This window comes from Variovorax paradoxus, from assembly GCF_029919115.1.
GTDB classification, from domain to species: domain Bacteria; phylum Pseudomonadota; class Gammaproteobacteria; order Burkholderiales; family Burkholderiaceae_C; genus Variovorax; species Variovorax paradoxus_O.
In genome coordinates this window covers 57,672-113,038 of record NZ_CP123990.1, presented here as the reverse complement: position 1 = coordinate 113,038, position 55,367 = coordinate 57,672, and the positions used below count along the sequence as shown (strand labels likewise).

The 55,367-nt window shown below is 63.9% G+C and carries 54 protein-coding genes (2 of these 54 cut by a window edge); 33 read left to right on the top strand and 21 right to left on the bottom strand.

Going from position 1 to position 55,367, the window contains the following annotated elements; all coding sequences use genetic code 11:
* The 9 genes from QHG62_RS00490 to QHG62_RS00450 form a co-directional block, all read left to right on the top strand.
* Positions 1-965: the 3' portion of a type II toxin-antitoxin system HipA family toxin gene (locus QHG62_RS00490; protein ID WP_281148863.1), read on the top strand. Its footprint begins 379 nt before the window's first position; 965 of the gene's 1,344 nt are visible here — the last part of the coding sequence; the start codon falls outside the window, past its left edge; its stop codon occupies positions 963-965.
* A 130-nt stretch (positions 966-1,095) separates the two neighbouring features.
* Positions 1,096-2,010: a dihydrodipicolinate synthase family protein gene (locus tag QHG62_RS00485; protein WP_281148862.1), complete on the top strand. Its 915-nt coding sequence runs from the start codon at positions 1,096-1,098 to the stop codon at positions 2,008-2,010.
* A 38-nt stretch (positions 2,011-2,048) separates the two neighbouring features.
* The gene (locus QHG62_RS00480) at positions 2,049-3,191 is read left to right on the top strand and encodes a branched-chain amino acid ABC transporter substrate-binding protein (protein ID WP_281148861.1); all 1,143 of its coding nucleotides are present in this window, start codon (positions 2,049-2,051) and stop codon (positions 3,189-3,191) included.
* 13 nt (positions 3,192-3,204) lie between these two features.
* Positions 3,205-4,140, top strand: coding sequence for a 4-hydroxyproline epimerase (locus QHG62_RS00475; RefSeq protein ID WP_281148860.1), 936 nt, complete (start codon positions 3,205-3,207; stop codon positions 4,138-4,140).
* Positions 4,141-4,151: 11 nt separating this feature from the next.
* Positions 4,152-5,261, top strand: a complete 1,110-nt coding sequence (locus QHG62_RS00470; RefSeq protein ID WP_281148859.1) for an NAD(P)/FAD-dependent oxidoreductase — start codon at positions 4,152-4,154, stop codon at positions 5,259-5,261.
* Positions 5,258-5,506, top strand: a complete 249-nt coding sequence (locus QHG62_RS00465) for a (2Fe-2S)-binding protein (RefSeq protein ID WP_281148858.1) — start codon at positions 5,258-5,260, stop codon at positions 5,504-5,506. The genes QHG62_RS00470 and QHG62_RS00465 overlap by 4 nt, the downstream gene beginning before the upstream one ends.
* Positions 5,503-6,798 (top strand): NAD(P)/FAD-dependent oxidoreductase, encoded by a 1,296-nt coding sequence (locus QHG62_RS00460; RefSeq protein ID WP_281148857.1) that lies wholly within the window; start codon positions 5,503-5,505, stop codon positions 6,796-6,798. Before QHG62_RS00465 ends, QHG62_RS00460 begins: the two co-directional genes overlap by 4 nt.
* Before the next feature lie 29 nt (positions 6,799-6,827).
* Entirely contained in the window at positions 6,828-7,496 is a 669-nt protein-coding gene (locus QHG62_RS00455; RefSeq protein WP_281148856.1) for a GntR family transcriptional regulator, read from the top strand.
* A 72-nt stretch (positions 7,497-7,568) separates the two neighbouring features.
* Positions 7,569-8,501 (top strand): fatty acid desaturase family protein, encoded by a 933-nt coding sequence (locus tag QHG62_RS00450; protein WP_281148855.1) that lies wholly within the window; start codon positions 7,569-7,571, stop codon positions 8,499-8,501.
* Here the strand turns inward: QHG62_RS00450 and QHG62_RS00445 are convergent.
* The 6 genes from QHG62_RS00445 to QHG62_RS00420 all read right to left on the bottom strand — a co-directional run bounded on the left by QHG62_RS00445 (position 8,498) and on the right by QHG62_RS00420 (position 12,943).
* Positions 8,498-8,818, bottom strand: a complete 321-nt coding sequence (locus tag QHG62_RS00445; protein WP_281148854.1) for a hypothetical protein — start codon at positions 8,816-8,818, stop codon at positions 8,498-8,500. The two genes, QHG62_RS00450 and QHG62_RS00445, sit on opposite strands and share 4 nt — an antisense overlap.
* Positions 8,819-8,912: 94 nt before the next feature.
* Positions 8,913-9,083: a hypothetical protein gene (locus tag QHG62_RS00440; RefSeq protein WP_164547821.1), complete on the bottom strand. Its 171-nt coding sequence runs from the start codon at positions 9,081-9,083 to the stop codon at positions 8,913-8,915.
* A gap of 99 nt (positions 9,084-9,182) precedes the next feature.
* Positions 9,183-10,625: an ATP-dependent RNA helicase DbpA gene (dbpA, locus tag QHG62_RS00435; RefSeq protein WP_281148853.1), complete on the bottom strand. Its 1,443-nt coding sequence runs from the start codon at positions 10,623-10,625 to the stop codon at positions 9,183-9,185.
* 82 nt (positions 10,626-10,707) lie between these two features.
* A complete protein-coding gene (infA, locus tag QHG62_RS00430; protein ID WP_015867950.1) occupies positions 10,708-10,980 on the bottom strand; it encodes a translation initiation factor IF-1 in 273 nt (90 codons plus the stop codon).
* Positions 10,981-11,038: 58 nt separating this feature from the next.
* Positions 11,039-11,305: a hypothetical protein gene (locus tag QHG62_RS00425; RefSeq protein WP_281151841.1), complete on the bottom strand. Its 267-nt coding sequence runs from the start codon at positions 11,303-11,305 to the stop codon at positions 11,039-11,041.
* A 390-nt stretch (positions 11,306-11,695) separates the two neighbouring features.
* Positions 11,696-12,943 carry an MFS transporter gene (locus tag QHG62_RS00420; RefSeq protein WP_281148850.1) on the bottom strand — a complete coding sequence of 416 codons (1,248 nt, stop codon included), beginning with the start codon at positions 12,941-12,943 and terminating at the stop codon, positions 11,696-11,698.
* A gap of 83 nt (positions 12,944-13,026) precedes the next feature.
* Between QHG62_RS00420 and QHG62_RS00415 the strand changes: the two genes are divergently transcribed.
* Positions 13,027-14,490 (top strand): PLP-dependent aminotransferase family protein, encoded by a 1,464-nt coding sequence (locus tag QHG62_RS00415; protein ID WP_281148849.1) that lies wholly within the window; start codon positions 13,027-13,029, stop codon positions 14,488-14,490.
* 15 nt (positions 14,491-14,505) lie between these two features.
* Here the strand turns inward: QHG62_RS00415 and QHG62_RS00410 are convergent, their stop codons facing one another.
* Positions 14,506-15,561 carry a sugar phosphate isomerase/epimerase family protein gene (locus tag QHG62_RS00410; RefSeq protein ID WP_281148848.1) on the bottom strand — a complete coding sequence of 352 codons (1,056 nt, stop codon included), beginning with the start codon at positions 15,559-15,561 and terminating at the stop codon, positions 14,506-14,508.
* A 127-nt stretch (positions 15,562-15,688) separates the two neighbouring features.
* On the opposite strand from QHG62_RS00410, the gene QHG62_RS00405 reads away from it, so the two are divergent.
* A complete protein-coding gene (locus QHG62_RS00405; protein ID WP_281148847.1) occupies positions 15,689-16,576 on the top strand; it encodes a gamma-glutamyl-gamma-aminobutyrate hydrolase family protein in 888 nt (295 codons plus the stop codon).
* Between the two features lie 9 nt (positions 16,577-16,585).
* Here QHG62_RS00405 and QHG62_RS00400 read toward each other — a convergent pair whose 3' ends face one another.
* The 3 genes from QHG62_RS00400 to QHG62_RS00390 form a co-directional block, all read right to left on the bottom strand.
* Entirely contained in the window at positions 16,586-16,765 is a 180-nt protein-coding gene (locus QHG62_RS00400; RefSeq protein ID WP_281148846.1) for a hypothetical protein, read from the bottom strand.
* Between the two features lie 112 nt (positions 16,766-16,877).
* Positions 16,878-17,756 (bottom strand): N-formylglutamate amidohydrolase, encoded by an 879-nt coding sequence (locus tag QHG62_RS00395; protein WP_281148845.1) that lies wholly within the window; start codon positions 17,754-17,756, stop codon positions 16,878-16,880.
* Between the two features lie 12 nt (positions 17,757-17,768).
* On the bottom strand, positions 17,769-18,734 hold the full coding sequence (locus tag QHG62_RS00390) for a tripartite tricarboxylate transporter substrate binding protein BugE (RefSeq protein ID WP_281148844.1): 966 nt from the start codon (positions 18,732-18,734) through the stop codon (positions 17,769-17,771).
* A gap of 113 nt (positions 18,735-18,847) precedes the next feature.
* Here QHG62_RS00390 and QHG62_RS00385 point away from each other — a divergent pair, with 113 nt between their 5' ends.
* Positions 18,848-19,771 (top strand): LysR substrate-binding domain-containing protein, encoded by a 924-nt coding sequence (locus QHG62_RS00385; protein WP_281148843.1) that lies wholly within the window; start codon positions 18,848-18,850, stop codon positions 19,769-19,771.
* A gap of 12 nt (positions 19,772-19,783) precedes the next feature.
* Here the strand turns inward: QHG62_RS00385 and QHG62_RS00380 are convergent, their stop codons facing one another.
* Together QHG62_RS00380 and QHG62_RS00375 are read right to left on the bottom strand one after the other, a co-directional pair.
* Complete coding sequence (locus QHG62_RS00380) at positions 19,784-20,779, bottom strand: tripartite tricarboxylate transporter substrate binding protein (RefSeq protein WP_281148842.1); 996 nt, start codon at positions 20,777-20,779, stop codon at positions 19,784-19,786.
* Positions 20,776-23,718, bottom strand: a complete 2,943-nt coding sequence (locus QHG62_RS00375; protein ID WP_281148841.1) for a DNA topoisomerase III — start codon at positions 23,716-23,718, stop codon at positions 20,776-20,778. Before QHG62_RS00375 ends, QHG62_RS00380 begins: the two co-directional genes overlap by 4 nt.
* A 183-nt stretch (positions 23,719-23,901) precedes the next feature.
* Between QHG62_RS00375 and QHG62_RS00370 the strand changes: the two genes are divergently transcribed.
* From QHG62_RS00370 to QHG62_RS00360, 3 genes are read left to right on the top strand one after another with little or no spacing between them, the layout of a single operon-like run.
* Positions 23,902-24,531: an SET domain-containing protein gene (locus QHG62_RS00370; RefSeq protein ID WP_281148840.1), complete on the top strand. Its 630-nt coding sequence runs from the start codon at positions 23,902-23,904 to the stop codon at positions 24,529-24,531.
* A 2-nt stretch (positions 24,532-24,533) separates the two neighbouring features.
* Positions 24,534-25,358, top strand: a complete 825-nt coding sequence (locus QHG62_RS00365) for a biotin--[acetyl-CoA-carboxylase] ligase (RefSeq protein WP_281148839.1) — start codon at positions 24,534-24,536, stop codon at positions 25,356-25,358.
* An 8-nt stretch (positions 25,359-25,366) separates the two neighbouring features.
* Complete coding sequence (locus tag QHG62_RS00360; protein WP_126749614.1) at positions 25,367-25,576, top strand: sporulation protein; 210 nt, start codon at positions 25,367-25,369, stop codon at positions 25,574-25,576.
* Positions 25,577-25,588: 12 nt separating this feature from the next.
* Here the strand turns inward: QHG62_RS00360 and QHG62_RS00355 are convergent, their stop codons facing one another.
* From QHG62_RS00355 to QHG62_RS00345, 3 genes are all read right to left on the bottom strand, one after another.
* Positions 25,589-27,034, bottom strand: a complete 1,446-nt coding sequence (locus QHG62_RS00355; protein WP_281148838.1) for a sensor histidine kinase — start codon at positions 27,032-27,034, stop codon at positions 25,589-25,591.
* Positions 27,035-27,074: 40 nt separating this feature from the next.
* The gene (locus QHG62_RS00350; RefSeq protein ID WP_126749612.1) at positions 27,075-27,749 is read right to left on the bottom strand and encodes a response regulator; all 675 of its coding nucleotides are present in this window, start codon (positions 27,747-27,749) and stop codon (positions 27,075-27,077) included.
* Between the two features lie 65 nt (positions 27,750-27,814).
* The gene (locus QHG62_RS00345; RefSeq protein WP_281148837.1) at positions 27,815-28,300 is read right to left on the bottom strand and encodes a MarR family winged helix-turn-helix transcriptional regulator; all 486 of its coding nucleotides are present in this window, start codon (positions 28,298-28,300) and stop codon (positions 27,815-27,817) included.
* A 146-nt stretch (positions 28,301-28,446) separates the two neighbouring features.
* Here QHG62_RS00345 and recA point away from each other — a divergent pair, with 146 nt between their 5' ends.
* From recA to QHG62_RS00325, 4 genes are all read left to right on the top strand, one after another.
* Positions 28,447-29,565 carry a recombinase RecA gene (gene recA, locus QHG62_RS00340; RefSeq protein ID WP_281148836.1) on the top strand — a complete coding sequence of 373 codons (1,119 nt, stop codon included), beginning with the start codon at positions 28,447-28,449 and terminating at the stop codon, positions 29,563-29,565.
* A gap of 46 nt (positions 29,566-29,611) precedes the next feature.
* Positions 29,612-30,079, top strand: coding sequence for a recombination regulator RecX (gene recX / locus QHG62_RS00335; RefSeq protein ID WP_281148835.1), 468 nt, complete (start codon positions 29,612-29,614; stop codon positions 30,077-30,079).
* Entirely contained in the window at positions 30,054-30,491 is a 438-nt protein-coding gene (locus QHG62_RS00330) for an SRPBCC family protein (protein ID WP_281148834.1), read from the top strand. Before recX ends, QHG62_RS00330 begins: the two co-directional genes overlap by 26 nt.
* 125 nt (positions 30,492-30,616) lie before the next feature.
* Complete coding sequence (locus tag QHG62_RS00325) at positions 30,617-31,348, top strand: hypothetical protein (RefSeq protein WP_281148833.1); 732 nt, start codon at positions 30,617-30,619, stop codon at positions 31,346-31,348.
* Positions 31,349-31,373: 25 nt separating this feature from the next.
* On the opposite strand, the gene argC is transcribed toward QHG62_RS00325, so the two are convergent.
* Complete coding sequence (gene argC / locus QHG62_RS00320) at positions 31,374-32,297, bottom strand: N-acetyl-gamma-glutamyl-phosphate reductase (protein WP_281148832.1); 924 nt, start codon at positions 32,295-32,297, stop codon at positions 31,374-31,376.
* A gap of 206 nt (positions 32,298-32,503) precedes the next feature.
* On the opposite strand from argC, the gene sucC reads away from it, so the two are divergent.
* From sucC to tfpZ, 10 genes are all read left to right on the top strand, one after another.
* Positions 32,504-33,670 (top strand): ADP-forming succinate--CoA ligase subunit beta, encoded by a 1,167-nt coding sequence (sucC, locus tag QHG62_RS00315; protein ID WP_281148831.1) that lies wholly within the window; start codon positions 32,504-32,506, stop codon positions 33,668-33,670.
* A 10-nt stretch (positions 33,671-33,680) separates the two neighbouring features.
* Positions 33,681-34,574 carry a succinate--CoA ligase subunit alpha gene (sucD, locus tag QHG62_RS00310; RefSeq protein WP_007828710.1) on the top strand — a complete coding sequence of 298 codons (894 nt, stop codon included), beginning with the start codon at positions 33,681-33,683 and terminating at the stop codon, positions 34,572-34,574.
* Between the two features lie 99 nt (positions 34,575-34,673).
* On the top strand, positions 34,674-35,360 hold the full coding sequence (locus QHG62_RS00305) for a TerC family protein (RefSeq protein ID WP_281148830.1): 687 nt from the start codon (positions 34,674-34,676) through the stop codon (positions 35,358-35,360).
* 24 nt (positions 35,361-35,384) lie between these two features.
* The gene (locus tag QHG62_RS00300) at positions 35,385-36,191 is read left to right on the top strand and encodes a Stp1/IreP family PP2C-type Ser/Thr phosphatase (protein WP_281148829.1); all 807 of its coding nucleotides are present in this window, start codon (positions 35,385-35,387) and stop codon (positions 36,189-36,191) included.
* Between the two features lie 70 nt (positions 36,192-36,261).
* Positions 36,262-36,912, top strand: a complete 651-nt coding sequence (locus QHG62_RS00295) for an FHA domain-containing protein (protein ID WP_281148828.1) — start codon at positions 36,262-36,264, stop codon at positions 36,910-36,912.
* Positions 36,913-36,939: 27 nt separating this feature from the next.
* Positions 36,940-39,201: a CHASE2 domain-containing protein gene (locus tag QHG62_RS00290; RefSeq protein WP_281148827.1), complete on the top strand. Its 2,262-nt coding sequence runs from the start codon at positions 36,940-36,942 to the stop codon at positions 39,199-39,201.
* 29 nt (positions 39,202-39,230) lie between these two features.
* Positions 39,231-40,034, top strand: a complete 804-nt coding sequence (locus QHG62_RS00285) for a 3',5'-cyclic-nucleotide phosphodiesterase (RefSeq protein ID WP_281151840.1) — start codon at positions 39,231-39,233, stop codon at positions 40,032-40,034.
* 200 nt (positions 40,035-40,234) lie between these two features.
* The gene (locus QHG62_RS00280; protein ID WP_281148826.1) at positions 40,235-40,723 is read left to right on the top strand and encodes a pilin; all 489 of its coding nucleotides are present in this window, start codon (positions 40,235-40,237) and stop codon (positions 40,721-40,723) included.
* Positions 40,724-40,826: 103 nt separating this feature from the next.
* Complete coding sequence (locus QHG62_RS00275; protein WP_281148825.1) at positions 40,827-42,758, top strand: ArnT family glycosyltransferase; 1,932 nt, start codon at positions 40,827-40,829, stop codon at positions 42,756-42,758.
* Positions 42,759-42,819: 61 nt separating this feature from the next.
* Positions 42,820-43,512, top strand: coding sequence for a TfpX/TfpZ family type IV pilin accessory protein (gene tfpZ, locus QHG62_RS00270; protein ID WP_281148824.1), 693 nt, complete (start codon positions 42,820-42,822; stop codon positions 43,510-43,512).
* Here tfpZ and QHG62_RS00265 read toward each other — a convergent pair.
* Entirely contained in the window at positions 43,496-43,927 is a 432-nt protein-coding gene (locus QHG62_RS00265; RefSeq protein ID WP_281148823.1) for a divergent PAP2 family protein, read from the bottom strand. The genes tfpZ and QHG62_RS00265 overlap by 17 nt on opposite strands.
* Before the next feature lie 3 nt (positions 43,928-43,930).
* Positions 43,931-44,776 (bottom strand): decaprenyl-phosphate phosphoribosyltransferase, encoded by an 846-nt coding sequence (locus tag QHG62_RS00260; RefSeq protein WP_281148822.1) that lies wholly within the window; start codon positions 44,774-44,776, stop codon positions 43,931-43,933.
* A gap of 33 nt (positions 44,777-44,809) precedes the next feature.
* Between QHG62_RS00260 and QHG62_RS00255 the strand changes: the two genes are divergently transcribed.
* From QHG62_RS00255 to QHG62_RS00240, 4 genes are all read left to right on the top strand, one after another.
* Entirely contained in the window at positions 44,810-45,265 is a 456-nt protein-coding gene (locus QHG62_RS00255; RefSeq protein WP_281148821.1) for a GtrA family protein, read from the top strand.
* Complete coding sequence (locus QHG62_RS00250) at positions 45,262-46,554, top strand: FAD-binding oxidoreductase (RefSeq protein ID WP_281148820.1); 1,293 nt, start codon at positions 45,262-45,264, stop codon at positions 46,552-46,554. The genes QHG62_RS00255 and QHG62_RS00250 overlap by 4 nt, the downstream gene beginning before the upstream one ends.
* Positions 46,555-47,310: an SDR family NAD(P)-dependent oxidoreductase gene (locus tag QHG62_RS00245; protein ID WP_281148819.1), complete on the top strand. Its 756-nt coding sequence runs from the start codon at positions 46,555-46,557 to the stop codon at positions 47,308-47,310.
* 82 nt (positions 47,311-47,392) lie between these two features.
* Positions 47,393-49,102 carry a hypothetical protein gene (locus QHG62_RS00240; RefSeq protein WP_281148818.1) on the top strand — a complete coding sequence of 570 codons (1,710 nt, stop codon included), beginning with the start codon at positions 47,393-47,395 and terminating at the stop codon, positions 49,100-49,102.
* A 197-nt stretch (positions 49,103-49,299) separates the two neighbouring features.
* Here the strand turns inward: QHG62_RS00240 and QHG62_RS00235 are convergent, their stop codons facing one another.
* The 3 genes in view from QHG62_RS00235 to QHG62_RS00225 are tightly spaced (at most 14 nt apart) and all read right to left on the bottom strand, a layout consistent with a single transcriptional unit that may run on beyond the window.
* Positions 49,300-53,505 (bottom strand): PilC/PilY family type IV pilus protein, encoded by a 4,206-nt coding sequence (locus tag QHG62_RS00235; RefSeq protein ID WP_281148817.1) that lies wholly within the window; start codon positions 53,503-53,505, stop codon positions 49,300-49,302.
* Positions 53,506-53,519: 14 nt separating this feature from the next.
* Positions 53,520-54,164 carry a pilus assembly PilX family protein gene (locus QHG62_RS00230; protein WP_281148816.1) on the bottom strand — a complete coding sequence of 215 codons (645 nt, stop codon included), beginning with the start codon at positions 54,162-54,164 and terminating at the stop codon, positions 53,520-53,522.
* Positions 54,161-55,367: the 3' portion of a PilW family protein gene (locus QHG62_RS00225; RefSeq protein WP_281148815.1), read on the bottom strand. The gene runs 23 nt beyond the window's last position; only the last 1,207 of its 1,230 coding nucleotides appear in the window; its start codon lies off the right edge, out of view; the stop codon is at positions 54,161-54,163. The genes QHG62_RS00230 and QHG62_RS00225 overlap by 4 nt, the downstream gene beginning before the upstream one ends.

Genomic DNA, 55,367 nt, shown 5'->3' with positions numbered 1-55,367 from the left:
CCGAGCTGCTGCGGTCCGTTCCGTCCGATGCCACGCCCGAAAGCATGCGCGACGAAGATCTGTTTCGCATCTCTCTTGCCGGCGCCCAGGAGAAGACCGCCCTCACCCGCTGGAACGGCGCATGGTGCCGCCCGCACGGCGCCACGCCCACCACGCACATCATCAAGCTGCCGCTCGGGCTCATCGGCGGTTCACGGCGCGTGGACGCATCCGACTCGGTGCAGAACGAATGGCTTTGCGCGCAGATCGTCGAAGCGCTCGGCTTGCCTGTGGCGCCTACATCCATCGCGGCCTTCGAGGGGCAGACGGTTCTGGTGGTGGAGCGCTTCGATCGCGAGTGGAAGGATGGCGGCACATGGATCGCGCGCCTGCCGCAAGAAGACTTTTGCCAGGCCATGGGGTTGCCTTCGACCAGGAAGTACGAGCAAGACGAAGGCCCCGGCATGCCCAACTGCCTGCAACTCCTGCAAGGAAGCCGGAGTGCCGACGACCGCGCCCGGTTTCTCCTGACCCAGCTGGCCTTCTTTCTGCTGGCCGCAACAGACGGCCACGCCAAGAACTTTTCAGTCCGCCTGTACCAGGGCGACGTCTATGACATGACGCCGCTCTACGACATCATTTCGATGTGGCCTTATTTCGGCAACGGGCCCAACCAGTTCCAGCCGCGCAAGGCCGGCCTGGCGATGGCGGTTCGTTCCAAGAACAAGCACTACGTTTTCCACACCATCCAGGCGCGCCATTGGCACCAGTTGGCAATGAAGAATGGCGGCATCGACGTATGGAACGCCATGCTCGGCATGGTGGAGTCGCTGGATGAGGCGTTGGGAGAAGTAGAGGCTCTGCTGCCGGCCGATTTCCCTGCGCGGACCTGGGAAGCCATTTCGCGCGGCATGCGAAGCGAAGCCGAGCGCTTTCGCTCGGGTCTTGCCGACATCGGCAGCGCCGGCGCCCCTCGCGCCGAATAGGCCCCCAGCCAGCAACCGTGGACAAGCCGGCCCGCTCCAGAGCCGCGGCAAAGCAGAAATGTCTTGACGATATATTATTAATATATTTAAAGTGAGCCTGATTTCCACCGCACACCTCAGGAGCACCACCGTGACCAATCCCCGCTGGCAAGGCATCTTCCCCGCCATCACCACCAAGTTCCACGCCGACGAGCGCATCGACGCGGAGGGCACCGCGCGCCACATCGACTTCCAGATCCGCAACGGCATTCACGGCCTGGTCACCTGCGGCTCGCTGGGGGAGGCAAGCACGCTCACGTTGGAAGAAAAGCTGCAGGTGGCCCAGATCGCCCTGGAGGCGGCCGACGGGCGCATCCCGGTGCTGGCGAATGTGTCGGAAACCAGCACGCGCGAAGCGCTGCGCTATGTGGAAGGGGCCAACAAGCTGGGGGTGGCGGGCTTCATGGTGATGCCCTCGGTGATCTACGTGGCCGATGCGCGCGAGGCAATGCTGAATGTGCGCACCATCGCCAATGCGGCGCAAAAGCCGATCATGGTCTACAACAACCCGGTGGCCTACCGGGTGGACCTGAAGCCCGAGCACATGGTGGAGCTCGCGGACTGCGAGTGGATTGCGGCCATCAAGGAGAGCACGGACAACATCCGCCGCATCACGGACCTGCGCAACACGGTGGGCGATCGCTACCAGCTGTTCCTGGGGGTGGACGACCTGGCGTACGAGGGGCTGGCGCTGGGCTGCGATGGCCTGCTGGCGGGCGTGGGCTGCGCATTCCCGCGCGAGACGGTGGCGCTGTACGACCTGATGAAGGCGGGCAAGTTTGCCGAGGCGCTGAAGCTGTACCAGTGGATGACGCCGATGCTGCACCTGGATGTGTCGACCAAGCTGGTGCAGAACCTGAAGCTGATCGATGCGCTGGTGGGGGTGGGCAGCGAGCACATGCGCCGCCCGCGCCTGCCCCTGGTCGGCGAGGAGCGCGCGGCTGTGGAGGCGATCGTGAACAAGGCGCTGGCCACCAGGCCTGTGCAGTACCAGTCGGTTATGTAATAACCGCTCTTTTCATTGTTCCCAACCTAGGAAGAAGCATGAAGACAAAAGTAGGCATGGTTCCATTCATCGGCCTCGTGGGCCTCGCTGCCCTCACCATCGCAGGCCAAGCCAGCGCCCAAGAGCAGGTCGTGAAGATCGGCCACAGCGGCCCGCTCTCGGGTCCCAATGCATTCGCGGGCAAGGACAATGAGAACGGCGTGCGCCTCGCCATCGAGGAACTCAACGCGAAGAAGATCACTGTCGGCGGCAAGACGCTGAAGTTCGAACTGGTGTCCGAAGACGACCAGTGCGACGCCAAGACCGGCGTGAGCGTTGCGCAAAAGCTCGTGGACGACGGCGTCAAGTACGTCATGGGGCCGTACTGCTCGGGCGTGGCCATTCCCGCTTCACGCATCTACGCCGACGGCGGCACCATGGTTTCCACCGTGGGCACCAACCCGAAGGTCACGCAGGGCGGCTACAAGAACCTTTATCGAATCATCGCGAGCGACAACCAGATCGGCTCCAGCATGGCCGTGTATGCGGCCAAGGTGCTCAAGGTTACCAAGGTGGGTGTCATCGACGATCGCACCGCCTTCGGCCAGGGCCTTGCGGAAGAGTTCACCAAAGAGGCGAAGAAGCAGGGGCTCACCATCGTCGGCCAGGAGTTCACCACCGACAAGGCCGTGGACTTCACCGCCATCCTCACCAACATGAAGGCCAAGGCGCCTGAAGCCATCTTCTTCGGCGGCTATGCGCCGCAGGCGGCGCCCATGGCGCGCCAGATGAAGCAGCTGGCCGTGCCCGGCAAGCTGCTGGGTGGCGACACGGTGTGCAGCCCGGCCACCGGCAAGCTCGGCGGAGATGCGGTCAACGACCTGGTGTTCTGCGCGCAAGGCGGCTCCATTCTCGAAAAGGCGCAGAGCGGCCCGGCGTTCAAGGCCAAGTTCAAGAAGCGCTTCAATGTCGACGCGGACGCCTATGCGGCCTCGTACTACGACCAGGTGATGTTCATCGGCGAATCGATGCAAAAGGCCAACTCCGTCGATCCCGACAAGGTGGGCGCCGAGCTCTACAAGACCACCTACAAGGGCGTGGCCGCAACCTACAGCTATGACGACAAGGGCAACATGAAGCAGGCACCGGTCACGGTGTTCACCTTCAAGAACACGGCGCCCGTTGCGCTTGCCAGCTACTGAGCCGAAGGAAGACATGCAGCGCATCCAGATCGTCGATTCGCACACGGGCGGCGAGCCCACGCGCCTGGTCATCGGCGGGTTCCCAGACCTGGGCGGCGGCAGCATGGCCGAGCGCCGCGCGCTGCTGGCCGAGCGGCACGACAAGTGGCGCGCCGCCACCGTGCTCGAGCCGCGCGGCAGCGACGTGGTGGTAGGCGCGCTGCTGTGCGAGCCGGTATCCAAGGATGCCGCGGCGGGCGTGATCTTCTTCAACAACGCCGGCTACCTCGGCATGTGCGGCCACGGCACCATCGGGCTGGTGGCAAGCCTCGCGCATATGGGGCGCATCGGCGTGGGCGAGCATCGCATCGAAACGCCCGTGGGCACCGTCACGACCACGCTGCATGCGGATGGTTCGGTGAGTGTGCGCAACGTGCCCGCCTACCGGCATCTTCACCAGGTGGCTGTCGAACTGCCGGAGCATGGCACCGTGCGCGGCGATGTGGCTTGGGGCGGCAACTGGTTCTTCCTGGTAAGCGACCACGGCCAGCGCGTGGCCAGCGACAACCTCGCTGCGCTGACCGGCTACACCGAGGCACTTCGCAAGGCACTCGCTGCGCAGGGCATCACGGGGGCAGAAGGCGCGGAGATCGACCACATCGAACTCTTTGCCGATGACGACGGCGGCGCAGACAGCCGCAATTTCGTGCTCTGCCCCGGCAACGCCTACGACCGTTCGCCATGCGGCACCGGCACCAGCGCCAAGATCGCCTGCCTTGCGGCCGACGGCAAGCTCGCGCCGGGCGAGGTGTGGACGCAGGCCAGCGTGATCGGCAGCCGCTTCGAAGCCAGCTACACGGTGGAAGACGGCAAGGTCATCCCAACCCTGCGCGGCCGGGCGTACATCAGCGCCGAAGCCACATTGCTGATCGACGACAACGATCCTTTCGGGTGGGGCATCCGGCTCTGACGCCGCGCTGCATGGACGCGGACGTCATCGTCATCGGGGCCGGCATCGTCGGTGCCGCTTGCGCGCACGCGCTGGCCCAAACCGGCCGCCGCGTGCTGGTGCTCGACGCGCGAATCGGCGGAGCCACCGGCGCCGGCATGGGGCACCTGGTGGTGATGGACGACAACCCGGCCGAGCTCGCGCTGAGCAGCCATTCGACGGCGCAATGGCGCGCGATGGCGCCGCGCATGAGCGAAGACTGCGCATACAGCGCTTGCGGCACCCTGTGGATTGCCGCGAATGAAGAAGAAATGGCGGAGGCTGAACGCAAGCAGCAGAGGCTGCGCGCGCACGGCATCGAATGCCGGTTGCTCAATGCCGCCGCGTTGGCGCACGCCGAGCCTGCCTTGCGCAGCGGTCTTGCAGGTGCACTGGAAGTGCCTGGCGACGGCATTCTCTATGCGCCCAATGCGGCCCGCTGGCTGCTCGCGCAGGGCGGAGATTCGGTCCGCGTCGAACATGCGAAGGTCGATGAGATTGAAGGCGATGGCACGCTGCGGCTCGTTGACGGCAGCCGCCGCACCGCGCCGCAGATCGTGCTCGCCAACGGCATCGAGGCCACCACGCTGTGCCCTGAGCTGCCTATCCGCCCCAAGAAGGGCCACCTGCTGATTACCGACCGCTATCCGGGCACCGTGCATCACCAACTCGTCGAGCTCGGCTATGTCACCAGCGCGCACCACAGCGACGGCGACTCGGTCGCCTTCAACGTGCAGCCGCGGCCGACGGGGCAACTGCTGATCGGTTCCTCGCGCCAGTTCGACACCACCGATCCGATCGTCGAGGCGCCGATGCTCGCGCGCATGCTGCAACGCACGCTCGAGTACCTGCCGGGCCTTGCAGGCCTCACCGCCGTGCGCTCGTGGACCGGCATGCGCGCCGCCACGCCCGACGGGCTGCCGCTGCTCGGCAAGCATCCGTGGCGAGAGAAGCTCTGGCTCGCGGTCGGCCACGAAGGCCTGGGCGTGACGACTGCGCCGGGCAGCGCGCATCTGCTCGCGGCGCTCATGAACGGCGCCGCCCCTGAATTCGACGCGGCGCCTTACGCGCCGCGCGGTCTTCGCTCGGAGAAATTCGCATGACCGGCGAGACCTCGCTGCACATCGATGGGCGCCTGGTCCGCGTAAAAGCGGGCAGCTCAGTGGCTGCGGCGCTGCGCGTCGTCGGCGGCACGGGCGCGGCGCGCACCTCCGTCTCGGGCCAGCCGCGCGCTCCGTTCTGCGGCATGGGCGTGTGCCAGGAGTGCCGTGTGCGGATCGACGGACGCCGCATGCTCGCCTGCCAGACAGTCTGCGCCGAAGGCATGCAGGTGGAGACCAGGGCATGACCCACTTGGCGCTGGAGCATTGCGATCTGCTGATCGTCGGCGCGGGCCCTGCGGGCATGGCCGCAGCGGTAGCGGCCGCGCCCAGCGGCGCATCGATCGTCGTCATAGACGACAACCCCGCACCCGGCGGCCAGATCTGGCGCGATGGTCCAGGCGCAACATTGCCGCCCATCGCACGCAAGTGGCGTGAAGCACTCGAGCGCCACGCCAACATTCGCGTGTGCAGCGGGACGCGCGTGATCGCTGCGCCCGCACCCGACGAGCTGCTGCTCGAAGACGCGGTGCGCGGCTGGCGCATGCAGTGGAAGAAGTTGATCCTGTGCACCGGCGCGCGCGAGCTGCTGCTGCCTTTTCCGGGATGGACGCTGCCCGGCGTCACTGGCGCGGGCGGCTTGCAGGCGCTCATCAAGGCGGGCTTGCCCGTCGAAGGCGAACGCATCGTCGTTGCGGGCAGCGGGCCTTTGCTGCTTGCAGCCGCGGCCACTGCGCGCGCCGCGGGCGCAAAGGTCTTGCGCATCGCCGAGCAGGCCTCGCTTGCTGCGGTGGCCGGCTTTGCCGTCAATCTGCTGCGCTGGCCAAGCAAGGCCGCCCAGGCTTTGACGCTGGGCGATGCGCGGTATCGCACTTCGTCGCGCATCGTCTCCGTTGAGGGCGATGGCCAAGTGGAATCGGTCCGGCTCCGTCAGGGCGGGCGCGAGGCGCAGATCGAATGCGATCGGGTGGCGTGCGGCTTTGGCCTCACACCCAACACGCAGCTCGGCCAGATACTCGGCTGCGCCCTTGTGCCTGCAGACACGGGCGCGCGGGCGCTCGCGGTCGATGCCTTGCAGCGCACCAGCCTGCCCGGCGTCTATGCGGCCGGCGAATGCACCGGCTTCGGCGGCAGCGAGCGCGCCCTTGCGCAGGGCACCATTGCAGGCTACGCAGCAGTCGGCAATGAACGAGCCGCAACGCAGCATGAACATGATCGCGCCCGATGGAACGCCTTTGCCGCGCAGCTGAACCGCAGCTTTGCGCTGTCCGCCGAGATTCGCCAGATGCCGCAGCCCGACACCCTGGTGTGCCGCTGCGAAGACGTGCCGTTTTCCGCGCTTGCCGGCTGCAGCGGCTGGACAGATGCCAAGCTGCATCGCCGCTGCGGCATGGGCGCTTGCCAAGGCCGCGTGTGCGGCGATGCGGCCCAGTTCCTCTTCGGCTGGACCCCGCCCATCCCCCGGCCGCCGCTCTCGCCGGCGCGCATTGCAACCCTGGCAGGCCTTGCGGTCCACGGCAACGATGTGGACCGACAATGAAACCGAAGCAGCTTCATAAGAAAAAAACCATGGCCACCCCGAAGACCTTGCCCCGCCCCCAGCCCAAGCGACGGGCCGCCGACCTTGCCTACGACGCGATCGAGACGCTGCTTTCCACCATGCAGCTGGAGCCCGGCAGCCAAGTGGTCGAAGCCGACCTGGCCGAGCGCACCAGCCTTGGCCGCACGCCCGTGCGAGAGGCGCTGATGCGCATGGTGTCCATCGGTCTCATCGTGCAGCAGCCGCGCCGCGGCCTGCTGGTGTCCACCATCGACCTGGCCGACCACCTCGACGTGATCCAGACCCGGCGTGTGCTCGAACTGCTGATTGCGGCCTGCTCGGCACGCCGCGCCACGGCGTTGCAGCGCAAGGAGATCGTGCGCTGCGCCGAGGTGATGGTCGAGGCCGCCCATCGCGGCGATTTGAACGACTACATGAAGGCCGATCGCGCGCTCGACCTTGTCAATCACCAGGCGAGCCACAACGATTCGGCGGTGAAGGCGGTGATTCCGCTCATCGTCCAGTGCCGGCGCTTCTGGTACGCGTACCAGCATGAAGGCGAGATTGTCGAAGGCGCCAATGCGCACCTCGAACTGGCACAGGGCATTGCCACCGGCAACGAGGCCGCGGCTGTGGCAGGTGCCAACCGGCTCATGGACTACCTCGAGGTTTTCGCCCGGAAGATCATCGACAAGTAGGCCGAAGGGCCTCGCGGCAGACACCGGGGAACTACGCGTGATCTGCCGGGGCCTCCGGCGCATACTGGCCCGATGGCCGTCGCACCCCGCGCGCAACCCGAAGACTTCTTCACCGCCGAAGAGTGGCGGTCGCTCACCAGCCGTTCGTCATGGAAGGGCCTGTGGCTGGTTGCGCATTGCTGGGGCGTGATCGGCACGGCGATGCTCGCGGGTGTCGTGTGGCCCTGGGCCGTGCCGTTCATGGTGCCTATCGTCGGCGCGCGGCAGTTGGGGCTCTTCATCCTCATGCACGACGCCGCGCACGCGGGCTTGCACCGCAACCGCAAGGTCAACGACTGGGTGGCGTACTGGCTGTGCTCGTCCACGCTGCGCGACTACCGGCCGTATCACCTGCAGCACCACCGCTTCGTGCAGCAGACCGAAGATCCGGACCTCGTGTTGTCCGCGCCGTTCCCGATCTCACGTGCCTCGATGTGGCGCAAGGTCGTGCGCGACCTGAGCGGCCAGACCTTCTACAAGCAGCGCTTCGGCCATATCGCCGAAGGCATCCGGAGCCGCGCGCCGGGTGAATCGGTACTCAAGGTCTTCGGGAACGAACTCGCGAAGGACCGGCGTTTTTTGATCGGCAATGGCCTCGGCTTCCTCGCCTTTGCATTGGCGGGCTTCTGGTGGGCATGGTTGCTGATGTGGCTGCTGCCCATGGCCACCTGGCTGCCGCTCGTGAGCCGCGTGCGCAACATCGCCGAGCATGCGCTGGTGGCGCAGAACGAGGCCGACCCGCTGCGCCAAGCGCGCACCACGCATGCCGGCTGGCTCGAACGCACGCTGGTGGCGCCCTATTGGGTCAACTATCACTGCGAACACCACATGTTCACCAGCCTGCCCTGCTGGAGCTTGCCCAAGGCGCACCGGCTGCTGCGGCAACGTGGCGCCACCGCGCGCATGGAAGTGCAGCCCGGCTACCTGAGCCTGCTGAAGCGTGCGGCCTCGGTCCGGCCTGCCTAGCTGGCCGGCTCTTCGGGGCCGGGGCTTGGCCAGCCCAGCAGTTCGGCCAGGCGCTGCACGATCCAGCCAGCCTCGGCGGGCGATACGCCGGCTTCAGGCACGGCCAGCCCGGCGTGGATGCGCCGCAGGATCTCGCTTTCGACCGGCACCTCGGTGTGGTGCTGGATTTGCGCGTGGCCCACGAGGTGGTTGGCCAGGTCTTCGCAGATCTCGTAGCGCTCGCGCACGACTCCGATGGGCTCCAGCAGGCGCTTGCGCGCGTCGCTGTACACCGCGAAGAATGAGGGCGGAATGAAGATCTGGTTGTCGTCGGACATCGCGCGTGGATCTTGGGCCAGGGCTGCCCCAATGACAAAACGCGCCCGGGGGCGCGTTCGTCGTGGCTCTTGCGAGCCGGTGGGGGCTGCTGGGTCAGCCGCCCTTCTTTGCGCGCTTGCCGGGGTTCTTCTTGCTGCGCGTGGCGGTGCCGCGCTCCAGGCTGACCTTCTGGCCGCCACCGGACTTGGGCAGGGCGTAGCCGGGCAGGGGCGTCGGCTTCGGGGTGGCAACGCGGTCGGCTTCGGTACGAATTTTCTTGGGCATGAAAAGCTCGGGTAAAAAAGTAATGTTCGAGGGCCAATTAGGCCACAGCGGGGATTTTGCCTGCCAGAAGCCTAAGCAACGAGCATGACGGGGTTTCTTTCAGAGTTCGAGCAGGCGCACTTTCACGCTCTTGCCCTTCACGCGGCCGCTCGAAAGCTTGCGCGCCGCTTCGGCGGCAATGCCGCGCTCCACGGCCACGTACGTCGAGAACTCGTTGACGTTGATCTTGCCGACCTGGTCCTTGGTGTAGCCGCAGTCGCCGGTGAGCGCGCCCAGCACGTCGCCGGCGCGGATCTTTTCTTTTCGGCCGCCCACGATCTGCAGCGTGGCCATGGGCGGGCGCATCGGCTCGCCCTTGCCGGGCGTGAGCTCGGCCAGGTCGTGCCATTCGGATTCGCGGCCCTGCAGCTGCTCGATCTTGCCGACGCTGCCCATCTCGTCCATGCTGGCCAGGTTCAGCGCAAGGCCCTCGGCACCGCCCTGTTGGCCCACGCGGCCTGTGCGGCCGACGCGGTGGATGTGAATTTCGGAATCGGGCGTCACGTCGACGTTGATCACCGCTTCGAGCTGCGCAATATCGAGCCCGCGCGCGGCCACATCGGTGGCCACCAGCACCGAGCAGCTGCGGTTGGCAAATTGCACCAGCACCTGGTCGCGCTCGCGCTGCTCCAGTTCGCCGAACAGCGCCAGCGCACTGAAGCCCTGCGCCTGCAGCACCTCGACGAGATCGCGGCACTGCTGCTTGGTGTTGCAGAAGGCCAGCGTGCTCACGGGGCGGAAGTGGTCGAGCAGCAGGCTCACGGCGTGCAGCCGTTCGCTTTCCTTCACCTGGTACCAGCGCTGGCGGATCTTGCTGCCTTCGTGCTGCGCCTGCACCGTGATCTGCTCGGGGCTCTTCATGAACTGCTGAGCGAGCTTGGCGATACCTTCGGGGTAGGTGGCCGAGAACAGCAGCGTCTGGCGCTCTTTCGGGCATTGGCGCGCCACCTTCACGATGTCCTCGAAAAAGCCCATGTCGAGCATTCGGTCGGCCTCGTCGAGCACCAGCGTGTTGAGCGCCTCGAGGTTCAGGTTTTCGCGCTCCAGGTGGTCCATGATGCGGCCCGGCGTGCCCACCACGATGTGCGCGCCGTGCTCGAGGCTGGCAATTTGCCCGCGCAGCGCAACGCCGCCGCAGAGCGTGACCACCTTGATGTTTTCTTCGGCGCGCGCCAGGCGGCGGATTTCGGTCGTGACCTGGTCGGCCAGCTCGCGCGTGGGGCACAGCACCATCGCCTGGATGGCAAAGCGGCGCGGGTTGAGGTTGGAGAGCAGCGCCAGGGCAAAGGCGGCGGTCTTGCCGCTGCCCGTTTTAGCCTGGGCGATCAGGTCCTTGCCGAGCAGTGCCGGCGGCAGCGCGGCGGCCTGGATGGCCGTCATCTGCGTGTAGCCGAGCTGCGTGAGGTTGGCCAGCATCTGGGGCGAGAGCGCCAGCGTGGCAAAGCCGTGGTCGGCCTGGGCCTGGGCTGGGGAGCCGCCGGCTGTGGAATTGGTCGTGGTCATCGTGCGGCAGCCGGACCCGGAAAAACAAAGGCCTTGCCAGCACCCTTTGCGGGGTGCCGCAAGGCCCTTCGTCCGTCGCGGATCAGCGGCGAGGTGCGTTGTTGTTGCCGGAGTTGGTCGGCGGGGGGCCGCGGCGCTCCAGGTGGCGGAAGGTGATACGGCCCTTGGTCAGGTCGTAGGGCGAGAGCTCGAGCGACACCTTGTCACCCGCCAGGATGCGGATGTGGTGCTTGCGCATCTTGCCGCCGCTGTAGGCGATCAGCTGATGGCCGTTGTCGAGCGTCACGCGGTAGCGCGAGTCGGGCAGGACTTCGGTCACTGCGCCGTTCATTTCGATCAGTTCTTCCTTGGGCATGTGTGATTACCTCTGACTCGTTCGATGTGTGTTGGATATGAAGATGGGCGTAATTGTTTCAGCCTGCGCACGAAAGCGCGAGCGGGGCAACGCTGCGGGGGCTGCTGCTTTCGCGCACCCAGCAAAGGCCCTGGTCGACGGCGTAGCGCACCGCGGCGGCATGGCTGGCAAAGCGCGGCGTGAAACGCATCACGCGGTCGTGCATGCCGCTGCCACGGCCGGAGCGGATCGAGACGGAAGCGGCGTACTTGCCGTCGTCCTGGTGGCGAATGAGCGGGGAAACAAGGTACTTGCCCACCGCGATACTGTGTTGAATGATGTCCATGAAGCCTTGGCACCCTGCGCGAAAGTTGTGCGCAAAATGCCGAAAAAATAATTGAAAACGGGCGTGGGCCGGCCAGAACGGCGCGGCGGACGCGCTATTCGCTTCAACAAGAACGAAGGCAGTGGTGGCAATCATGGGCGCCCGGTCTGGCGCTCCAACACACTGTGAAGCCGGCTTGAAAGAAAGAGGCCTGAAAAATCCAAGGGACGGTGCAGGTCAGCCGGCGGAGTGACGAAAAGTGCTTCGTCGTGGTATCGAAACGAACCCGACATTATAGCCCGCGGGGCATGACAGTTGCTTGTCTTAAAAACAACGATTGGGTGAATTGCCTGTCGGCACCCGTTCTATAAGCCTCTGATGCTATTAAAAATGTAGCGGACGAAACCGGATTCAGGTGCCCAGCGGAGCAATCGGGGTCAAAAGGGCGGTTCGAGCCTTCCGGGCGGCATGCCGGATCAGCACCAATCCCGCGAGCTGGCAGGCCGCGCCGACCCAGCCAATTGCGCCTACGCCCACCCAGTCGATTGCCGCGCCGCCCAATGCCGAACCCGCCGCAATGCCCAGGTAGACCGCCGATGCGTTGAGCGACAGCGTCATCGGCGCCCGCTCCGGTGTCAGCCGAATCAGCCGCACCGCCTGCGCGGGCCCGAAGCCCCAGCCCGCAAAGCCCCAGAGTGTGCACAGCCCCACGATCAGCGGCAGCGCGAGGCTGCGCGGCAGCATCTGCGCCGATAACGAGAGCCCGGCCAGGATCGCCACCAGCATCAGCGCAAAGCCCTGCGCCATGCGGTCCGCGCCAAAGCGGTCTGTGGCCCAGCCGCCCGCCGCCGTTCCGATGGCGGCGGCCACGCCAATGGCGCAGAACACCGTGCCCACCCCTTGTGGGCCAAAGCCCAGCGTGCCGAAAAGGAACAGCGCGATGTACGTGTAGAAGCTGAACCCGCCCGTCGCCCAGAGCACGGTGGTGAGCAGTGCCGGCAGCACGCCGGGTTCACGTGCCACCGCAAAGGACGACGTGCGAGCTGCTGCGGCCGATGCACCTGCCAGCTGGCGCGGCAAGCCCATCGCAAGGCCGGCGGTGGCCAGCGTTGCAACCAGTGCAATCAGAAGATAGGCCGTGCGCCACCCGCCCCAGCCCGAAATCCACGCGCCCAGCGGCACGCCGAGCGCCACTGCGACGGTGCCGCCGCCCGCCACGATGGCGAGCGCCCGGCCGCGCAGCGCGGGCGACACCATCGACGCGGCCACCGCGCTCGCGGTCGGCAGGAACACGCCGGCCACCAGCCCCAGTGCGACCCGCGCCAGCGCCAGCTGGGCAAAGCCCTGCGCCATTGCCGCCGCCAGCGCCAGGCCCGAGAAGAGAGCAAGGCTGGCGACAAGGAGGGGTCGGCGCCCGAAACGCGCACACACCGCGGCCATCACCGGCGAGCCGATGGCGTAGCTCAGCGCGAACAGCAGCACCAGCTGCCCAGCGCGCGTGGCGCTGACCTGCAGGTCGGCCGCCAGGACCGGCAGCAGGCCGGCAACCATGAAGCTCTCGGTGCCGATGGCAAACGCGCCAAGCGCGAGCCACGCCAGGGCTAGGGGGAGGCGTTCCGCAGATTGCGCCGACTGTGCGGTATTGGAGGCGATATGCATGGCAGGGACTCCGTCGAGCGTTTGGAGGTCTTCAGAATAGGCTTGCGAATGGCTCTGCAAAAGAACCACAATCGGCGAAGTTCATGGAGCCACTTTTCGAACTCGCCATTCGCCTGCCGAACACCGGCTCGCGCGAACTGCTGCGCGAAGTGCACCGGCAATTGCGCGCCGCCATCCTCGATGGCCGGCTGCAGCCCGGCGCGCGCCTGCCCGCCACGCGCACGCTGGCGCAGCGCCTGGGCGTGTCGCGCAACACCATGCTTGCGGCCTACGACCTGTTGCTGAGCGAGGGCTACCTGCTGGCGCGCCCCGGCGCCGGTACCTATGTGGCCGACACCGTGGCCGTGCCGCAATTGCGCCGTGGCCGCGCCTTGAAGGGCGGGGCCGCCCGGCGCGATGCACGGCTGGTGCCGCTCGGCGTGCCCGGGGCCGACCTCGCACCCACGCTGCAGCCATCACCCGCGCGCGACGACTTCCGCGTGGGGCTGCCCGACATCAGCGCCTTTCCGTTCGACATCTGGCGCCGCCTGTCCGACCGCGCCCTGCGCCGCATCGCAAGAGGGCCGGCGGACTACGCCGACCCGCAGGGACAGCCCGCGCTGCGCGAAGCCATCGCCAGCCATGTGTCGTTCACGCGTGCGGTCGGCTGCACCGCCGATGACATCGTGGTCACGGCCGGTGCACAGCAGGCATTCGGGTTGCTCGCGCGCATTCTGGTGGTGCCGGGGCGCACGGTGGTTGCCGTGGAACAGCTCTTCTATCCGTCGCTGCGCGAGGCGATGACGGCCGCGGGCGCGAAGGTGGTTGCCGTGCCGACCGACGGGGAAGGCCTGTGCGTGGACCAACTGCCGCCCGAGGCGCGCGTGATCTGCGTGACGCCTTCGCACCAGTTTCCCACCGGCGTTGCAATGTCGCCGCAGCGGCGCGCGGCGCTGCTGGCCTTCGCGCAGGCACGCAACGCCGTCGTCATCGAAGACGACTACGACAGTGAATTCCGCTTTGCCGGCCGCCCGCTCGATGCGCTGCAGACGCTCGACCGCGCCGAGTCGGTCTGCTACGTGGGCACTTTCTCCAAGAGCCTTTTTCCCGCGCTGCGGCTCGGCTTTGTGGTGGCGCCGCCGTGGGCACGTGCTGCGCTGGTGCGGGCACGCGAACTGGCCGACTGGCACGGTCCGGTGTTGGGGCAGGAGGCGCTTGCCGCGTTCATTGCTGAAGGGCACCTTGCGCGCCACATCCGTAAGATGCGCAAGGTCTACGGCGCGCGGCGCACCGCATTGCTCGAAGCATTGGCGCGGCACGGGGCAGGGCGGCTCGACGCGATTCCCTCCGATGCGGGGCTGCACCTGTCGGCCTGGCTGCGCACCGGTACCCGCGCTGACCTGGTGGTCGAGCGCGCCGCCGCAGCCGGAATCACCCTGCCGCCGCTGTCGCGCTTCGCATGGGACCCCCAGGCATCCGGTGTGCCCAACGGCCTTGCGTTCGGCTATGGCCTCATCGGCCAATCGCAAATCGACGGGGCGGTCCGGCGCCTCGTCGATCTGCTCTGAGAGCCCATCAACGCATCAGCCGATTCCGAGCATCCGCTTGTTCGCCGCCACATCCACGCCGCCGGCAGCGAAGTCGTCGAACGCCCGTTCGGCCACGCGGATGATGTGATCGGCAATGAAGGCCGCGCCCTCACGCGCGCCGTCTTCCGGATGCTTGATGCAGCACTCCCATTCGAGCACCGCCCAGCCCGGAAAGTCGTACTGCGCCATCTTCGAGAAGATGGCGCCGAAGTCGACCTGCCCGTCGCCCAGCGAACGGAAGCGGCCCGCGCGGTTGATCCAGCTCTGGAAGCCGCCGTACACGCCTTGCTTGCCGGTCGGGTTGAACTCGGCATCCTTCACGTGAAAGATCTTGATCCGCTCGTGATAGTGGTCGATGTACGCCAGGTAATCGAGCTGCTGCAGCATGAAGTGGCTCGGGTCGTACAGCAGGCAGGCACGCGGATGGTTGTTCACGCGCTCCAAAAACATCTCGTAGCTCACCCCGTCGTGCAGGTCCTCGCCGGGATGAATCTCGTAGCCCACGTCCACACCGGCCGCATCGAACGCATCGAGGATGGGCCGCCAGCGGCGCGCGAGTTCGTCGAAGGCCTCTTCGATGAGCCCTGGCGGGCGCGGCGGCCATGAATAGAGATACGGCCAGGCCAGCGCACCCGAGAAGGTGGCGTGCGCCGTGAGTCCGAGGTTGGCCGAAGCCTTGGCCGCGAAATGCAGTTGCTCCACCGCCCACTGCTGGCGCCGCACCGGATCGCCGCGCACCTCGGGCGCCGCAAAGCCGTCAAAGCCCGCGTCGTAGGCCGGATGCACCGCAACCAGCTGTCCCTGCAGGTGGGTCGACAGCTCGGTGATCTCGATGCCGTGCGCGGCGAGCGTGCCCTTGACCTCGTCGCAGTAGATCTTGCTCTCGGCGGCTTTCTTCAGATCGAACAGGCGCGCGTCCCAGCTCGGTATTTGCACGCCCTTGTATCCAAGGCCGGCGGCCCAGCCAGCAATGGCGTCGAGCGAGTTGAACGGGGCTTGGTCTCCCGCGAACTGGGCCAGAAAAATGGCCGGGCCCTTGATCGTCTTCATGGCTTGTCTTCCTTCTTGGTCGTGGCAGCGTTGAAAGCATACTTGGCGTGTCGTCCGACCCCGTGCGAGAGGCCAAAGCGCCAAAATGGACTTTCCTTTTCGCACAGCACCTGCTGCCAGCATCGCGATGCCACAACCCGTCTCCGCCCGGCTGAAGATCGGCCTGTCTGCCTGCTTTTCCCACGCGGACCCGGCGCGCTCGCTGTTCACCAACAAGACGCTTCAGTACGTCGAGCAGTCGATCGCGCACTGGCTCATGTCGGCCGGCGCCATGGTGGTCATGGTGCCTTGCCCCACGGGCGAAACGGCGCGGGGCGACACCAAGCTGTCGCATTACGCCGAATGGCTCGATGGCGTGGTGATGCACGGCGGCGCCGACGTGTGGCCCGGCAGCTACGGCGAGGTGCCGCTCAAGGACGCGTGGGTGGGCGACCGCATCCGCGACCTGTACGACCTGGCGCTGGTCGAAGCCTTCGAGCAGGCCGGCAAGCCCATTTTCGGCGTGTGCCGCGGGCTGCAGCTGATCAACGTCGCTTTCGGCGGCACGCTGTACCAGGACATCGAGGCCCAGCACCATCACCCTGAAGCCGTGCGGCACCGCGACCCCGTCACCTACGACCAGAATTTTCACCAGATCGAAATAGTGGAAGGCACACGGCTTTCCAAGCTCTACCCCGAAGTGAAGACTGCGCGGGTCAACAGCATTCACCACCAGGGGGTGAAAGACCTTGCACCGGGTTTCGAGATCGAGGCCTGGAGCCTGCCCGACCGTGTGCCCGAGGCCATCCGGCGGCGCCCCGAGCGCGGCCGCAGCTACATTGCGGCCACGCAGTGGCACCCCGAGTTCCACAAATACGGCAGCACCGAGACGGTCGACGACACGCCCATCCTGCATGATTTTCTGTGGGCCTGCGCCACCGCGAAGGTGGCGCCCCGCACCACACCGAATGCAGGGCCCGGCCGCATCCGCGACCGCGCGGCGCGGGTGCTGCGCCAGGCGCTGCTGCGCCGCTGAATCGTCCGGCTAGCGCCGGTCTGACCGGTTGGTGCTGCCGCTGACGCCGGCATCGATGGTGCCGAACACCGTCACGCCGCTGCCCGACGACGAGGTGGCGCGGTCACTGCCGCTTGTCGACCCCGTGCCGGCGCAGCCCGCCAGGGCGCCCATTGCAATGGCAAGAACAGCTGCAATGAATGGCTTCACAGAATCTCCAGGATGTTTGACTTGGCCCACTATAGGCGTGGGGCTCGTCAGGTCGCTGTAACAACACGCACCCCGCATGGCATGCACGCGGGGGTGCCGCGCGCAGAGGTGTTCAGCCCTTGCGTGGATCGGTGGCCAGCAGCATTTCGACCAGCGATCGCAGGTGCTCCTGCAGCCGCGCCGCACCCGCCTCGTCGAGTGCCAGCGTGGTCTCGTCCATGTAGAGCTTGCGATTGATCTCGACCTGGATGCTGTGCCGGTTTTCCGCCGGCCGGCCGTGCCGGCGAACCAGTTCCACGCCCTTGTAGGGGTGGTTGTAGTCCACGCTGTAGCCCCGCTCGCGCAAGTGCTCGCAGATCTTGTGCGACAGCGCCGGGTCAGCGGTGCTGCCGTCGCGGTCGCCAATGACGAAGTCCGCATGCGCGAGCCCCGGGAAGTCCGTGGCATGGCTTCCCGCAATCGCCGGCATCGAATGACAGTTGATGTGAATGCTGTAGCCGTGCCGCGCATGCGCGTCGTCGATGGCCCGGGCCACCGCGGCGTGGTAAGGCCGCCAGCAGTTGTCGATGCGCCCGCGCACCTCGTCCACTGCAAGCAGCCGGTCGTAGATGGGCAGGCCCTCGTCGGTCAGCTTCCAGATCAGGCCCTTGCCGAGCCGAACCTTGGAAAGCACGCGCGGGTCGTCCGAAAGCGGCTCGGTCCAGGGGCCGTCGAGCAGCGTGGTGTCCAGCTCGGTGGTGTCGCGGTTGGCGTCCAGGTAGCTGCGCGGAAAGTGCGCCTCGACCCAGGCCGCGCCCATGGCGGGCGCAAACGCGTAGAGCTTCTCGACGTGCGTGTCCTCGGCCCGGCGCAGCGTGGCCAGGTCGCACGCAGGCCGGAAGTCCTCGGGGTAGACGGTGCCGCTGTGCGGTGAATCCAGCACCAGCGGCGTGCGCCCGGCAACGCTCGTCACCTGGGCGCGGGTTTGGATCAGTTTCAAGACTGGGTGCATAGGCAAGTCAGGTCAGTCCAATCGGATGCGGGCAAAGGCGGCAACCTTCTTCATCTTCTCGATCTCGCTGTCGATCTGCTTGGCGAACTCCGCGGGCGTGGTGCCCGAGGCATAGAGCCCCTGCAGCGCCAGCCGCTCGCGCACCGTGGCGTCCTTCAGCGCGGTGGCCACGGCCTGCTGCATGCGCAGCGCAATGTCGGCCGGCGTGCCGGCGGGCGCCACCAGCCCGAACCACGACGGATCGTTGTTGGCCGGGTAGCCCAGTTCGCGGTAGGTCGGCACCTCCGGCAGCACGTCGAGCCGGCTGCTCCACGACACCGCCAGTGCCTTCAGCTTGCCCGCCTTCACGTGCGGCAGCGAGGAGGCCACCTGGTCGAAGTACACCGGCACTTCGCCCGCGAGCACGTCGTTGATGGCTGGGCCCGCACCGCGATAGGGGATGTGCACCATCGAGGTTCCGGTGCTGCTCTTGAAGAGCTCGCCCCACATGTGGCCGATGGTGCCGTTGCCCGGCGACGCGTAGGACACCTTGCCCGGGTTCGCCTTCAGGTGCTTCACCAGCTCGGCAAAGGTTTTCACCGGCAGCACCTGGGGGTTGATGACCACCACGCCCGGCGCTTTCACCAGCTCGGTCACCGCGACAAAGCCCTTGATCGGGTCGTAAGGCAGCTTCTGGTAAACGGCTGGGTTCACGCCGTGGGTGGAGAGGGTGGCCACGCCGAAGGCCAAGCCGTCCGGCGCCGCGCGCGCCACTTCGGCCATGCCGATGGAGCCGCCGGCCCCGGCGCGGTTGTCGATGACCACGGGCTGCTGGAGGATCTTGGCCAGCGGCTCCGAGAGCACGCGCGCGGTGATGTCGGTGGCGCCGCCGGGCGGGAAGGGCACGATCATGCGGATCGGCTTGCCCTGTTGGGCGAAAGATATTCCTGGAGCGACAGAAACGGCAGCCAGGGCGGAAAGAAGATGACGACGTTGCATGGGGTCTATTCCAATGAGACAGGGAGTAATGAAGCAAAAGTTGCTGCGTTACCTGAAGCAAAGGATAGACCAGCTAACATTCTGATTTGGAATGTTTTAATGGGCTTCCAGCCATGTCGCTCCGCCGCCTCAATCCGCCCCTGAACCTGCTGCGCGCCTTTTCTACCGTGGTGCGCTTTGGCGGCGTGTCGCGCGCCGCCGAGGCGCTGCACCTCACCCAGGGTGCGGTCAGCAAGCAGGTGCAGGAGCTGGAGCGCTGGATCGGCGTGCCGCTGTTCGAGCGCAGCCGCAAGCGGCTGGCGCTCACGCCGGCGGGGGAGCGCTACGAGAAGTCGGTGCGCGCCATGCTCGCGCAGTTGGAAGCCGCCACGCTCGAGCTCATTACCAGCGGCGACGGCGGCGGTGCGCTGCACCTGTCCACACTGCCCACGTTCGGCGCCAAATGGCTCATTCCGCGCCTGCCCGACTTCCAGCGCCGCCATCCCCAGATCACCCTGCATTTCGTGCCCTATACGCACGGCTACGACTTCGAGCGGCCCGAGCTCGACTGCGCCATCCTCTTCGGAGACGGCCACTGGCCCGGGGCTCGGTCGCACTACCTGGCGGGGCAGGACGTGGCGCTGATCGCGCCGCGTGCCGGCCAGGCCGAGGTCGTCATTCGCACCGCGCAGGACGTGGCGCGCTGCACGCTGCTGCGCCATGTGACCGTGCCGCAATCGTGGCTGCAATGGAGCGAGGCGCACGGCGTGCGCGGGCTCGATCCGCTGGCCGGCCCGCAGTTCGACCAGTTCCAGACCATGATCCGCGCGGTCATGGTGGGCATGGGCGTCGCGCTGGTGCCGCGTTGCCTGGTGCAGGATGAAATCGCCTCCGGGCTGGTGGACGAGCCGCTGCCGGGCGGCGGCTACCGCGGCAACGAAGGCTACTGGTTCTGCTACCCCGAGGGCCGCGGCCAGCTGGCCACTCTCGACCACTTCCGCCGCTGGCTGCTGGCGGAGGTCGATCGCAACGCCGGAACGCCGCCGGCCGCCGCCTGACCGGCGTGGCGCTTATTCGGGCTTGGCGCCCGATGCCTTCACTGCGCCACCCCAGCGCTGGATCTCGCTTGCCACGAAGCGGTCGAACTCGGGGCCGCTGGTGGGCGTGGGCTCCGAGCCGCGGTCGCGAATGAAGCGCGCCATCTGCTCGCTCTTCAGGATGTCGGTCACTTCCTGGTTCAAACGCGCCGTGATCTCGGGCGGCGTGCCGCGCGGCGCCATCAGCCCGAGCCAGCCGACGGCTTCGAAGTCTTTCGTTCCCGAGACGCCGCTTTCGCGCACCGTCGGCACGTCGGGCAACTGCGAGGTGCGCCTGGCCGAAGTCACCGCGAGTGCAATTGCCCGGCCCGACTTGATGTGCGGCAGCGCGGCCGTCACGGAGTCGACCATCAGCGGCACCTGGTTGCCAAGAAAATCCGCCTGCGCCGGGCCGCTGCCGCGGTAAGGAATGTGGGTGATGAAGACGCGCGCAGCCGACTTGAGCATCTCGCCCGACAGGTGCTGGGTGCCGCCGATGCCGGCGCTCGCGTAGCTCAGCTTGCCGGGCTCGGCCTTGGCGCGTGCGGCCAGGTCGGCCATGCTGCGAATGCCGCTTTCGGGCGTGGCCAGGAACACCAGCGGCACCGTGGCGATGAGCGAAATTCCCACCAGGTCCTTGCGCGGGTCGAAGCCCGGCTTGGCGTAGAACGTCTGGTTCACCGCCATGGCGCTTCCGGCCACCACCAGCGTGTAGCCGTCGGCCGGCGAGCGCACCACGAACTCGGTGCCGATGTTGCTGCCGGCCCCGGCCTTGTTGTCGACGATGACCGGCTGGCCCAGCCGCTTGCCGAGTTGTTCGGCCAAGGCGCGCGCGAAGATGTCGGTGGCCTGCCCGGGCGGGAAGGGCACCACCAGCTTCACGGGCCGGTCGGGCCACGCGGCGGCCTGCGCCAGACCGCACGTGCCGCCAAACAATGCCGCGGCACCGGCCACCAGGCCGGCGGCGAAACGCCTGCGCTGCGCCTTCATGGTGCTGACAGGTGTTTGCCCACGATGCCCGCCAGTTCGAACATCGTCACCTGGTCCTTGCCGAACACCGGCTTCAGCTTGGCGTCGGCATTGATCGCGCGCTTGTTGGTCGCGTCCTGCAGGCCATTGGCCTTGATGTAGTCCCACAGCTTCTTGATGACCTCGGTGCGCGCCACCGGCTCTGCGCCGATGACCGCAGCCAACGAGTCGCTCGGCTTCAGTCCCGCGCCGGGCTTGCGCGGCGCGGCGGCCTTCTTCGCAGCCGGCGCCTTTTTGGCGGCGGGGGTCTTCTTTGCCGCCACCTTCTTGGCCGCGGCCGTCTTGCCCGCAGGCGCCGCCTTGCCGAAGGTCTTGCGCGGCGGGAACTTGCTGCCGCCTTCGCGCGGCGCGAACTCGAAGGTCACCTTGCCTTCTTCGGCATTCCACGTCAGGAAGGCCTTGAACGCGCGACGGGTGCGCATGCTCACGAACTTGTCGAGCAGGTCGGTCTTGCCGGTGGCAAGCAGCTTTTCCATCTGTGCGCGCTCCACCGGCTGCTGCAGGATGATCTTGCCGGTCTTGAAGGTGCAACTCGGCGTTGGCTGCGCGTTGGTGGGCACCGACTTCTCGCAGACATAGTTGCTGCCGTGCTCGAACACCGGCGCGCCGCAGATGGGGCAGGGGCCCACGGTGTCCTGCTCGCTGAAGTCGACGATCTCGCCGGTGTCGCCGTTCTTGTCGTCGCCAAAGTCGAACTCAAGCTTCCAGTTCTTCGCTTCGTCATCGAACTTCAGCACGATCTCCGACGTGAAGGGCCAGCCGGCCTTGGAGCGGAAGCCTTCCAGCGGGCCGATGTGCTTGTCGCGCAGCAGCGCCTCGGCCTCGGCCACTTCGAAGGTGCGGCCCGCCGGCGACTTGCCGAACGAGAAGCCGCAGGGCTCTTGCCCGGCCTTGCCGGTGCAGCTGTAGCGGCGGTAGTTTTCCTTCACCACGCCGCCGCAGTTGGGGCAGGGCGTGGCAAGCGTGGCGTAGTCGCCGGGCACGGTGTCGCGGTCGTATTCCTTGGCCTTCTTGACGATGTGCTGCGTCATCTCGGCAATTTCGCGCATGAAGGCGTCGCGGCTGAGCGCGCCCTTTTCCATCTGCGCAAGCTTGTATTCCCACTCGCCCGTGAGCTCGGCCTTGGAGAGTTCCTCAACGCCCAGGCCGCGCAGCAGCGTCATGAGCTGGAAGGCCTTGGCCGTCGGAATCAGCTCGCGGCCTTCGCGCAGCATGTATTTCTCGTTGATCAGGCCTTCGATGATGGCCGCGCGCGTGGCTGGCGTGCCCAGGCCCTTTTCCTGCATGGCCTCGCGCAGTTCGTCGTCGTCGATGGTCTTGCCGGCGCCTTCCATGGCGCCCAGCAGCGTGGCTTCCGAATAGCGCGCCGGCGGCCGGGTCTTCAGCGCCTTCAGGTCGGCCGATTCGGTCTTTACCGTTTCGCCGGGCTTCACCACCACCAGGTTCTTGCCGTCCTTCTCGTCGTCGTCGTTGACGGCTTCCTTGCCCCAGATGGCGAGCCAGCCCGGCTTGACCAGCACCTTGCCGTCGCTGCGGAACGGATACTTTTTGCCGCCGGCTTCCACCGTGCTGATGCGGGTGGTTACCTGGAATTCGGCGCTCGGGAAGAACACCGACATGAAGCGGCGCACCACGAAGTCGTACAGCTTCTGCTCGGCATCCGAAAGGCCGCTCGGCGCCTGCAGGGTCGGAATGATGGCGAAGTGATCCGACACCTTGGCGTTGTCGAAGATGCGCTTGTTCGGCTTCACGTAGCTGCCGTCGACCGCCTGCTGCGCGAAGGGCGCCAGATGCTTCATGCCGCTTGTGGCGAGCATCTTCATCGTGTCCTTCACCACCGGCAGGTAGTCCTCGGGCAGCGCGCGCGAGTCGGTACGCGGATAGGTCAGGGCCTTATGGCGTTCGTACAGGCTCTGCGCCAGCGCCAGCGTGGTCTTGGCCGAGAAGCCGAAGCGGCCGTTGGCTTCGCGCTGCAGCGAGGTCAGGTCGAACAGCATCGGCGAAGCCTGGGTGGTCGGCTTGCTTTCCTCGGTGACGGTGGCGGGCTTGCCGCGCGCCGCATCGGCGATCTCGCGGGCTTCGCGCTCGCTCCACACGCGGTCGGCCCGAATCTCGGCATCGGTTGCGCCGTCCGGGCCTGCCGGCGGCTTCTTGAAGTTCGCGTCGAACCACTTGCCGGGGTACTGGCCGGCCTCGGCCTGGAACACGCCGTGGATTTCCCAGTAGTCGCGGCTCACGAACTTGCGGATCTTTTCCTCGCGCTCGACCACCACCGAGAGCGTGGGCGTCTGCACACGGCCCACGGTCGTCAAAAAGAAGCCGCCGTCGCGCGAATTGAAGGCCGTCATGGCCCGCGTGCCGTTGATGCCCACCAGCCAGTCGGCCTCGGAGCGCGAGCGCGCGGCGTCGGCCAGGCCCTGCATCTGCTTTTCGGTGCGCAGCGCGTCGAAGCCGTCGCGAATGGCCTGCGGCGTCATCGACTGCAGCCACAAGCGCTTCACCGGCTTGTTCAGGCCCGTCTTGCCGCCCGCGTACTGCTCGATCAGGCGAAAGATCAGCTCACCCTCGCGGCCCGCGTCGCAGGCGTTGATGAGTTGCGTCACGTCCTTGCGCTTGGCCTGCTTGACCACGGCGTTCAGGCGCGTCTTGGTCTTGTCGACCGGCTTCAGGTCGAAGTGGGGCGGAATGACCGGCAGGTTCGCGAAGCTCCACTTGCCCCGCTTGACGTCGAACTCCTCGGGCGCCTGGATTTCGACCAGGTGGCCGACAGCGCTAGTCACAACGTAGCTTTCGTTCTCGAAATGCTCGTCGTGTTTGTCGAACTTGCCGGCCACCGGCGTGAGGGCGCGGACGATGTCCTGTGCCACCGACGGCTTTTCTGCAATTACCAAAGTCTTCATCAACATTCCTAAAAGAGTTCCCAGGCCGGCGCCGAGCCGCCTCAAGGCGGCCTGCGGCCCCCTTCGGGGGGCAGCGACGACACGCCGTGCGAGAGCGTGGGGGCCACATACAATCTGCGGCTTCCCGCGTGTGCGCACGCGCACACGCGCATGTGTGCATATTCAACCTAACAGACTTCGGCGATGCCTTCCAAATCCCCACAATTCGCCGGCCGCCGCATTCAGATGCGGCGTTCGGATGTCCACGGCAACGGCGTGTTCGCGGTGGACGACCTGGCCGAAGGCGAGACGCTGATCGAATACAAGGGTGAAGTCATCAGTTGGAAAGAGGCGCTGCGCCGCCATCCGCACGACCCTTCCCAACCCAACCACACCTTCTACTTCCACATCGACGACGGCCGGGTGATCGACGGCAACGTGAACGGCAATGCCGCGCGCTGGATCAATCACTCGTGCGAGCCGAACTGCGAGGCCGACGAAGTCAACGGGCGCGTTTATATCAAGGCCCTGCGCAACATCGCTGCAGGAGAAGAGCTCAACTACGACTACGGCCTGATCATCGACGAGCCCTATACGCCCAAGCTGCTGGCCGAGTTTCCGTGCTGGTGCGGCTCCGAGAATTGCCGCGGCACGTTGCTGACGCCCAAGGACGAAGACGAAGAAAAGAAAAAGAAGAAAAAAGCCAAGAAGAAGGCCGAGAAGAAAAAGGCCGAGAAAAAAGAAGCGAAAAAGGCAGACAGGAAAGCCGAAAAAAAGGCTGAAAAGAAGTCCGAGAAAAAGAAGTCTAAAAAGGACGAGGCCGGCAAGGGCTGAGCATGAGCACCACGGCCGAATGGTTCGAAGACCGGATTGCCGCGGCAGTGGCGCCGCTGCTGCCCGGGTTTGCGGTCGAGGCCGTGGCCGAGATCGACTCGACCAACACCGAGCTCATGCGCCGCGCGCGCGCCGGCCGCGCCGAGCCGGTGCTGCTGGTGGCCGAGCGCCAGACAGCCGGGCGCGGCCGCCTTGGCCGGCCGTGGCAAAGCGCGCAGCAGGGCGAGCAGCAAAACGCCGCCTCGCTCACCTTTTCGCTGGGCCTGCCGCTCGCGCCGCGCGACTGGTCGGGGCTCTCGCTGGCCGTGGGCGTCAGCGTGGCGGAAAGCCTCGATCCGTCCGGCGATGCGAAGGTGGCGCTCAAGTGGCCCAACGACCTGTGGGTGAACGACCGCAAGCTGGCCGGCATCCTGATCGAAACCGCAACGCCGCATGCGGGCCGCGCCGATGCGGCGGGCCCGCCGCGCTACCTGGTGATCGGCATCGGCATCAACATCGGCCCGCGCGAAGCCGAGGGCATGCGCACGCCGCCCGCGTGGCTGCGCCAATGGCGCCCTGACGCCACCGGGCCCGAGGTGCTTGCCGAACTTGCCGCGCCGCTGGTGCGCAGCGTGCAGGCCTTCGAGGCGCAAGGCTTCGCGCCCTTTGCCGAACGCTTTGCCGCGCGCGACGCATTGCGCGGGCGCGAGGTCCAGCTCAGCGACGGCAGCTTCGGCACGTGCGAAGGCGTGGCCTGGGGCGGCGAACTGCAGGTGCGCACGGCCGGGGGCTTGCAGATGGTCTCGAGCGACGAAGTCAGCGTGCGCCCTCGCGGCATGGCTTTTTGAGATTCACCATGAAGTTGCGCCTTGCACTGATCGTTCTCGTCCTGGCCAATGTCGGCTACTGGCTGTGGGCTCGCGGCGACCTGGCCGGCTTCGGATTGATGCCGGCCGGCATCACCGAGCGAGAGCCGCAGCGCCTCTCGCGCCAGGTTCACCCCGAATGGCTGCAGATCCGCAAGGACGGCAAGACCGGCAACGGCAACACCACCGCCGCGCCCTGAACGCGCTGCAGCTCAAGGCGCCAGCTCTTCGCCCTCGAAGCGCACCGTGAAGCGCGCCCCCGGCGGTTGCCGGCCCGGATGTGCGTCTTCGAGCTTGACCTGCGCATGGTGCTGGTTGGCAATCTCCCGCACGATCGGCAAACCCAGCCCCGAACCATCGGCCTCGTTGCCGAGCACGCGGTAGAAGGGCTCGAACACCAGTTCGCGATCGGATTCCGCAATGCCCGGGCCGTTGTCTTCCACCTGCAGCAGCACCACATGCCCGAACGGATCGGCCAGCACGCGCGCGGTGATCACGCCTGGCCGCTCAGGGGTGGAGGGCGTGTAGTTGATGGCGTTGTCGACCAGATTGCGCACCAGTTCCTTCAGCAAGGTGGCGTTGCCTTCGAGCACCACGCCGGGAGCACCTTCCTCGGCGCCGTCGTAGCCGAGGTCGATACGCTTCTCGATGGCGCGCGGCACGGCTTCGCGCACCACTTCGATGGTGAGGCGTGCCAAGTCGCAGGGTTGGCGGCCTGTGCCCGCGCCGGTGCTTTCGGCACGGGCGAGAGATAGCAACTGGTTGACGGTGTGGGTCGCGCGCACGCTGGCGCGGCCAATCTGCTTGAGCGACTGCTTGAGCTCGTCAGCGTTGGCGCCTTCACGCTGCGCCAGGTCGGCCTGCATGCGCAAGCCCGCAAGCGGCGTCTTGAGCTGGTGCGCCGCATCGGCGAGAAAGCGCTTCTGGGTGTGGATGGAATCGTTGAGCTTGTCCAGCAGTTCGTTCACCGAAGACACCAGCGGCACCACTTCGAGCGGCACCGACGATTCGTCGAGCGGGCTCAGATCGCCGGGGCGCCGCTCGCGGATGCGCGCCTCCACCACCGAGAGCGGCTTGATGCCGCGCACCAGCGCCAGCCAGATCAGCAGCACTGCGAGCGGCAGGATCGCGAACTGCGGCAGCAGCACGCCCTTGATGATTTCGATGGCCAGCACCGACTGCTTCTCGCGCGTCTCGGCCACCTGCAGCAGCGCGGGGGCCGAGTCGTCGCCGCCGTCGGCCAGCCAAAGCGACGCCACGCGCACCGGCTTGCCGCGCATCTCGCCGTTGCGAAGCGAAACCACGCCCGTGACCGGGGGCTCGTCGGTGTTGGGGTGCGGCACGTCGGCCTCCCCGCTCAAGAGCTTGCCGTGGCTGTCGAGCACCTGGTAGTAGACGCGGTCGGCATCGTCGGCCCGCAAGATCTCCCGCGCCGGCTGCGGCAGCACGAACTCCGTCTGGCCCTGCTGCACGGTGACCAGGCGCGCCAGCGTCTGCACGTTGTATTCGAGCGCGCGGTCGAATGGCGCGTTGGCAATGCCCTGTGCCACCAGCCACGTGACGCCGATGCTCACCGGCACCAGCAGCAGCAGCGGCGTGAGCATCCAGTCGAGGATCTCGCCGAACAGTGAGCGCTGCGCGCGCTGGAACAGTTTCAAGGCTTGCGGTCTCCGAAGCCCTCGGGCGAGCCCCCGGCGGTCATTGCTGGATTTTTTCGAGGCAATAGCCCAGGCCGCGCACGGTGGCAATGCGCACCGGCCCCTTTTCGATCTTCTTGCGCAGGCGGTGGATGTAGACCTCGATGGCGTTCAGGCTCACTTCCTCGCCCCATTCGCAGAGGCGCTCCACCAGCTGGTCCTTGCTGACCAGGCGGCCGGCGCGCTGCAGCAGCACCTCGAGCAGCCCGAGTTCGCGCGCCGAGAGCTCGACCATCTTGCCGTCGATGGTGGCCACCCGGCCGGCCTGGTCGTACACCAGCGGGCCATGCCGGATGGTGTTGCTGGTGGCGCCCATGCCGCGACGCGTGAGTGCCCGCACGCGCGCTTCGAGCTCCTGCAGGCTGAAGGGCTTGGCCATGTAGTCGTCGGCGCCGTGGTCCAGGCCCTTGACGCGTTCTTCCACGCTGTCGGCCGCGGTGAGCACCAGCACGGGCAGCTGCGAACCGCGCGCGCGCAGGCGCTTGAGAATTTCGATGCCGTGCAGGCTGGGCAGCCCGAGATCGAGAATCAGCAAATCGAACTCGCTGTGCGTCATGAGCGCGGTGTCGGCCTGCGAGCCGTTCGCCACGTGGTCGACCGCCGCGCCCGAGGTGCGCAGGCTGCGCAGCAGGGCATCGGCCAGCACCTGGTCGTCTTCGGCAATCAGAATCCGCATGAGCCACCTCCGGCCGGTTCGGGCGCCGCGCCGGCGCCGTTCACATTTGTCTCTCGCAGCCGAGTCTAGCCCGCTGTGTACGCTTCCAGACCGATGGTTACCACGGTGGCGACGTCGTTGCCGACGCTGGCGCGGAACTCGCGCTCGGCCTGCGTAACGGCGCTGCGGAAGGCGTCGAGCCATGCCAGCCCGTCGGCGGTGAAAAGCACACGCCGCGCCCGTGCATCGAGCGGATCGGGCCCGCGTGTGACCAGGCCCCAGGCCTCGCATTGGTCCACCAGCGCCCCCATCGCCTGTTTGGTCATGCCGGCGCGCTCGGCCAGCTCGGTCAGTCGAGAACCCTCGCGTGCCAGGTGCCGCGTGATGTGGATGTGCGCGGCGCTCACCTGGGCGCGCGCGGCCAGGTTCGACAGTGCCAGCGGCACATCGACGTCGTGCGCCATGAGTTCGAGCACGCGCTCGTCGAAGCGGCGCATCGCATGGCCCAGCAGGCGGCCCAGGTGGGTTTGCCGCCAGGCATCGGGATCGGTCGGAAAAGCGCTTTCAGCCATCGCTCAAATGGTAAAGCAAACTGACTAAAAAGTAGGTTTACTCAAACCAATGAGCCCCTACACTACTGTTCAAGCATCCAGCCTGTAATTAAAAGCAGATGGATGGCAGTCACACACAAACCGTTGATTTTCAAGGAGATTTCCACATGGACGCAGTCGTCAAGGGCGCAAGCATCTCGGTCGCCAACAGTGAAAAGGCCAAGGCCCTGCAAGCCGCGCTGGCGCAAATCGAAAAGCAGTTCGGCAAGGGCACGATCATGCGGCTCGGCGAAGGCGAGGCGCTCGAGGACATCCAGGTGGTTTCCACCGGCTCGCTCGGCCTTGACATCGCGCTGGGCGTCGGCGGCCTGCCGCGCGGCCGCGTCATCGAAATCTACGGTCCTGAATCGTCGGGCAAGACCACGCTCACGCTGCAGGTCATCGCCGCCATGCAAAAGCAGGCCGGCACCTGCGCCTTCGTCGATGCCGAGCATGCGCTCGACGTGCAATACGCCCAGAAGCTCGGCGTGAACCTGTCCGACCTGTTGATCAGCCAGCCCGACACCGGCGAGCAGGCGCTCGAAATCGTCGATTCGCTGGTGCGCTCGGGTGCCGTGGACCTGATCGTTGTCGACTCGGTCGCCGCGCTCACGCCCAAGGCCGAAATCGAAGGCGAAATGGGCGACTCGCTGCCCGGCCTGCAGGCCCGCCTCATGAGCCAGGCGCTGCGCAAGCTCACCGCCACCATCAAGAAGACCAACTGCATGGTCATCTTCATCAACCAGATCCGCATGAAGATCGGCGTGATGTTCGGCTCGCCCGAAACCACCACCGGCGGCAATGCGCTGAAGTTCTACGCCTCGGTGCGCCTGGACATCCGCCGCATTGGCACCATCAAGAAGGGCGACGAGGCCATCGGCAACGAAACCAAGGTGAAGGTGGTGAAGAACAAGGTCTCGCCCCCGTTCAAGACGGCCGAGTTCGACATCCTGTTCGGCGAAGGCATCAGCCGCGAAGGCGAAATCATCGACATGGGCGTGAACGCCAAGATCCTCGACAAGTCGGGCGCCTGGTACGCCTACAACGGCGAGAAAATCGGCCAGGGCCGCGACAACGCACGCGAGTTCCTGCGCGAGAACCCCGAGTTGTCGCGCGAAATCGAAAACAAGGTGCGCGAGTCGCTGGGTATCCCGCTGCTCGCAGCCGATGCAGACGCCCCCGCGACCGAAAAGGCCGAGAAGCCTGCAAAGGCGGCCAAGGCCGAGAAGGCTGACAAGGGCGAGTAAGCGAGCACGGCGCGGCTCCTGTGGGCCGCGCAAGCGAACAGCAGGCATGGCATTCGGTGCTCCCTCACTCAAAGGCCGCGCGTTGCGGCTCCTGAGCCAGCGCGAGCACTCGCGCGCGGAGCTGGAGCGCAAGCTGGCCAAGCATGAAGAAGAGCCCGGCACGCTGGCCCGCGCGCTCGACGAACTGGCCGCCAAGGACTTCATCAGCGAGCCGCGCGTGGTGGCATCGGTGCTGAACCAGCGCGCCGCCCGCTCGGGCGCACTGCGGGTGCGCCAGGAACTGCAGGCCAAGGGCATTGCGCCCGAAGCCATCGCAGAGGCCGTGGCCAGCCTGCAAGACACCGAAGTAGAGCGCGCCACTGCGTTGTGGCGCCGCCGTTTCGACGCACCGCCTGCCGATGCGAAGGAGCGCGCCAGGCAGATGCGCTTTCTGATGGCGCGCGGCTTCCCGGGCGCGGTGGTGGCCAAGGTACTCAGGAGCAATTTCGATGGCGACAACGAACCAGGCGAGTGAAGATGCTGCCGCGATGCAGTCCCGTGTCGTCACGCAACGCGTGGCCTGCGACTGGCGCCGCGCCTATGCGCTGGCCTCAGACCCGGGCCGGTTGCCCGATTGGGCGAGCGGCCTGGCCAAGAGTGCACTGGTGCCGCACGGCGATCATTGGGTGGCCACCACGCCGGATGGTGAAGCCCGGCTGCGCTTCGCACCCGCCAACGATTTTGGTGTGCTCGACCATTGGGTAGCCCCCGAAGGCGTGTCCGAGATCTATCTGCCGTTTCGCGTGATCGGCGTGGCGCCCGGCATTTGCGAGTTCCAGTTCACGCTGCTGCGTCAGCCGCATATGGACGATGCGGCCTTCGAGCGCGACGCTGCCTGGATTGCGCGCGACTTGCAGTCGCTGCGGCGCTTGCTCGAAGCGGACTGAGCCGCGGGCCGCCCTGCCTCCTCGCCCCGGCGGGGCATGCGGCTGGGGGTTCATCCAATGGCATGATCGGCGCGGCCGGTCCCACTCGAGGGCCGCCTTCACAAAACTTCGGAGGAGGGAACCCCATGTCTTCAGGACCTGCAGACCAGCCGTCGCTCGTGCGCACAGGCGCCAAGGCCGGCGCCGCTTTCATCGGATCAGCGGTCAAGGGCGGCTTGCTCTCGCTCATCCTCGGCGGCGGCGTCTTCTTTTACTACCTGAGCCAGCTGCAGGGTCCCGGCAACACGGCGGCGCGTGCGGGCGGCGCCGGTGCCGTGCTCGCGTTGGTCACGTCGCCTCCTCTGCTGGTTGCGGTGCTGCTGCTTCTCTTTGTGGCCGTCTACATGATGCTCGGTGTGCAACAGGGCCGGGCCAAGGCCATGCAACACCTGGTGGCCGCGCGCGGCGAGGCCGTGTCCGAGCGGCTGGGCGGCGCAATCGCGGGCCGCATCGAAGCCATGCCGCGCACGCACGGCACGCTGCAGCGCGCGGCCGACTGGCTGTCGGTCGATGCCCTGAGCAAACAGCTTGCGCCGGTGCTGGGCGAAGGCAAGGCAGTGCGTGCGGTGGTCGGCTTTGTGCTCAACCGATTGCCGCTCAGCGACATGCTTGCCGAATGGCAGCAAGGCCGTGCTGAACACGGCCTGCCGCCGGCTGCAGAAGAGGGCGCGGCGCAAGACCCCGCGCTGCGCGCGCTGCTCACGCGCCGCATCAACGAAACGCTGCAGGAAATGTCGACGCCTTCACGCAAGCCGCTCTACATTGCGCTGGGCGCGCACGCGGTGCTGCTGGGCGTCGGCCTCTGGCTCGTCAGGTGAACTGACTGGGAACGACGGCTGGCGCTCAGAGCGCCAGCATCAGCTTCAGGTTCTGTACCGCGGCGCCGCTGGCGCCCTTGCCCAGGTTGTCCAGGCGTGCAATCACTACCGCATGGCGGTGGTCTTCATTGGGGAACACGCGGATCTCGAGCTCGTTGGTGTCGTTGAGCGCCAGCGCGTCGAGCTTGCCGTTGTCGGTGGGCAGCAGCACTTTCACGAACTGCTCGGGCGTGTTGCTCCTGGCGTAGTGCGCGGCAATGGCGTCGTGCAGGTCGCCGGCCTTCGGCTTGCCGGGCAGCAGGTCGAGGTGCAGCGGCAGCTGCACGAGCATGCCCTGCTTGAAATTGCCCACCGAAGGAATGAAGACGGGCCGGCGGGTGAGGCCGGTGTACTTCATGATTTCAGGGATGTGCTTGTGCTTGAGGCCGAGCGCGTAGGTTTCGAAAAGCGGCGCCTTGCCGCCTTCGTAGTCTTCGATCATGGCCCGTCCGCCGCCCGAATAGCCGCTGACCGAGGGCAGCGAAACCGGGAAGTCGGCCGGCAGCAAGCCCGCATCGACCAGCGGGCGAACGATGGCGATGGCGCCCGTGGCATAGCAGCCCGGGTTGCCGACGCGGTCGGCCGCGGCCACGGCCTGCCAGTGGCCTTCTGCCAGTTCAGGAAAACCGAACACCCAGCCCGGCGCCACGCGGTGCGCGGTGGAGGCGTCGATGATCTTTGGCTTTTTGCCCGGCAGCTGGTCGATGAGTGCAACCGATTCGCGGGCCGCGTCGTCGTGCAGGCACAGCACCACCAGGTCGACGCCGGCCATCAGCTCGCGCTTGGCGTTCACGTCTTTTCGCAGCTCGGGCGCAATGCTCACGAGTTCGATTTGCGGCATCGTCTGGAGCCGCTCGCGAATTTGCAAGCCGGTGGTACCGGCTTCGCCGTCGATGAAAACCTTGGCCATATCGGAGTATCCGTGGGGTCGCTAGAAGAAAGTACGTATTGACCGCAAGGTCACGTCGAGTATTGGTGCGCCGCACCATGATACAGTCCGCGGTTGTTCGCCGCCCCCAACCGTCAGGTTGCCGTCGCCCGCGAACAACAGAGCCAAAGACGCCTCAGACCCCAGATCTCCCGTTCTCAACTTCCTCCTTCCGAGAGACAACCCTCATGAAGATTCACGAGTACCAAGGCAAGGAAATTCTTGCCAAGTTCGGCGTGCCGGTGCCGCGCGGCATTCCGGCCTATACGGTTCAGGAGGCGGTCGAGGCCGCCCAGAAACTTGGAGGCCCGGTCTGGGTCGTCAAGGCCCAGATTCACGCGGGTGGCCGCGGCAAGGGCGGCGGCGTCAAGGTCGCCAAGTCCATCGAGGACGTCAAGAAGCTCGCCGGCGAAATCCTCGGCATGCAGCTCAAGACCCACCAGACCGGCCCCGAAGGCCAGAAGGTGCGCCGCCTCTACATCGAAGATGGCGCCGACATCAACAAGGAATACTACGTCTCGGCCGTGACCGACCGCGCCACGCAGAAGATCGCGTTCATCGCATCGAGCGAAGGCGGCATGGACATCGAGGAAGTGGCCCACTCCACGCCCGAGAAGATCATCACGGTCTACGCCGACCCCAAGGAAGGCCTGACCGACGCGCAAGCCAAGGAAATTGCCGACGGCATCGGCATGCCGGCCGACTCGAGCGCGCAAACGGTCGACATCCTGAAGAAGCTCTACACCTGCTACATGGAGACGGACGCCTCGCTGGTCGAGATCAACCCGCTCAACCGTGACAGCAAGGGCAACGTCATGGCGCTGGACGCCAAGTTCAACTTCGACAGCAACGCGCTGTTCCGCCACCCCGAAATCGTGGCCCTGCGCGACCTGGACGAAGAAGACGCAGCCGAAGTCGAAGCCTCCAAGTTCGACCTGGCCTACATCTCGCTGGACGGCAACATCGGCTGCCTGGTGAACGGTGCCGGCCTGGCCATGGCCACCATGGACACCATCAAGCTGTTCGGCGGCGAGCCGGCCAACTTTTTGGACGTGGGCGGCGGCGCCACCCCCGAGAAGGTCACCGAAGCCTTCAAGATCATGCTGAAGAACAAGAATGTCGAGGCCATCCTCGTCAACATCTTCGGCGGCATCATGAAGTGCGACACCATCGCCACCGGCGTGATCGCAGCCTGCAAGGCCGTGAACCTGCAAGTGCCGCTGGTCGTGCGCATGAAGGGCACCAACGAAGTCGAAGGCAAGAAGCTGCTGGCCGATTCGGGCCTGCCGATCATCAGCGCCGACACCATGGCGGAAGCGGCCCAGAAGGTCGTGGCAGCAGTCAAGAAGGCCTAAGGAACAAGTCATGTCGATCTACATCAACAAAGACACCAAAGTCATCACGCAGGGCATTACCGGCAAGACCGGTCAGTTCCACACTGAAAAGTGCCAGGAATACGCCAACGGCAAGAACGCCTTCGTGGCAGGCGTGAACCCGAAGAAGGCCGGCGAGTCGATCTTCAACATCCCGATCTTCGGTTCGGTGAAGGAAGCCGCTTCGCAAACCGGCGCCACCGTATCGGTGATCTACGTGCCGCCGGCAGGCGCGGCCGCCGCCATCTGGGAAGCCGTCGAGGCCGACCTGGACTTGGCGATCTGTATTACCGAAGGCATTCCGGTTCGCGACATGCTCGAAGTGCGCAACAAGATGAAGGCCAAGGAAGCGGCCGGCGGCAAGAAGACCTTGCTGCTGGGCCCGAACTGCCCCGGCCTGATCACGCCCGACGAAATCAAGATCGGCATCATGCCCGGCCACATTCACCGCAAGGGCCGCATCGGCGTGGTCTCGCGCTCGGGCACGCTCACGTATGAAGCCGTGGCGCAACTCACCGAAATCGGCCTCGGCCAATCGTCGGCAGTCGGCATCGGCGGCGACCCGATCAACGGCCTGAAGCACATCGACGTGATGAAGGCTTTCAACGACGATCCGGACACCGACGCGGTCATCATGATCGGCGAAATCGGCGGCCCCGACGAAGCCGACGCAGCCCGCTGGTGCAAGGAACACATGAAGAAGCCGGTGGTCGGCTTCATCGCCGGTGTTACCGCCCCTCCCGGCAAGCGCATGGGCCACGCCGGCGCGCTGATCTCGGGCGGTGCCGACACGGCCGATGCCAAGCTCGCCATCATGGAAGAGTGCGGCTTCACCGTGACGCGCAACTTCTCGGAACTGGCAAAGCTGCTCAAGGCACAGCTCTAAACCGCAGTAGATCCCCTCTCTGCGCACCACGCAAAAAGAAAAAAGCGCCCGCAAACCTTGCGGGCGCTTTTTTCACTACAACACAGTGGAAAAAGAGACATGGAACTCCTTCAAAGCACCGATTTCTGGATCGGCCTGGTCAAGATTGTCTGGATCAACATCATTCTTTCGGGTGACAACGCCGTGGTGATTGCCATGGCCGCCCGCTCGTTGCCGCCCGCGCAGCAGCAAAAAGCCGTGCTGTTCGGCTCGGGCGCGGCCGTGGTGCTGCGCATTGTGCTGACCGTTGTTGCGGCCAAGCTGCTGGCACTGCCGTACCTGCAGATCGTCGGCGGCCTGCTGCTGCTGTGGATCGGCCTGCAACTGCTGAGCGAAGAAGAAGAGGATGACGGTGAGGCCAAGGAATACGGCAGCATGCTCGCGGCCGTGCGCACCATCCTGCTGGCAGACCTGGTCATGAGCCTGGACAACGTCATTGCCGTGGCCGCTGCGGCGCAAGGCAGCATGGTGCTGCTGGTGCTCGGCCTCGCAATCAGCATTCCGCTGGTGATTTTTGGCAGTACGCTCATGATCAAGCTCATGGAACGTTTTCCGATCATCGTCATGCTGGGTGCCGCCCTGATCGGCTGGGTCGGCGGGGAAACCATTGCAAGCGACGTGTCGCTGCACGGCGTGCTCGCCGCCAACCCCTGGCTGCACTATGCGGCTGCGGCTGCCGGCGCGGTTTTTGTCGTGGCTGCCGGCCGCCTGCTGCAAAAGCGCGCCCGCGCCTTGGCCGGGCACTGACGCCGCGCGCCCCGCTTGTACAAAATGGTGAGCGTCGGCGCGTCCCTCTTCTCCAATCGGCCCCCGCTGTCCTGGGAGTTCGCCGCGCTGACCGACGTCGGGCGCGCGCGTGCCCACAACGAGGACGACCTCCATGTCGATCCGGCGCTTGGCCTTGCCGTGCTGGCCGATGGCATGGGTGGCTACAAGGGCGGCGAAGTGGCCAGCGCCATGGCCGTGTCGCTGGTGCATGCCAGCTTTGCCCGATGGTTTGCGCAAGCCGGCCCCCAGGCGCCCGCACGCGTGATCCGGCGCGCCCTGCAAGCCGCCACCGACGAGGCGAATTCCGCCATTCTCGAAGCCGGCATTGCCAACGATGAGCTGCAAGGCATGGGAACGACCCTGGTGCTGGCGGCTTTCCGGCCCCAGCGCGTGCTGGTTGGCCATATCGGCGATTCGCGCTGCTACAGGCTTCGCAACAACAAGCTCGAGCAGCTCACGCGCGACCATTCGCTGCGCCAGCAGCAGCTCGACGCGGGCGCAATCACCGCCGAGGAGGCGCTGCATTCGCCCCATCGCAATTTGGTAACCCGGGCTGTGGGCGTAGAGGCACAGGTCGTCCTCGAAATGCACGAGCACACCGCAAGGCCCGACGACCTGTATATGCTGTGCTCCGACGGGCTCAGTGAGATGATCTCGGATGCGCAGCTTTTCACGCTTTTGAACCACGATGTCGGGCTCCAGCAGAAAGTATCACTTTTGGTTGCAATTGCAAACGACAATGGCGGACGGGATAACATTTCGGTTGTCCTGGCAAAAGCGCGCGTCCAAGATGCGCCTTCTGCCGCCTAGCCCCAGGTCCGAGCGACTGCCTGTCGCCGCGCCTGCCACCAACCAATTTCTGTAAATCGGGGAGTCGGCAATGCCGAAAATGATCATTTCGGTCGATGGCGTTGTCATCGAGCAAGTGGCGCTCGCCAAGGACCGCACCACGCTGGGACGGCGCGCCTACAACGACATCGTGATCGACAACCTGGCGGTCAGCGGCGAGCATGCCGTGCTGCACATGCGCGGCGGCGAGGTCGAGATCGAAGACCTCAACAGCACCAACGGCACCTACGTGAATGCGCTGGTCGTCCAGAAGCAGGTGCTCAAGGACAACGACGTCATCGAACTGGGTGGCTGCCGCATTCACTTTCGCGCCCGCAACAGCCATGGGCTCGGCGCCGGGTCGGCGCACAACGCAGCGGGCGATTTTTCTTCTCCCATTCCCCTGTCGTCCGCGCCAACCGAAGCCGGTGCGCTGGTCGAGCTTGGGGTGCCGGTCCTGCGTGACCTTTCGGACATGACCGGCGGGCAAGACCTGCCGCTGCAGAAGGTCGTTACCACCATCGGCAAGCCCGGCGTTGCCGTGGCGGTTGTCACGCGCCGCAGGCAAGGCTATGTGGCGGCCAGCGTCATGGGCGAGGTCCGGCTCAATGGCGCTCCGCTCGGCGCCGACGCAGTCGGCTTGCAGGAAAGCGACGTGCTGGAACTCGGCGGCGCCACGCGCATGCAGTTCGTCCGGGTCTGATCTCGAGGCCCGCGTAGCGCCCATGCCATGAATGCGCTCCGGCGGCATTGGCCACGCATCGTCATCACCCTGCTGCCGGTCTTGCTGGCCTTGGCGCATGCCACCGGGGCCTGGCGCCTGAGCGGGCTCGACCAGCTCGACCACCTGATCTACGACACGCGCCTGCGCGCCACCATGCCGGCAACGCTCGATCCCCGTATCGTCATCGTGGACGTCGACGACGCCAGCCTGGCGCGGCAAGGGCAATGGCCGTGGGCGCGCGACAAGCTTGCCCGGCTCACCAGCGAACTCACCGGACGCCAGCAGGCCGCGGTGCTGGGCTTCGACGTGATGTTCGTCGAGCCGGACCGCAGCTCCGGCCTCGACAAGCTGCGCCAGGTTGCGCGCGGCCCGCTGCGCGACATGCCCGGCCTGGCCGGCGAAATCGAGCGCCTGGCGCCAACGCTCGACAACGACGCCATCTTTGCCAGGGCCATGGACCGCCAGCCCGTGGCGCTCGGCTACTACTTCACGAGGACCGAAAAAGCGGGCGCCAAGGGGCAGCTGCCGGCGGCTCCGTTGCTGCCGCCCGAGGCCTTTCCGGCAAACCGCGGTTACGCCACGGAGTGGAACGGCTTTGGTGCCAACCTCCCCGTGCTGGCGGCCGCCGCGCCGGCGTCGGGTTTTCTCAACACGCTGGTCACTTCGACCGGCCAGGGTGTCATTCGCACGGTGCCGCTCATCGCCCGCTATGAGGGCGACCATGGCCGGCCGGGCTACTACGAATCGCTGGGGCTCGCCGTCTACCGGCTCGCCAATGGCACGCCGCCGGTGCTGCCGGCTTTTGCGCAGGGCGGCTCCGTGCCGCGGCTTCAATCGCTCATCGTGGGCGGACTGCGCGTGCCGGTCGATCAAACCGCCAGCATGCAGGTGCCGTTTCGCGGGCCTGGCGGTGCGAACGGCGGCTCGTTCCGCTACGTGCCGGCCGCGGACGTGCTCGAAGGCCGTCTTGCGCCGGGCGAACTCAAGGGCAGGATCGTGCTCGTCGGCGCTACAGCGCCCGGTTTGCAAGACCTGCGTGCCACCCCTGTAGGAGCCGCTTTTCCCGGCGTCGAAGTGCACGCCAACGTCGTGTCGGCCATGCTCGACCGCCGCCTGCTCGCAGTGCCCGACTACGCGCCCGGCTACGAGGTGCTGAACGTGATCGTTGCGGGGCTTGTGCTGGCACTGGGCCTGACGCTGCTCCCGGCGCCGCGTGCCGTGGTGCTGGGCATAGTCACCGTCGCCGTACTGGTCGGCGTCAACGCCTGGCTCTACCAGAACCACAGCCTTGTGCTCCCGCTGGCGTCGGCACTGGCCATGGTGGCACTCGCTTTCGTCCTGAACATGGGCTGGGGCTATTTCATCGAGGCCCGGGCGCGGCGCGGGCTGGCGCGGCTTTTCGGCACCTATGTGCCGCCGGAGCTGGTCGACGAGATGCTCGTTACCCCGGGCCGCTACAGCATGCGCGCAGAGAGCAAGAACATGACCGTGATGTTCTGCGACATGCGCAACTTCACCCGCCTTTCGGAGCAGATGACGCCGGCCGAGCTGCAGGCCTTTCTCAACGCCCTTTTCAACCGGCTCACCAGCGTGATCAGCACGCACCGCGGCACCGTCGACAAATACATGGGCGACTGCGTCATGGCCTTTTGGGGCGCGCCCATCGATACCCCCGACCACGCCACCCTTGCCGTGCGCGCCGCGCTTGAAATGGCCGAAGCCGTGCGCGACGTCAACAAGCTTCATGGTGCCGAGGGGCGCCCGCAGATCAGCGTGGGCATCGGCATCAACAGCGGCGTGATGAGTGTCGGAGACATGGGCTCCGCGGCGCGGCGCAGTTACACCGTTGTCGGCGATGCCGTCAACCTCGCGTCCCGGCTCGAAGGCCTGAGCGCGCACTACGGCGTGGAAATCGTCGCCAGCGGAGCCACCCGCGAACTCGCCCCCGGCATCCTGTGGCAAGAGCTCGACAGCGTGCTCGTCAAAGGCAAGGCCCAGGCCATTACCGTGTTCACTCCGCTCGGGCCCGACGCTGCAGCCCAGACGGCCGCCGCGCAGCAGCAAGCCGATCAACTGCACCGCTGGGCCGGTGTTCTGGAAGCCTACCGCCGCCAGGACTGGGCCGCAGGCAGAAACCTGCTCGATCCCCTGCTTGCCGCGGATGCCAAAAAAGTCCTTTACCAGCTCTACGCCCAGCGATTAGCCTCCATGGCATTGCGGCCTTACGACCCTGAATGGGACGGCGCCACCCGCTTCGAAACCAAATGACGACAGGCACAAGCAAGGGGTCTTTCACAATGCAGGTTCGCGTGCTGGGTTGCTCGGGCGCCATTGCCAAGGACTGCCGGACCACATCCTTCCTGGTCGACACCGACCTGCTCGTCGACGCGGGCACCGGCGTGGGCGACCTCACGCTCGACGAAATGGCGGGCATCGACGACGTAGTGCTTACCCACTGCCATCTCGACCATATTGCCGCGCTCCCCCTCATGCTCGACGCCGTTGGCGCGCGTCGCACCCGGCCCGTGCGCGTACATGCCTTGCGGTCGACCATCGAGGCGCTGCGCGCCCACGTGTTCAACAACGTCATCTGGCCCGATTTCGAAACCATTCCGAGCCCGCAGGCGCCGTTCGTGAGTTTTCACGACATCACCGTCGGGCAAATCCTGCAGCTCGGCAGCGCCAGGCCCAAGCGTGTCGAAGTGCTGCCTGCCGTGCACACCGTGCCCGCCTGCGGCTTTGCCGTTTGCCGCGCCGAGGGAGGCGCGAACTGGGTTTTTACCGGGGACACCGAACGCAACGCGCCCTTCTGGGATCGCGTCAACGCGCTGGACGTGGCCATGCTGGTCATCGAAACCGCCTTCAGCAACCGCGAACAGGCGCTGGCCGAACGCAGCCTGCACCTGTCGCCCCGCGTGCTGGCCGACGAACTGGCGCTCATCGACCCGGGCAAGCAGTACCCGATCTACATCACGCATACCAAACCGGCGGAAACTGAAGAAATCATGAGCCAGATCCAGTTGCTGGCGGGGCACCAGGTGGCGGGGTTGGCGCAGCGGGATATCCGGTGGTTGAAGGCGAACGGGGTGCTGACTTTTTGAGCGGGCAGGGTTGGCATGACAAATTTGTCACGACCTGAAGCTTTCTTGGGCAGGTTGTGTCACGCGATGTAACTTGTGTACACTTGAAGTGACCGATTTCGTCGGCGAAACGCTGCCAGACCGGGTGGCACAGATGCTGCGATAGGTACTGCGCTCCGGGCTTGGTTCCCGGGCTGTACAAACCAACCTGGAGTTTTTGAATGAACCGTCGTTCTATCGCACGCAACGTGCAAAAGGGTTTCACCCTTATCGAATTGATGATCGTTGTGGCGATCATTGGTATCTTGGCTGCTGTGGCTCTGCCGGCTTATCAAGACTATGTGACTCGTGGTCAGGTGACTGAAGCCGTAACTTTGGGTGGCGGTTTGAAGCAACCTTTGGCCGAATACGGTGCCGACAAGAACGCTTGGCCCACCCAACTCGTTGCTCCGATGGCCACCCCTGCAGCGGGCGAGCTGAATGCGACGCTCGTCGGCAAGTACAGCACTGTGTCTAACACTGTTACCGGGGCTTACCCGACCGGCACTGTTACGGTTGGAATGACCGCCGGCAAGGCCTCGGGCAGCAACGTGACATTCGTTACCATTAACGGCGGCAGCACCTGGGCCTGCGGCACCGCAACTGTTGATGGCGCAACCGGCACGGCTAGCATTCCGGTCAAGTATCTGCCGAACGCTTGCAAGCCCTGATACAAGTTTAGAGTTTGTAAAAGCAAGAGCGAGCCCGAGAGGGCTTGCTCTTTTTTTTGCTTTGAGACGCAAGCGACCTGAAGCAATCGAAGGTAATTGTTAGATGAACGAGCTCTCGAAATCGCAGAGAAATCGCGGATGTCTTGCTGCAGTAGGCACGCTGCTCTTGATAAGTCTCGTGTTGTATTGGAAAGTGCTGGGATTTGAGTACGTTTGGGACGACAGCCTACTTTTTCTCGACAAAACTGCACTTGTCAACGAGCCCTTGAGTTGGCAATTGCTCGCAGATCCTGTGCTTCCTGGGACAAGCTATTTGCGACCCTTGGTATTTCTAACGCTATATGCCGAGTTTCACATTTTTGGCCAAAACCCCGCGATATCCCATGCCATAAATCTTCTGATTTATGCATGCAATGTGCTGCTGGTGTTTTTTGTGGGCCAGCGGCTTGCCTCTCTGCTAAAGCGAGGTAATTCAATGCTTCTTGGCTGGGTTTCGGCGGTCATGTATGCAGTCCATCCATCGCTTGTGGAGTCAACGGCTTGGGTAGCAGGCCGGTTCGACTTGATGGTTACATTTTTTATCTTGGCCGCAATAGCAATTTATATCGGCAGCTCGATTAATTCAAAAATAAAAAAACTGCCTCTGATAATGTTTTTTATGGGTGCCGCCCTATTGAGCAAAGAACTAGGGGCTGTTCTGCCTGCTGTTTTGATTTGCATCTGGTTTGCTCTGCAACCAGTTGAAAAAAAATGGTTTGGTGGCCAAGGGTATATCAAGCGAGCGATCGTTGACAATTGGGTGATTTTGTTATCGTCAATCTTTGTCTTGCTGGCTTACCTTTTTTTGCGTAAAAGCTCCGTCGGAGGGATCTATCACAGCACCTTATCCCTGGACTACCTACTTGATGCCGTTATAAAACAACTGCTTCCGCTTGAGGCGTTAAAATTTTACTTCGTTAAAGTCTTTTTTCCCTTTAGCTCAATCAACCCACTGCATCCTCTGTCGGAATTGAATGCTTATGGGGGATTCGAAATTGCTGCCAGCTTGGCTGTCACAGGGGCGATCGTCTTTTTGATTTTTCAATGTGTCGGAAGAAAGAGCCCCGCAGCTTGGGTTTTTTCTGCAGGGATGGTTTGCTTGCTTCCCGTCCTCCACGTGGTTCCTCTTAGTACCGGGGGCAACATTGGACACGAGCGATTTTTGACGGCGCCCCTAGCCTTTTTTTGTTTGGCGCTTTCGCTTGTAGATTACAAGGCTATTGTGGGTTTTATTGGTTTAAAGGGGAAATCTCTAAATAGATTATTGCTTGTGGCCGGCGGTGGATGGGTCCTTATTGCGGTGTTTACCACATATACGGTCCAGGCAATTTGGGCTTCCGACCTCCGGTTATGGAACTGGGCGTACCACAAGCACCCCACTTTTGCGTTTGCCAGATATAACTATATGTACGGCGCCCTTAAGTCAGGTCGACCAGATCTCGTCGAACGAGAGATCGACCTTCTGCAGAAAAGAGACGGTGGACTTGAGGTTTCCGATCAAATACTTTATGCGAATGTGCTCCTAAGAAGAGGCAATCCCGAAAGTATGAGTTATCTGGAAGGAATTATGTTTGCGTTGCCGAAATTCCATGAAATGGAAGACGGCAAAAAGAAAGTATTTGGGATTCCCGTGCCAAAAATCGGCATGGCGGGCGTTTACGGTGATTATTCCATGGGACTGATGATGTTCAAGAGTGATGCTGAAGCAGCGCTTAAGTACAGTAACATTGCCGAGTGGTACCTGGCGGAAAGTGAAAAAATCCCATTGCTTTACCCGAAAGTTGCAATTTTGATCGCTTTGGGGCGAGATCAGGAAGCCCAGGAGTTACTCGATTATCTGGAGCCCTTGTTCTATACAAAAAAAGAGCGCCTTAAAAAAGATCCCTCTGCAATTCTGAGTAATTTCTGTAAAAATCTGCCTTTGCAAAAACTAAGTGAATGCCAAGAGCTCGTTTCGAAGGCGGAAAAGATGATGAAATCAGCTGGCCGGCACTAAAAAGGCCACTTGTCAATTTATGATCTCAAGCCGGATGAGATGGGGAATCTCGCATATCGGGGTGTCCCTGATTTTTCTTGCGGCCACCTCGTATTTTGTTTTTTTTCTCTGGTATCCAAAGCCGTTCGGGGTTAATTCCGGTGTTTTGAAAATCTATGCGTTGCTGATTCTCGTTCAGCTTGTTTTGGGGCCTGCGCTTACTTTGTTTCTATATAAGAAAGATAAAAAAAAGTTAATATCTGATCTGTCCGTTGTACTCCTCCTCCAACTGGCTGCCTATACGTATGGCATGATCGTCATAGCTCAGGGGAGGCCTGCATGGATTGTTTTTGTGATCGATGACTTTGAAATCGTCCGACCCGCCGACCTCTATTTGGTAGAGGGGCGGAGAATGCCAGATGAATTTTCACCATCGATTGCGCGTGGACCATCGATTGTTGCTGCCGTCTATTCTGAAGATGAAGAAGTTAGATTCAAACAAAAGCAGGATGAGCTCATCTTAGGAAAAAGCTTGGTGCTTGAGCCGGAGACATACAGAACCTTTGAAAGTCAGCGTCCTCGAGTTAAGGAAAAGATGCGAGGGCTGGATGAGCTTGAAAAATTCAATTCGAAAAACGCGGTGAACGCTGTGCGAAAAGAATGGCCGGCTGCCACATCATGGCTACCGCTCAAGGGAGCACGTCAGGACATGGCAGTCCTGCTTGACAGGGATGCAGCAGTTGTTGCTGTCGCTGATGTCAGGCCGTGGGATTGATCACGCGCGCCGTCAGGATTGCAACCGCGATGCCAACAAGAACACCGGCGCCGACCTCAATGCGGCTGTGACCCATCCGTTCGCGCAGGGGCGCGCTCCCTAGCGGAGGGGTGTGCAGCTTGTTGAGAAGCGCAGCGTGCTTGCCAACTTGTCGGCGCAGGCTGACCGCATCTAGCACGACGATGAATGCCAACGCCAGCGCAACGCCAAACGTTGGATGATCAATCCCTTGCTTGAGGGCAATGAGCGCTGCGACACTACTCACGATTGCACTGTGGTTGCTCGGTAGCCCGCCATAGCCGATCAGCCCAAATGCGGGCCTGCCCGCGTGAATGCTGTTGATGATGAATTTCGAGGTTCCGGCGACTGCCCATGCGAGAAATGGCGTGACAACGTAAGAGAAATCCGTAGCCATTAGTCATCCTTGTCCGGGCCACAGTGCCCAGACACAGGCAGCGATCCACAGCACCACAGTCAGCATTAATTGCCAGTCTGCTAGCAAAGCGTCCGTCGGCGACTCTCCACCATCGAGTTTCTCGACCATATACCAATACCGAAAAAGGCCGAAGAGCACGAGCGGTACGGTGAACACCAATTGAGGACGCGCCGACATTACGAACATGCTGTAGAAGACCAGAGCACCGGTGGCCGACATCTCGGCGTAACGATCCACCAGAGATAGCGAATACTTTTCCAGCACCTTGCGTCCGTCTGAACCACTGAGGCTAAGTTCTTGTCGGCGCTTCACTGCTGCCAAATAAAGCGCGAGGCAGAGGGTTGTGATAAACATCCAACTCGACACAGGCACCGACAACGCCATGGCGCCTGCATAGACCCGTAGGACGAAACCTATGGCGATTGTGAAGATGTCCACAACTGGCTGGTGCTTGAGTACAAAGGTGTAAGCAACGTTGAGTGCCATGTAGGCTGCGATCACGAGCACGACCTTGGGCGCCCAAAACCAGCCGCATATCTGTATTGCGTATAACACTGCAAGTAAGGCGAGCCCCATTGAGATCGGGATCGCGCCCGAAGCCAGTGGGCGGGTCTTGGACTTCTTGGGGTGCTTGCGATCACGTTCGATGTCGTGAATGTCGTTGATGATGTAGGTTGCGGAAGAACCGGCACAGAAGAAGGCCACAGCAATCAACGCGTGTGCCACGGAATCTGGGTTGACGAACTCTCCAGTGAAAACCAGTGGCGCCAGCACGAAAGCGTTCTTGATCCATTGCTTCGGCCTCAATAGCGCGATCAGGCCACGCATGTGCGTCCAGGATGAAGGGGGTGCAAGTGATTCATGCATGACAATCTGACGCCTGTAATGGAGACCTGTTGTGTGAAAGACTTCAGAATGAAGCTAGCGCTCTCTTATGCGTTCTTCGCGTTGCTCGCCACTATGGCGAACATCGCTTCGCAGGAGCTTGCGATCTCGGTGTATGGGGGTACTTTTGGAGTTCCCTTGTCGGTCTTGGTCGGCACTGCAGTGGGTTTGGTGGTGAAATATGTTCTGGACAAGCACTACATTTTCCGTTTCCGCAGCCGCAATGCCATGCATGGCGGCCGCACTTTTGGGCTCTACGTCCTGATGGGCCTTGCAACCACCGCTATTTTCTGGGGATTTGAGTACGGTTTCCATCACTTCTTCGCTTCTCGCGAAATGCGCTACCTTGGTGGCGTCATAGGGTTGGCAATTGGCTACATCGCCAAGTACCACTTGGACAAACACTACGTCTTCAAGGACCGTGTTGCATGAGGCCAGTTTCGTCATGGGGGCGCCTTAACGCGGACCCTCACGAGGTAGTGAATCTGCGTGATACCAATGCCGCAATATCAGTTCTATCCGAGCGACGACCCGGCATTGCACTCGGCATGGCGCGCAGCTACGGCGACGTATGCCTCAACCCTGGAGGCATCCTGTGGAACACGAAGGGACTCGATCACTTCGTGCACTTCGACGAACGACTCGGTCGTTTGAGATGCGAAGCTGGGGTGTTGGTGCGCGACATCCAACGGCTTACGGTCCCCAGGGGCTGGATGCTAGCCGTAACGCCTGGCACTCAACTCATCACCGTCGGAGGCGCGGTCGCGAACGATGTGCATGGAAAGAATCATCATGTACATGGCTCTTTCGGAGACCATGTGCGATGGCTGAAGCTGCTTCGCACCGACGGCGAGATCATCGAATGCGGCCCTGCTGATCGAACTGATTGGTTTGCCGCGACTATTGGTGGCATGGGCTTGACCGGTGTTGTGCTCGAAGCCGAACTTCAGCTTCGACCGGTGATCGGTCCGTGGATGCAGGCAGAGACGTTGCCCTATGAGAATCTGGATGAATTCTTTACGCTTGCAGATGCTTCGGAACAAGGGTGGGAGCACACCGTGTCCTGGATCGATTGCATCGGCTCCAAGGAAGGGCGTGGCTTGTTTATGCGTGCCAACCATGCCAAAACGCAGGCCCGCCCCGAGCCTTGTGTACGCTCGTTCGCAATGCCCGTTGTTCCTCCGGTGTCGCTCGTTAACGGATTGACGTTGCGGCCATTCAACACGGCGTACTTTCATTTGCACAAGGCCTCCACGACCATCGTGCATTACGAAGCATTCTCTTATCCACTGGACAATGTGCGAGACTGGAATCGTCTTTACGGCCCTCGGGGGTTTTATCAGTACCAGAGCGTTGTGCCGCGACAAGTACAGCGCGACGCATCAAAGGCCATGTTGAATGAAATCACACGTTCCGGTGAAGGCTCGTTCTTGGCTGTCCTGAAGACATTCGGCCATCGCTTGTCGCTCGGCATGCTCAGCTTCCCAATGCCAGGCGCCACACTCGCATTGGATTTTCCGAATCGCGGCGACCGCACCCTGGCGCTCTTCAGCCGGCTCGACGCGATCGTGAGCGAAGCCGGAGGTCGAGTTTATTGCGCTAAGGACGCTCGTATGCCGAGAACGCTATTCGAAACAGGATATCCGCGCCTAGCCGAGTTTTTACCTTACCGTGACCCGGGGATCAGTTCCGCAATGTCGCGTCGCTTGATGGGAAGTTAGTTGATATCTGTAAATCGAAAAATCGTTGTCATCGGCGCAACCTCATCCATTGCCGAGCACTGCGCTCGAGATTGGGTTAAAGCTGGGAACGCCGACTTGGTACTGGTGGGACGAGATCTGCAGCGCACCGAGCGTGTAGCGGCTGACCTCCGCGTGAGGAGTCCTTCCTCCCGCATTCAAGCGATACAGGCGGACTTCGCGGAGGCCAAGGCAATTGCCGACGTGGTTCAGACCATCGTTGCACAAGGGTCGCCTGATGTTGTGCTCATCGCACACGGCTCATTATCCGATCAGGATGCATGTCAGCAGAGTTTGGCACTGGCCGGGAACGCCTTGCAGGTCAACGGCGTATCCCCTGTTCTTTTTGCAGAAGCCTTTGCCTCTTCGATGGGGTTGGCCGGCCGCGGAACAATTGCCATCATCGGATCCGTCGCAGGCGATCGTGGCCGCAAGTCCAACTATGTTTACGGAGCTGCCAAAGGACTCGTCTCGCGATACGCCGAAGGGCTACAGCATCGTTTTGCCGGAACAGGCGTGAGCATCGTGGTGATCAAACCAGGCCCGACGGACACGCCAATGACCGCCGCGCTGAAGGCGCGCGGCGCGCGGCTCGCACCCGTCGAAGATGTTGCGCACAGCATTGTCAAAGGTATCAACCAGGGCGGCAGCACCATCTACGTCCCAGGAAAATGGCGTTGGATCATGTTGATCATTCGGCATCTACCTGCATTCGTCTTCAACAAGCTAAACATTTAGGCGACGCAGAAATTCGGATGTCAGATCTGACTGGGCGCTCCTAGATTGAGGCGGTTGCACGAACATCTTGTAACATGCATCAATGAGCCACACTGATTTCAGGCAAAGTATCCGGGCGCTAGCCTCTTCTGACGAGATCGTCGTCAAACAGGCCTATCTCTGGGTCTTAATATTTGGACTTTTCGTTGTCGCAGTCGTCAAAACCGCTTGGGTCAGCGAAGACGCGTTCATTACCTTCCGAACAGTCAGCAATGCGCTCAGCGGATACGGTCTGACGTGGAACCCCGTGGAAAGGGTGCAGGCGTTCACCCACCCTCTTTGGCTCGCTCTAATCCTCCCCTTCACTGCATTGAGTGGCGATCCGTACTGGACCAGTCTTACTCTAAGTCTTATCGCATTGACAGTGACATTGTTTCTAGTCGGACGTATCTGGAAGCGTTGGGATATTGCGGCTCTGCTGGCCACTGCGAGTCTGCTCTGGTCGCATTCATTCATCGACTACAGCACATCCGGTCTCGAGAATCCTTTGACGCATGCGTTACTGGCAGGGTACGTGCTAACGTGGCTGCGCGAAGAACTGCCGCGCAGAACTTTCTTGCTGGGACTGCTGGTATCGCTTCTGTTTCTGACGCGACCCGATGCGATCTTTCTTGTAGGTCCGAGTCTCGCACTGCACATTTGGGAAAAAAAGCAGCACTTCGCGCGGATTGCCTTAAATGTCGCGATGGGTCTGCTTCCAGCGATGGTCTGGGTGGCCTTCTCGCTCTTCTATTACGGCGCTCCGGTTCCCAATACCGCTCTCGCGAAAGTTCAGAACGGACTCGTCTTCGCTGAAAATGCCCAACAGGCTGTCAATTACATCAAATGGACGATTGATCGCGATGTAGTTTCAGCCGTTCTGCTGCTGGCAGGATTGATAGGTGGTTTGGGGGATCGCAAATTCCGAATGTTTGCAATTGGCCTTATTCTGTGGATCGCGTATCTCTTCTACGTTGGCGCCGACTACATGGGTGGCCGATTCTTTAGTGCGCCACTGCTGCTCGCCTCCATGCTCGTTGGCTTTCAACTCCGCAAATACGGGAGGCCCATGAAGGGCTTGTGGGCGGTATATCTCACCCTAAGCATTGGAGCATTGCAGACCACTGTCTTTTCTCCTTACACGTTCGACCAGAAGAGCTTAACGGAAAGTGGGATCGCCGACGAAAGAGGTTTCTACTACCAGCAATTAGGTGCTCTCCCGGTCCTCCTGCGAGGCGGCACCTGGAACTTGCATCCGTGGCTTCTTGAGGGAGCCTCGCTGAGAGAGGTTCCAGGCACTTACACGCGATGCGCGGTGGGGATGACCGGCTACGCCGGGGGCCCTGACCTCTACTGGATCGATCCTCTGGCCTTGACGGAGCCATTCCTTGCGAGGTTGCCGGCAAGGTCCGGGGGACGAGTCGGCCATTATGAGCGGGCATTTCCGGCAGGCTACCTAGAGTCCACTGTAGCTCGGCAGAACCTGATCGTCGACCCTGCTTTGCGCCGTCTCTATGCGGATGTGGACTTGGCGACAAGATCTTCATTGTTCGCGTCGGAAAGAATTGCTGCAATCTGGCGTTTGAACACCGACAAGGGCGCATACATCTCTCCGGACTTTGATCGGCAGGCGATTGGCCTACCGGGAGTCGAGGCGAAGACCAAATCCAAGTTCTCTTGCTATGGCGTGCCGTACGGCTCGGACGGCATCTGGAGAGTCGACGGTCCGCCGATCGTTGTCCTTCGCGCATCGTTCGACTTTAGTCCGCGGTAATAACGGGTGCTCGGTCTGCGGAAGCACAGGCCATCACGTATGTGTCCCGCAATCAAGCGAATTGGCTCAAGCCAGCCGTATGGTCAAAACTGAAGGCCAGAGAGACCGCGTTCTATGAAGTCGAGAACACCCGACGAGGTCATCGAGCATTCTGCTTCGTATTCTTCGGTCGCGTACGGGCGAGCGGTCTCACCCGCTCAATCCGCCGTCGGCACTTCCCGCCAATTCAACAGCCGCAGCGCGGTACCTGCCGGAGGATTGAACCCGATCTTGTCGAGATTGCCACGCACGTCGCCGGAGATCAGGCGCACGGTGCCATCCACGCCCACGAACTTGAGGTCGGTGATCGCAGTGGTGGACTGCACGAACGCCGCGCCGCTGGCCAGGGCTGTGCGGCCGCTGTTGTAGTCGATCGCGTAGATCCGGCTCTGACCCGAAGGGCTACAGGCATCGCCGCTGGTCAGCAGCGACGAGAACGCCACGATGCCGTTGAAGGCGGTCGGGCTGGCCAGCATTCGAAGGCCGATGCTGCCCTGCGAGCCCAGGTCGATGTACCAGCCGCGTGAATCCGTGGGCACGACGGTGCCGCTCACGAGATTGGTAACCGCAGTGAGGCCGCTGCGTGTCACGGGCATGGTGTTGTCGGCCGGCTTGAAGGCGGTATCGGTTCCGTCGATCACGGCATAGAAGCTCTGGGTCGCGGCGGAGTTGATGTCGCTCGCGTCGAGCAACCGGCCGGTACCGACCATCACGTAGCGCTTGCGTGTCGTGGGCTGGATCTGCACCAACGGCCGCGAGGTGATCGGCTGGGCAGCCGGGGTGGTAGCACCGTCGGTGAAGAGAGCAATCTTGGCTGGTGCAGGGTAGTCCGCGGCAGTACCAGCGGCCGCGGTCACGTCGAAGCGCCACAGTTGCCCGTTCAGATCGCCCACGTAGATCGCGTCCGCCGTGCCGTCGGTCAGGTCGGGAATGAACGCGGTGGCATGGGTCAAGCCGTTGGCCGTGGCGCCGGTGCTTATCTTTTGCAGCAGCGCGCCCGTTCTCGGATGCACGAAATAGATGTAGCCGTTGCGGTCGGTGTTGTCGCCGTGGTAGCCCGAGGTCAGCACCACGACCCAGCCGTAGCGCTTGGTCTTGAGGACCAGCGGCGCGCCGTAGCTGAAGCCCATGTCTGCATCGGTGAACTCCCACAGCACTTTGCTCGCCAAGACGGTTTCGTCGGTGATCGCCGCGGGATCGGTCACGTCGAGGGCGTAGAAGCTCTTGCCCCCCTTGCCAAGACCTCCGACCAGCAGCGAGCGCCAGTTGGAGCCCGTGGCGGCAAAAGTGCCGCCAGCGCGGTCGAAGTCGACGTCGACCACCTCGGGGGTGGCATCGACGTAGTACTTGTGCAGGTAGTTCGGATTGCCCAGCTGGGCCAGGCCGTCCGTGGCCGGTGCGGCCGGGCTGCTGGGGCCGTTGAAGAGGGCGCTCGGCACGTAGGCGAACTGTTCGCGGCCAGCGTTGGTGCCGTCGAGTTCACCGCGGAACGCATGCAGCATGCCGTCGTTCGCGGCGGCGTACACCATGGTGGGTCGCGAGGCCCTGGCCGTCTTGAAGGCAGCGTAGCCGCGGTTCACAGCGTCGGAGTAGGCCGAGGCGGGCGGGCCAACAGGCTTCACCTTCGAATTGACGATGTCTCCCAGCAGCTTGCTGCGAAGCCGGTACGGCTTGGTGCCGTCGCTTGCCGTCTTTTCCTGGCTGCGGTCGCCGCGCAGGTAGTTCAGGTAGTTGGCACTGTCGTCGCCGGTAACGTAGAGCGTGTCGAGCGCGGCCGCCTGGCCGCCCGTTCCGGTGGTGAGATTGCCGATACGGAAGGCCACGCCCGCTGTGCCGTTCCATGTGGCAATGCGCCGGTCTGTATTCCAGCCGGTGCCCGCGAACTGCGTCGCGAGCGTGGTGGTGCTGTTCCACGCCGCAGTGAGCGTGGGGGTGCCGTCGGTTGCAAAGCTGATGCTGCTCGCGCTCACCACGCCGGTCCAGTCCTGCGCATCGTATTGCGATGCATACGAAGCCGAGCCGGTTGCCGAAACCTCGAGGGCCGAGAGCGAGAACGACGTGGTGTATGCCTGAATGGCATTCACGATACGTTCAAAGGCTTGGGTCAGGCCTCTCACCAGCGTGTCGGGCTGGCCGGCGGCAAAGTAGTTGTCGGGCCGCGGCTGTGTCAGGTTGGCGGCGCGCGTGTCGGTCAGCGTCTCGCCGTTCGTCGACCACCAGTCCAGCGGAATGGTGCCGGCGAAGGTGTAGGGGTCGAAGTCGGCCGGCAGCTTCTTGGTGTCTAGTCCGCCGAACTTGGCGGCAAGATAGAACTGGTTGTTGAACTGGAAGGGCTGTTCCAGCACGTCCACCCAGTAGGTGCTGACTGTCTGCTTGCCAATGGTGTTGGCCTGTCCAGCCACGTCGGGGCGGATGTCCTTGGTGTTGGAGTCGAACGCAAGGCCGGCGATGTAGGCGGAGTTGTTGCGACCGCTGTAATCGTTGGAGTTGCCCAGGTTGCCCAGGCCCTGCAGTGCGCCCACGCGGTTGGTGGCTGTCACCGCATTCACGGTGTTGTCGTTCGCAACCTCGGTCTGCATGGCCGGCTCGCGGGTGCGGTAGGTGGTGTTGCCGGCAACGTTCTTGTCGACGTGGGTGTAGATGTCGCCGATGCCCAGGACGAAGTTGCGCTGGCACGAATACTGGATGGGGTCGCCCCAATTGGTGATCACCGGGAACCCGTCGACCCAGCTGGTCTTCGTCGCGGCGCCGGCCGTGCCCATCGAGCTCCAGGCATCCACGTTGCCCAGGTTCTTGTAGTACCGGATGACCGCGTAGTACAGCTCGCTCACCGGGTCGTAGCTCTTGTAGTCCCCCGGAAGAATCTGGCCGAACTTGTTCAGGTAGTTCATTACGCCGCTGTCCGAGATGGTCACCCCGGTTGCCGTGCCGGTTGCGGTGGCATCCGCGGCGTCGGGGTTGCGGATGAACGTGCCGTCGGTCTCGCTCCACTCCTTGTTCGCGTTGGCCGCGGGCGCCTGGCCAGGGGTGGGCGCGGTCGGGCCGACAAACTTCTGGCGCGCGCGCAGCACGCCGCCGTCTCGCTGGTCGCTGCTGTCGTTCAGGTAGCCGAAGGCGCTGAAGCGCATCTTGTCGGCGTACTTCTGGATCAAGCCTTCGGGCTTGTAGTTGGAACCGTAGGCCTTGCAGTTGGCTTCGAGCCCACCGGCTGCGGCAGAAGGGTCGCACACCTTCACGCGCATGGTGTAGTCGCTGTCGACCGGCCCTGCGTCCGAGAATGGGACGAAGGCGTTGTTCGACGTGGGCGTACGCCAGAGGAACTGCATCACGGCGCCGCCACCCTTTTCGTAGTACTCGATCTGCACGCTGAACGTCTGGCCTGCGGTGAGCGTGATGGTCTCGGAGTCGTCGGTGGCCGAGCCGTGGTCGGTCCAGTTGTTGATCCGCCGGTTGCCGTTCGTGAAGTTCTGGCCGCCGTTGCCGCTGGTGTTGACCCAGAGCCGCACGCCGTCGTCGCTGATGGTGCGGAACACGTAGTCGCCTGCGACGGGGGCCGTGTAGGTACCGATAAAACGCGCCGAGAAGTTGTCGGCGTTGACGCCATTCACGGGAGCGGCATTGCCCCAGTCGTGGTTGGCGGTGTCCGCGGCGACAGTGGCAATCACCGTGCCGTTGAGATTGACGTTGTTGAAGTACTGCGCCGTCATCGTGCGGCCGGCGCCGCCGCCGTTGGCGGTCACGCGCATCTTGAAGCCGCGGTTGGTGATGCTCGTTCCCAGCGCCGTGGCGTTATTGAACGGCGTCGCACCGGCGATGGCGGCTGCCGGCAGTGTGCGGTCCGGAAAAAGGCCGCGGTCGCCGTGCCAGGCTTTCTCGAGAATGGTGGTGGTGGCCGTGTCGACCACGCGCCTGCCGCCCGTCATGGCCCAGCGGAACGGGTCAATGGTGGCGGTGGACGCCCAGTTCAGGAAGTTGCCGCTCCACTTGTCGTCGTTGTCGCCCGTGCATGTGCGATTGGTGGCGGCGCCGGCCGGGTAGAAGTAGCTGGAGTCGCCCTTGTCGGTGGTGCTGACGCCGTTGGCCGTGGCATCGACCTGGTACAGGTAGCACTTGGCCGGATCGAAGTAGCCCAGGTAGTTGGTGTTGCTGGAGTAGTTGCCGACGTGGGCTGTGCGCGATGCCGTGGGCCATTCCACCGACAACGCCAGGGCCAGGTTGCCTGGAACCTCCGATGTGGAGAACACGGGCTGATTGGCGAGCGGAATCGCGGACGCGACCATGGCGCTTCCGAGCGCCAGGCCAAGGCCGGTGGCGATGGTTGCGCGGCATGCCGCGCGAACGGATGAACGAATTCTTGCTTTCATGATTCGCCTGTGCCCTATTCGGGCTTGGTGAAAGAGGCTTGCAGGAACACCTGCGTGTCACGTGGACCGTCGACGCGAACCGACACCCGGTAGATGGGCGGGCTGGGAATGGACGGGCCGGGCGTGGCCAACTGGCTCTGGTCGCCACTCGACGTTTCGGTCTTGGACGGTGTGTAAACGCAGCCGCTCTTGCCGATGCTCGAGAAGGCGCCGGTGGCATTGCACATCCGGTCGATCACATAGCGCACGGTGACACCGCCACTACCCGTGATGGGCGTGCCTGTCGGAGTAAAGGCGTTGCCCACCACGTCAGGGCCGGTCAGATTGGTCCTCTTCAGCAGCACCTCCGGAATGCCCTTAGCATTAGTAGCGAGCTGGATTGCGCTGTAATTCGCTGCAGGCAAGTTGCTTGAGGTCGTTCCCGTCGCACCAAGCGCGCCGCTGGTCTGGAACTCCCGCATCGCCTTCGCGATGGCGAGTTCGCCTTGGTTGATCAGGTCGCGCTTGAAGGCGAGGTTGCCTGCGCCGAACAGCGTGGTGTCCATCGATCGCATGACGGCGACGCCGCCTGCGAGCAGCACCACCAAGATGATGAGGCAAAACAGCAGAACCACGCCGCGCTCGCTCGCCGGGGCGTGCATCTTGGAAAGTGTGTTCATGGGAAAGGTAGCAACAGCATGTTGCGAAGCGGGATGGTGGTGTCGATGACGCGGTAACGGAAGTTCCGGTCCTCGGCCGCGATGGTCAGTGTGCGCTTGCGATCGGTGGGAAGGTCGCTGAAGATTTCCAGGCTGTCCGGCGTCACGGGTTCCTTTTCGTACAGGCTGCCTCGCATGACCAGCGCTACGCGCGCCGCCACGATGTGACGCATGGTGTCGGGCGCGAGCATGAGGGTGCCAATCGCGTAGCCCGCTGCAGCAGGATCGACCCATGTATCGGCAGTGCCGTTGCTGTCGGTGTCGACGCCGTACACCGCATACAGGGCGACCACGCCATCGGCCAGCGCTTGCATGGCTGAGGCATCAGTACCCTCATCGCTGCCGGTGCCGGCTGCCCGCAGCAGGTCGTAGGCGACCAGCGTGCGGTTGGCATTTACGCCGATCAACTGGAACTGCAGATTGTTGGCGGCCACGTTTCCGAGCGGTGTGAAGAGTGCCGTTCCGTCCGCCACAAGTGTGGACAGTGACGTGGTGGCACCGGTGGAGGTGAAGTAGCGCCCCCCCAGGGCCAGGACTTCGTTGCCCGCCGTCGCCAGTTCGGTATTGGTCGAACTCACCTGCTCGAGCAGGCAGTCGTCCGTGCCCTCCTTGCTCACGAGTCCAATGTCCCCGTTGCGCAAGCCGATGGTGTTGTCCAGCCGCAGGTTGCTGTTGTCTGGAAAGCCGGAGCGGATGCGGCGCGACACGTCGCCCGCCGCCGCGTTGCCGCCCATGACCACGAGGGTGTCCGAAGCCCCGGCGGTGGCGCCTTTGGCTATCAGAAACGGTGCGAGCCGCAGATTGCCCGCTGCAGCGGCCCCAGTGCCGCCGAGCAGCGTGTCAAACGGGGCCGGAAACGCGGATGTGGTTCGCGGCAAGATCGTAGTGGCGGTGCCCCCGATCAGGCGCGCGGCGCTCAGCCGGCAGCGGAACACTCCTCGCGTGCCGGTCTGCGCGAAGCCGGATCCGGCGCTTCTCAGCAGGCGATCGATTGCGTAGGCGGCATAGGAGCCGCTCTGATTCATGTCGTTAGTCGACGTGGTGCTGCGCTTGTGCGCCTCGCCCAGGGTGACGGCGCTGGTCACGGCCAGCACCACGACCAGGCCGATGACCATAGCCACCAGCAGTTCGACCAGCGTCAGGCCGCGCTGAACGGCGCGAGCG

What these genes read in the sequence shown, in the direction of transcription:
- QHG62_RS00480 (WP_281148861.1), top strand. Translation starts at nt 2,049, where the DNA reads ATGAAGACAAAAGTAGGCATGGTTCCATTCATCGGCCTCGTGGGCCTC.
- QHG62_RS00475 (WP_281148860.1), top strand. Translation starts at nt 3,205, where the DNA reads ATGCAGCGCATCCAGATCGTCGATTCGCACACGGGCGGCGAGCCCACG.
- QHG62_RS00470 (WP_281148859.1), top strand. Translation starts at nt 4,152, where the DNA reads ATGGACGCGGACGTCATCGTCATCGGGGCCGGCATCGTCGGTGCCGCT.
- QHG62_RS00465 (WP_281148858.1), top strand. Translation starts at nt 5,258, where the DNA reads ATGACCGGCGAGACCTCGCTGCACATCGATGGGCGCCTGGTCCGCGTA.
- QHG62_RS00460 (WP_281148857.1), top strand. Translation starts at nt 5,503, where the DNA reads ATGACCCACTTGGCGCTGGAGCATTGCGATCTGCTGATCGTCGGCGCG.
- QHG62_RS00455 (WP_281148856.1), top strand. Translation starts at nt 6,828, where the DNA reads ATGGCCACCCCGAAGACCTTGCCCCGCCCCCAGCCCAAGCGACGGGCC.
- QHG62_RS00450 (WP_281148855.1), top strand. Translation starts at nt 7,569, where the DNA reads ATGGCCGTCGCACCCCGCGCGCAACCCGAAGACTTCTTCACCGCCGAA.
- QHG62_RS00445 (WP_281148854.1), bottom strand. Translation starts at nt 8,818, where the DNA reads ATGTCCGACGACAACCAGATCTTCATTCCGCCCTCATTCTTCGCGGTG.
- QHG62_RS00440 (WP_164547821.1), bottom strand. Translation starts at nt 9,083, where the DNA reads ATGCCCAAGAAAATTCGTACCGAAGCCGACCGCGTTGCCACCCCGAAG.
- dbpA (WP_281148853.1), bottom strand. Translation starts at nt 10,625, where the DNA reads ATGACCACGACCAATTCCACAGCCGGCGGCTCCCCAGCCCAGGCCCAG.
- infA (WP_015867950.1), bottom strand. Translation starts at nt 10,980, where the DNA reads ATGCCCAAGGAAGAACTGATCGAAATGAACGGCGCAGTGACCGAAGTC.
- QHG62_RS00425 (WP_281151841.1), bottom strand. Translation starts at nt 11,305, where the DNA reads ATGGACATCATTCAACACAGTATCGCGGTGGGCAAGTACCTTGTTTCC.
- QHG62_RS00420 (WP_281148850.1), bottom strand. Translation starts at nt 12,943, where the DNA reads ATGCATATCGCCTCCAATACCGCACAGTCGGCGCAATCTGCGGAACGC.
- QHG62_RS00415 (WP_281148849.1), top strand. Translation starts at nt 13,027, where the DNA reads ATGGAGCCACTTTTCGAACTCGCCATTCGCCTGCCGAACACCGGCTCG.
- QHG62_RS00410 (WP_281148848.1), bottom strand. Translation starts at nt 15,561, where the DNA reads ATGAAGACGATCAAGGGCCCGGCCATTTTTCTGGCCCAGTTCGCGGGA.
- QHG62_RS00405 (WP_281148847.1), top strand. Translation starts at nt 15,689, where the DNA reads ATGCCACAACCCGTCTCCGCCCGGCTGAAGATCGGCCTGTCTGCCTGC.
- QHG62_RS00395 (WP_281148845.1), bottom strand. Translation starts at nt 17,756, where the DNA reads ATGCACCCAGTCTTGAAACTGATCCAAACCCGCGCCCAGGTGACGAGC.
- QHG62_RS00390 (WP_281148844.1), bottom strand. Translation starts at nt 18,734, where the DNA reads ATGCAACGTCGTCATCTTCTTTCCGCCCTGGCTGCCGTTTCTGTCGCT.
- QHG62_RS00385 (WP_281148843.1), top strand. Translation starts at nt 18,848, where the DNA reads ATGTCGCTCCGCCGCCTCAATCCGCCCCTGAACCTGCTGCGCGCCTTT.
- QHG62_RS00380 (WP_281148842.1), bottom strand. Translation starts at nt 20,779, where the DNA reads ATGAAGGCGCAGCGCAGGCGTTTCGCCGCCGGCCTGGTGGCCGGTGCC.
- QHG62_RS00375 (WP_281148841.1), bottom strand. Translation starts at nt 23,718, where the DNA reads ATGAAGACTTTGGTAATTGCAGAAAAGCCGTCGGTGGCACAGGACATC.
- QHG62_RS00370 (WP_281148840.1), top strand. Translation starts at nt 23,902, where the DNA reads ATGCCTTCCAAATCCCCACAATTCGCCGGCCGCCGCATTCAGATGCGG.
- QHG62_RS00365 (WP_281148839.1), top strand. Translation starts at nt 24,534, where the DNA reads ATGAGCACCACGGCCGAATGGTTCGAAGACCGGATTGCCGCGGCAGTG.
- QHG62_RS00360 (WP_126749614.1), top strand. Translation starts at nt 25,367, where the DNA reads ATGAAGTTGCGCCTTGCACTGATCGTTCTCGTCCTGGCCAATGTCGGC.
- QHG62_RS00350 (WP_126749612.1), bottom strand. Translation starts at nt 27,749, where the DNA reads ATGCGGATTCTGATTGCCGAAGACGACCAGGTGCTGGCCGATGCCCTG.
- QHG62_RS00345 (WP_281148837.1), bottom strand. Translation starts at nt 28,300, where the DNA reads ATGGCTGAAAGCGCTTTTCCGACCGATCCCGATGCCTGGCGGCAAACC.
- recA (WP_281148836.1), top strand. Translation starts at nt 28,447, where the DNA reads ATGGACGCAGTCGTCAAGGGCGCAAGCATCTCGGTCGCCAACAGTGAA.
- recX (WP_281148835.1), top strand. Translation starts at nt 29,612, where the DNA reads ATGGCATTCGGTGCTCCCTCACTCAAAGGCCGCGCGTTGCGGCTCCTG.
- QHG62_RS00330 (WP_281148834.1), top strand. Translation starts at nt 30,054, where the DNA reads ATGGCGACAACGAACCAGGCGAGTGAAGATGCTGCCGCGATGCAGTCC.
- QHG62_RS00325 (WP_281148833.1), top strand. Translation starts at nt 30,617, where the DNA reads ATGTCTTCAGGACCTGCAGACCAGCCGTCGCTCGTGCGCACAGGCGCC.
- argC (WP_281148832.1), bottom strand. Translation starts at nt 32,297, where the DNA reads ATGGCCAAGGTTTTCATCGACGGCGAAGCCGGTACCACCGGCTTGCAA.
- sucC (WP_281148831.1), top strand. Translation starts at nt 32,504, where the DNA reads ATGAAGATTCACGAGTACCAAGGCAAGGAAATTCTTGCCAAGTTCGGC.
- sucD (WP_007828710.1), top strand. Translation starts at nt 33,681, where the DNA reads ATGTCGATCTACATCAACAAAGACACCAAAGTCATCACGCAGGGCATT.
- QHG62_RS00305 (WP_281148830.1), top strand. Translation starts at nt 34,674, where the DNA reads ATGGAACTCCTTCAAAGCACCGATTTCTGGATCGGCCTGGTCAAGATT.
- QHG62_RS00300 (WP_281148829.1), top strand. Translation starts at nt 35,385, where the DNA reads ATGGTGAGCGTCGGCGCGTCCCTCTTCTCCAATCGGCCCCCGCTGTCC.
- QHG62_RS00295 (WP_281148828.1), top strand. Translation starts at nt 36,262, where the DNA reads ATGCCGAAAATGATCATTTCGGTCGATGGCGTTGTCATCGAGCAAGTG.
- QHG62_RS00290 (WP_281148827.1), top strand. Translation starts at nt 36,940, where the DNA reads ATGAATGCGCTCCGGCGGCATTGGCCACGCATCGTCATCACCCTGCTG.
- QHG62_RS00285 (WP_281151840.1), top strand. Translation starts at nt 39,231, where the DNA reads ATGCAGGTTCGCGTGCTGGGTTGCTCGGGCGCCATTGCCAAGGACTGC.
- QHG62_RS00280 (WP_281148826.1), top strand. Translation starts at nt 40,235, where the DNA reads ATGAACCGTCGTTCTATCGCACGCAACGTGCAAAAGGGTTTCACCCTT.
- QHG62_RS00275 (WP_281148825.1), top strand. Translation starts at nt 40,827, where the DNA reads ATGAACGAGCTCTCGAAATCGCAGAGAAATCGCGGATGTCTTGCTGCA.
- QHG62_RS00265 (WP_281148823.1), bottom strand. Translation starts at nt 43,927, where the DNA reads ATGGCTACGGATTTCTCTTACGTTGTCACGCCATTTCTCGCATGGGCA.
- QHG62_RS00260 (WP_281148822.1), bottom strand. Translation starts at nt 44,776, where the DNA reads ATGCGTGGCCTGATCGCGCTATTGAGGCCGAAGCAATGGATCAAGAAC.
- QHG62_RS00255 (WP_281148821.1), top strand. Translation starts at nt 44,810, where the DNA reads ATGCATGACAATCTGACGCCTGTAATGGAGACCTGTTGTGTGAAAGAC.
- QHG62_RS00250 (WP_281148820.1), top strand. Translation starts at nt 45,262, where the DNA reads ATGAGGCCAGTTTCGTCATGGGGGCGCCTTAACGCGGACCCTCACGAG.
- QHG62_RS00240 (WP_281148818.1), top strand. Translation starts at nt 47,393, where the DNA reads ATGAGCCACACTGATTTCAGGCAAAGTATCCGGGCGCTAGCCTCTTCT.
- QHG62_RS00235 (WP_281148817.1), bottom strand. Translation starts at nt 53,505, where the DNA reads ATGAAAGCAAGAATTCGTTCATCCGTTCGCGCGGCATGCCGCGCAACC.
- QHG62_RS00230 (WP_281148816.1), bottom strand. Translation starts at nt 54,164, where the DNA reads ATGAACACACTTTCCAAGATGCACGCCCCGGCGAGCGAGCGCGGCGTG.